Here is a 47613-nt window from a genome sequence, read left to right as displayed (position 1 = left end):
TGTGACGTGCGATTGTTTCGAGTACGCGTAGTGCGTACTGCACCGAGTGGAACGGCGCGGTCGGCTCGGGCTTCAGCGCCACGGTTTCCCCCTAGCAGGTTGTTACCGCTTGCCCTACCACGATAGCCATCAAGAGGCCCATGTGGAGCGCCCGTTGGGGAGATTGATTGGCTCGATCACGTCTGTCTGCCTGGATCTACTCCAATGGCATATGCCAGGGGCATGCGCACCGTCCCGCGGTGGCGGGAATGCCCGGCGGCCGCTCACGGTTCGAGTTCTTCGTACGGTGCCGCACGGGCGTCGTGCGGACGTGGAGACGGGACGGGAGCGACGATGAGTGACACCGGGGACGAGAACGGCGTACGGAACGGCGTGCCGAGCGGGGTACCGAGCCGGCCGGCGCAGGAGCCGGCGGACGGCAGGGCCGAGGGCACGCAGGAGAGCCGTAGCGGCATCCGGGGCACCGCCCTCGGGCGGGCGCCCGTACCGCTCTCCGTCCTGGACCTCGTCACCGTCGGCGCCGGCAGCACCGCGCACGACTCGCTGCGCACCAGCGTGGCCATCGCCCGCCTCGCCGAGTCCCGCGGCTACCACCGCCACTGGGTCGCCGAGCACCACTCCATGCCCGGCGTAGCCAGCTCCTCACCGGCCGTGATCCTGGCCCACCTCGCCGCGCACACCTCTCGCATCAGGCTCGGCTCCGGCGGCGTGATGCTGCCCAACCACGCCCCGCTCGCCGTCGCCGAGCAGTTCGGCACCCTGGAGGCGCTCGCCCCGGGGCGGATCGACCTCGGGCTCGGCCGCGCCCCCGGCACCGACGGCCGCACGGCCGCCGCGCTGCGCGGGCCGGGACGCCTCGAAGAGGGCGCGGACGAGTTCCCGCGGCGGCTCGCGGAGCTCACCCGCTTCCTCGACGACGACTTCCCCGACGGGCACCCCTACGCCCGCGTGCACGCCGTACCGGGCCCGGTGCAGGGCCCGGCCGGGCGGCCGCCGCTGTGGCTGCTCGGCTCCTCCGGCTTCAGCGCGCAGCTCGCCGGCGAGCTCGGCCTGCCCTTCGCCTACGCCCACCACTTCTCCGCGGCCGGCACCCTGCCCGCGCTGGACCTCTACCGCCACAGCTTCCGGCCCTCGGCGGTCCTCGACGCCCCCTACGCCGTCATAGGGGTCTCGGCGCTCGCCGCCGACACCGACGAGGAGGCCCGCGCCCAGGTGCGTACGGGCGCGCTGTCGATGCTGCGGCTGCGCACCGGCCGCCCCGGGCTGGTCCCCACGCCCGAGGAGGCGGCCGCCTACCCCTACACCCCGCTGGAGCGGGAGTTCGTCGACGGATGGCTCGCCAACATCGTCCACGGCACCCCGGACGCGGTCGCCGACGGCCTCGACGGCCTCGCCAAGCGCACCGGCGCGGACGAGTTGATGCTCACCGCCAACGCCCACAGCGGGGCCGCCCGACTGCGTTCCTACGAGCTCGTCGCGGATGCGTACGGCATGCCCGCGCAGGCGCCGGCCGTCGACTGACCCTGCAATAACGGGGTTTGGCTGGTTCATTGCCAAAACCTTGCGGGAGCGTGTCTCAAGGCAACCTTAAACCGCTCGTCACCCGGGGTGGCGAGCGGTTTCTGATGTGCGCTCAGCTCTCTGACTTGGGGAAATGTGCCGGGAGTGGTCTAGTCCTTCTTTGGTCCGAACCATTGACGGGGTGCTGCGGTGATCGCTATCACTGCTCTCACCCGAACTTCCTGCTCTCTCCTCCCACCCCCCCGGAGGCAGTTCATGCCCATCCGTAAACCCCTCGTCGCAGCCGCCGCCACGGCCGCGCTGGCAGTCGGAGCGCTTGCCTCCTTCGCGGGATTCGGCACGGCCCAGGCCGCCGACGCCGCGGCCGGAGCGGCGGCGGGCGGTGTCCGTATCGCCTACTACGACCAGTGGAGCGTGTACGGCAACGCCTTCTATCCCAAGCACCTCGACACGCGGGGCATAGCGGGCAAGCTGGACGTCATCAACTACTCGTTCGGCAACATCCACCCCACCGAGCTGACCTGTTTCGAGGCGAACAAGGCGGCCGGCGACGACAACAACCCCAACGCCGGTGACGGCGCGGGCGACTCCTACGCCGACTACCAGAAGTCCTTCGGCGCCGCCGACAGCGTGGACGGCGTCGCCGACACGTGGAACCAGCCGATCGTGGGCGTCTTCAACCAGTTCAAGGAACTGAAGGCCAAGTACCCCCACCTGAAGATCAACATCTCGCTGGGCGGCTGGACGTACTCCAAGTACTTCCACGACGCGGCCAAGACCGACGCCTCCCGCAAGAAGTTCGTCGCCTCCTGCATCAAGCAGTACATCAAGGGCGACCTCCCCCTGGAGGGCGGCTTCGGCGGCCCCGGCACCGCGGCGGGCATCTTCGACGGCATCGACATCGACTGGGAGTACCCGGGCTCCGCCGGCGGCCACCTGGGCAACCACTACGGCCCCGAGGACAAGCAGAACTTCACCCTGCTGCTCCAGGAGTTCCGCAAGCAGCTCGACGCCGAGGGCGCGGCCAACGGCGGCAAGAAGTACATGCTGACCGCGGCCCTCCCGGCCGGCCAGGACAAGATCAAGTACATCGAGACCGACAAGATCGGCCAGTACTTGGACTACGCCAACATCATGACGTACGACATGCACGGCGCCTGGGACGGCGACGGGCCCACGTACCACCAGTCACCCCTGTACCCGTCCGCGGCCGACCCGACCGACCCGATCGCGCCGGGCACCGAGAAGTACAGCATCGACAACGCCATCGACTCCTGGATCGACGGCAACCCGGCCTACGGCATCACCGGCGGCTTCCCCGCCAACAAGCTCACCCTGGGCTACGAGTTCTACTACCGCGGCTGGAAGGGCGTGCCCGCCGGCACCACCAACGGCCTCGCCCAGACCGCGACGGGCGGCTCCGGCGCGCGGCCGCTCAGCCAGCAGGCGGGCATCGCGCACTACAAGGAGCTCGGCGGCATCGTCGACAACCCGGCCACCACCTTCTGGGACGACCGGTCGAAGTCCTCGTACTTCTACAAGGACGGCGAGTTCTTCACCGGCCTGAACCAGAAGTCCGTCCAGGCCCGGGTCGACTACGGCAAGCAGCGCGGCCTGGCCGGCGCGATGATGTACTCCCTGCTCGGCCTGGACAACAACGCCACGCTGCTGAACCAGATCTCCGACGCCCTGGGCGGCACCACGGTCCCGCCGACCACGCCTCCCACGACGCCGCCGACCACCCCGCCGACGACGCCTCCCACGACCCCGCCGACCACGGGCTGCGGCTCGACCCCGGCCTATGTCGCGGGCACGGTCTACACCGCCGGCAACGAGGTCTCCCACAACGGCCGCAAGTACAAGGCCCAGTGGTGGACGCAGAACGAGACGCCGGGCACCACCGGTGAATGGGGTGTCTGGAAGGACCTCGGCGCCTGCTGATCTCCCCCCACCCCGCGCCGAGCGACGTCTCCGCCCCACCCCTCCCGGGGTGGGGCGGAGGTGTGTGACATGGTTGCGGAATTCCGGACACCGGACCGTAGTGATGTCGTTACGCTCGGCCACAAGCCCGTTTCCCGCTTGGGGTGCCGTCTCATGGTCCTGGCCCGCGACATCGATCCCAGCGCCTCGCCGCTGGACTACTACAGCTTCGAGCTGCGCCGGCTGAGAGAAGAGGCAGGCCTGAAACAGGCGGAGCTGGGCGCCATCATCTTCTGCACCGGCTCCCTGATCGGCATGGTGGAGAACGGCCGCCGCGTCCCGACCCGTGACTTCTCCGAACGACTGGACGCCGCCCTTGGTACGGGCGGGGTGTTCTCCCGTCTGGTGGGGCTCGTCCTGAGGACTCAGCTGCCGAGCTGGTTCCAGGCGTACGCCGAGATGGAGGCGAGGGCGACGCACATCTCCTCGTTCCAGCCGCAGCTGGTGTACGGACTCCTGCAGACGGAGAGGTACGCCCGGGCGGTTCTGCATGCAGGGTGCAACCGCGACATCCCTACAGCCGGAGCGCGTACGCCTCCGACCCGGTCGGCGACCGCACCTACCGCACCTACCGCACCTACCGCACCGGCTGCCCGGGCTTCGTCTTCATCGTGTCAGGACCACCATCTCCAAGTCCGAGCCGGCTACGCGCCCTGCGCTACGGCAAGACCGTCAACGGCTGACGGCCGACGGCTGAACTGCCGCGGCCCGGCCCGGCCCGGCCGGGACACCGCTCCGCACTCCCCGTCAGACCAGGGGGCGCCGGGCCGGTTCGTCGGGCTGGGAGGGGGCCGCCGCCTCCACCCGGTGGCCGATCATGCGGGCGATCACGTCCGGGGCCACCGCGCGGGAGTACAGCCAGCCCTGGCCCGTGTCGCAGCCCACGCGCCGCAGCCGGGCCGCCTGGCCCGGGGTCTCCACGCATTCCGCGGTCACCGTGAGGCCCAGCCGGTGCGCGAGCTGGACCAGGGCTTCGACGATGGTCTCGTCGGCCGGGTTCGGGTGCGCGCCCTCGTCGTAGCGGAAGCCCCGCACGAAGGATCCGTCCAGCTTCAGCACCGAGACCGGCAGCCGGCTCAGGTAGGCCAGGTTCGAGTAGCCGGTGCCGAAGTCGTCGATGGCGATGCGGACGCCCATGTCGCTCAGCGCCTGGAGGGCCTGGAGCGGCCTCCCGGCCGAACCCATCACTGCCGACTCGGTCAGCTCCAGCTGGAGCAGCTGCGGCGCCAGGCCCGTCTCCGCGAGGATCTCCGCGACGTCGCCCACCAAGTCCGAGTCCCACACCTGCCGCACGGCGACGTTGACGGACACGAAGACCGGCATGTCGCTGGGCTGTTCGATCTGCCAGCGGCGTGCCTGCCGGCACGCGGTGCGCAGCACCCACTGCCCCAGCTGGACGATGGATCCGTCCTCCTCGGCGATACCGATGAACCGATTCGGCGTGAGCGTGCCGAACTGCGGGTGGTTCCAGCGCACCAGGGCCTCGACCCCGCGCAGCGCGCCGCTCTCCAGGTCCACCAGCGGCTGGTACTCGAGCGCGAACTCGCCCCGCTCCACGGCCGGCCGCAGGGTCGAGGACAGTGCCTGCCGGGTCATGCGGTGCGCGTTGCGCTCCGGGTCGAAGAGGGTCCAGCGGGCCTTGCCGTCCGCCTTGGCCCAGTACAGCGTCGTGTCGGCGGCCTGCATCAGGCCGGTCGCCGAGGTGCCGTCCGTGGCTCGTTCCACCACGCCGATGGACGCGGAGACCGACAGCCGCTGCCCGGCCAGGTCGAACGGCTCCTGTACGGCGGTCAGTACGCTGCGCGCCAGGTCCGCCAACTGCTCGGTGCCGGTGGAGTCCTCCACGAGGAGGGCGAACTCGTCGCCGCCGAGCCGTGCGACCAGGTGCCCGCCCGTGCGCCCGTAGCCGGACTGGTCGGCGCACTGGGTCAGCCGGGCGGCGACGGCCGTCAGCAGCCGGTCGCCGACGCGGTGGCCGAGGGTGTCGTTGACGGCCTTGAAGCCGTCGAGGTCCAGGTAGCACAGGCCGATCCGCCCGGTGCCGCCCCCGTGGTCGTAGGAGGACGCCTCCAGGGCGGCGGAGAGCCGCTCGAAGAACAGCGCCCGGTTGGGCAGCCGCGTGACCGGGTCGTGCATCTGGAGGTGGCGCAGCCGCGCCTGGAGGTCGCGCCGGTCGCTGATGTCGGAGACGGACAGCAGGACGTTCCCGGTGCCCGGCACCGGCCCCAGCGTGACCTCGGTCCACAGCGAATGCCCGTCGGGGTGCTTGAGCCGGCGGGTGCAGCGCAGCCGGGCCTGACGGCCGCGCAGGACCTCCTGGTACGCGGCCCACGTGCGGGCCTCCGCTGCCAGGTCCACCAGGTCGGCGGCGCAGCGGTGGACGAGCGCGTGCGGCTCGCTGCCGAGCAAGCCGGCGAAGGCCTGGTTGGCAGTCACGACGTAGCCCTCGCGGTCCACGACCGCCATGGCGAGGTGGGCCGCGTTGAACGCGGCCCGGTAGTCGCGCAGATCGGAATCGGCGCGATGGGATGCCGACGGCACTGCCGGCACTGACGGGTGACGCTCCGTAATGGCCGATCGGATGCTGTCGGCCGCCGAACCGGTTCCTTCTGAGGTTCCGCTCACCGTTGGCCCCGCAGTGTTCGTGAGTGTCCGTGCAGGAAAGTGTGCCGATCATAGAGGCTGCCGGGAGGCCCTATCCAGCGGCGTCACCGGTTGAGACGCGGGAGTTCGGCGTGATGACGGATCGTCGGGCCAAGATCGCTTGATCGTTTCTGCGCAGCTGTGAGCGGGAGAAGGCTCCTGCTGATCTCGGGTGATCGGTCGTGACGTTCTGTAGACACCCGCGTGAAGTCCGGGGGTCACCGTCTTGCCGCATCGCTCACTCGTGTGGGGCAGCGGAACAGGGCATTAGTAAGACAATCGCCTCAAGGTGGCTAAACAGGTACGAATCCACCACCGGAGGTCGATGTGACGCGACAGCAGACACCCGGGGGAGTGGACCGCTCTCGCGTCCGAAGTACCGCCGCGGCGCTCACTTCCCTGATGGCGCTCGCCGCCATGTCGCTCGTCGCGGGTCCCGCGGTGGCCGATCCCGGCGCCGGGCCCTGCGCGCTGACCCGTACGGGGGCGCACCACTCCCTGGGGCTGGACACCTGGAACGGGGCCTACCCCAGGCCCGAACGCACGCTCGACGCGGTCATGGTCTTCCTCTCCTTCCCCGACCACCGGAGCACCGTGACGCCCGAGCTGCTCACCCGCGACTACTTCCCCGCCACCAGCGACTTCTTCGAGCAGGCCTCGTACGGGCGGTTCCGCCTGGCCCCGCACCCGCAGAAGCAGTGGATCCGGATGCCCAAGCCGTCCACCGCGTACGGGATAAGGCGTGACTGGGCCCCCGGCGACCGGGCCGCCTACCTGCGCGACGCCGTCGCCGCCACCGACGCCCGGGTGGACTTCAGCAAGTACGACGTCGTCTACTTCGTCGCCGACCCGGACGCGCCCGGGGTGGACTCGGACGCCACGAAGGTCGTGAACTTCGACCGCCCGATCGTCGCGGACGGCGCGGAACTGCGGCGGATCGTCACCGTCTTCGAGCGCCACCCGCCGGACCGCAACGTGCTGGCCCACGAGACCGGACACGTCTTCGACCTGCCGGACCTCTACCACCGGCCCACCGACGGCAAGGGCGACTGGGACACCTACGTCGGCGACTGGGACGTCATGGGCAGCCAGTTCGGCATGTCCCCCGACCTCTTCGCCTGGCACAAGTGGAAGCTGGGCTGGCTGGACCCCTCCCAGGTGGACTGCGTGCAGTCGGGCTCGTCGCTGCACACCCTGCAGCCGCTGGGGCAGGCCCCGCCGAGCGGCGGCACGGGCGGCACCCGGCTCGCGGTCGTCCGTACGGGGCCCGGCAGCGCGATCGCCGTCGAGGCGCGGGGATCGTCCGGCAACGACGGCGACACCTGCACCGAAGGGGTCCTCGTCTACCGGGTGCGCAACGAGGCGGCGTCCGGCGGCGGCCCCATCGAGGTGCTGGACGCGCACCCGGCGACGGAAGCCTGCTGGGACCGCTCGGTGTACCCGCCGCTGGCGGACGCGCCGCTGGAGGTGGGCGAGACGTACACGGTGCCCGGGGAGCGGATCACCATCGAGGTGGCCGACCGCACCAGGTCCGGCGCGTACACGGTCAAGATCACGACGTGACGGATGACGGCATGATGCCGTGACGGTGACACTGACGGTGACATGAAGAAGGCCCCCCACTCGCGTGGGGGGCCTTCCTCCGTCTGTGCGCCGCCAGGGACTCGAACCCCGGACCCGCTGATTAAGAGTCAGCTGCTCTAACCAACTGAGCTAGCGGCGCTTGCTGACGAGGAAGACATTAGCAGGAGGATCCGCGGAACGAAAAATCGATATCCCCAGGTCCCGTCGGTGCGGCGGTCCGGGCCGCCCGCACGAAGGCCCAGAGCAGGGCGTCCGGCCCCGGGAGCCAGGGCTCCCGGGCGTCGGGGGCCACCAGCCACCGCGACGGGCCCGGGCCGGCGGCGAGCGGAGGCACGGTGACGGCGTCGCCGCGGCCGTGACACAGGGGCGCCGGGGCGGGCCGGGAGGCCCCCCATTCCTCCCATGCCAGCAGTACGGGCAGCCGGTGCGCGGTGCCCGGGGCGGCGAAGAGCAGCATCCGGCCGCGGTGCACGGCGACCGGGCCGGACCCGGGGCCCTCGGCCCACAACAGGTCCAGGACCCGGCGCCCGAGGACGAGCGGGACGTTGACGACGTCGAAGGCGCTCCCGCAGGGCAGCGTCGCCGGGAGGCCGGGGCGGGCTTCCCACAGCGCGAGGGTGCGGCGGGGGTGCGCGGAGGCCGAGGCGAGCCAGGCGGCGCCCTGCGGGGTGACGTGCGTGGCGGGCGCGGTGCGCGTGCGCTCGCCGCGGGCATGGAGGGCGGTGCGTCCGTGGGCCGTCGTCAGCGTCGTCATATGCCAAGGTCTACCCGCCGTAGCGGCCAGATCTCACGGAGTCACCGAAATCGGGACAGGGAGGCCGGGCCTGGAGTATGGTGCCCCCCGCATATGACGCACCGCGATGATCCCCGGCCCCGCCCCGCCGCCTACGTGAGGTCGGCGCGCCCGTGCTGGAGGGTCTCGCCGAATTCGATCATCTTGCGGGCGTAGTCCTCGGTCCACTCCGCCTGTTCGGCGATGGACGCGGGGGTGAGCCGGTCGAAGCGCCGCGGATCCGCCAGCTGGGCCGCGGCCAGGGCCTGGAACTCCACCGCCCGCTCCTGCGCCGCCCGGAAGGCCAGGGTCAGTTCGGTCGCACGGGCCAGCAGCTCCTGCGGGTCCTCGATCGACTCCAGGTCGAAGAAGTGCTCCGGATCCGCCGCGGCCTCCGAGGGCTCGAAGAGCAGCGGCGCCGGCCGCAGCCGCCGCTCGGTCCGCTCGGGCTCTGCCATCCCTGTCCTCCTGCTGCGCGTGCGAAAACCTTCCGGGCCACCGTCCATTGTCCAACGCCCCGCAAGAGCGCGCCCCGACGGGTTGGAACACCTGTACGGCCGGTGAGGCGCACGAGCAGCCCGGGGACCTCCGTGGCGGGGGAGTCGCTCGGGCGATCGACCGACCACCGGTATCCGCCCCGCATCGTGCTGACCGGCCGTCAACCGCACCCACGTGCGCCCCTCTGGCCGGGAGTCCGCTCAGGCGGTGACGGCCTCCGCGTCGAGCTCCGCCGCGCGCTTCGCCGCCAGCTCGGCCACGTCTGCCAGGACGGCGGCCAGCTCGCCCGCGAGCGCCTCGGGGGCCTCGAAGCCCTCGGCCCCGATCAGCTTCGGGATGCCCGGGACCGCGACGGAGTGCTCGGCGGGCAGCATGCCGAGGCGGGTCAGGACCGGCAGCAGCATCTCGGCGGCCGGGGCGCCGCCGGTGGGGCCGGCGCTGTAGCTGACGATGCCGACCGGCTTGCCCTTCCACTCGTTGTAGAGGAAGTCGATGGCGTTCTTGAAGGGCGCGGTGAAGCCGCCGTTGTACATCGGCAGGACGAAGAGGAAGGCGTCGGCGGAGTCGACCAGCGCGCTCCAGTCGCGGGTGTGCTGGTGGGCGTAGTTCCCGGTGGAGGCGTACTCGGGCTCGTCCAGGAAGGGCAGTGCGATCTCGGCGAGGTCGACGGGGGTGACGTCGAAGCCGCCGTGCGCGCGGGCCTGGGCGGTGACCCACTGGGCGAGCGGGCGGCCGGAGGAGGTGGGGCGGGTGGCGGCGGAGACGACGTGCAGGCGGGTCATGGAGTGGGCTCTCCCGATCGGTGCGGTTGTTGATGTGTCACCTAATGAAAGCGTTATGTGAGTGACGTGTCAACCAGGTAGATGATGTGTCACCGACCTGGCTAAAGTGGAAGGCATGACCCCCGCATCCGAGCCCCGCTGGCTCACCGAGGCCGAGCAGGACGCCTGGTACGCGTGGCGGCGGATGTTCCCACTGGTCAACGCGGAGATCGCACGCGACCTGAGCCAGGACAGCGGGCTCTCCGAAGCCGACTACGACGTCCTGTCCGTGCTCGGCTCCACGGAAGGCCACCGCATGCGCATCAGCGCACTGGCCGAGCTGATGCGCTGGTCGCGCAGCCGGCTGTCCCACCAGCTCACGCGCATGGAACAGCGCGGCATCGTCCGCCGCGAGGAAGTCGCCACCGACGGCCGGGGCGCCGAGGTGGTCCTCACCGAGACCGGGGTGGCCGCGATCACGGACGCCGCTCCGCTCCATGTGGAATCGGTCCGCCGCCACCTGATCGACATCCTGACCCCGGCGCAGCTCCAGGCCCTGGCCGAGGTGGGCGAAGTGCTCCGCCACCGGTTCGGCGCCGCCCGCAAGGGCAGGGACTGACCGGCGCCCGCGAACCCGCTGGCCCCGTCCGCAAAGTGGCGCCGGCCGCCCGAAGGGCCGGGGCCCGGCGTCCGGTGCCATGGGCTCTCCCCAGGCCCGCAGGGCCGAGGGGAAGCCCCGCAAGGCGGAGGGCCGCCCGGATACCGGATTACCCGCGGCGCGCCCGACACCGCGCCGCGGGGCAAGCGGGACTGCGCGGACACGCTCTACGGCCGCCAGGACACCCGGTGCTCCGCCAGGTGCGCCAGGACCGAGTGGTTCGCCTCCCAGCCGTCCGGGAACTTCACCGTCACGCCCAGCTGCACCGGCTCCGTCGACGGATGGTCGTCCAGCAGCTCCGCTATGCCCGCCCGGGCCACCACCACGCATGCGTGCCGGTGCCGCGACGCCAGCACGCACAGCCGGCCCGTCTCCAGGTGGAAGGCCGTCGCGTCCGGCCGTCCCGACAGCGGGTGCAGGACCACCGTCAGGTCGTACTCGCGGCCCTGCAGCCGGTTCGCCGTGTCCACCGTGACCCCGGAGACCCCCAGCGAGGCCAGCGCCGCGCGGACCGCGGCCGCCTGGTCCCGGTGGGCCGTGCCGACGGCGATCCGGTCCGGCGTCAGCGGAGCCGGCCCCGGGGACTGCTCGTCGGACGTCACCGCGCCCCGGTCCAGGGCCCGGCGCACCACCAGGGCCACCGCACCCACCGCCTCCGGGTCGGTGCGCGGCGTGTGCCGCGCCGGCAGCTCCAGCAGGCCCCAGCCCGCCTCGGCGGCCTCGTCCAGCACCCGGTCCGGGCCAGACCCGTCCGAGGCCACCCCGTACGACAGCTTCCGCTCGCCCGGGCCCGTACCGCTGCGGAACTGCGTGTACGGGTAGAACGCGCGGGACACCAGCGGCGCCGCCGTCGCCGGGAGCCGCCACGACACCGGCAACCGGTGCTGCGGCAGCTGCGGATTGTGGGCCAGCAGCGTGCTCACCGCCGACGCCGAAGGGTCGTAGGACAGCCCCGCCCACTGCTCCGCCCCGACCACGCTGAAAGGGTCCAGCTGCCCCGGGTCGCCCACGAACAGCGCCCGCTCGAACAGCCCGGCCACGGCCAGCAGCGCGTCGGAGCGCATCTGGTACGCCTCGTCGACGATCGCGTGCTGCCACGGCTCGACGTCCTTCACGAACGCCCACTTCGCCGCCGTGGAGACCGTGATCGGGAGTTCCGCGAGGTCCCCCGGCTTCGCCGACAGGGTCACCGACGGCAGCTCCCGCAGCGCCGGGTCGTAGGCGTCCCCGTCGCTGCTGTGCAGCCGGCCGACCTTCAGCTCCGGATCCTTGTCGGCCAGACGCAGCACCAGGTCGTCGACCTGCGCGTTCGTCTGCGCCACCACCATCAGCCGGCGCCCCGCCGCGGCCAGCTCCCGCGACGCGCGGACGACGAGCGTGGACTTGCCGGCCCCCGGCGGGGAGTCGACGACGACGCCCCGCTCCGTCCCGTGCAGGGTGTCGTGCAGGATCGCCGCGGTCGCCCGGGCGGCCGCGGCACCCGGGTCGAAGGCGGCCGGTGCGGGCACAGCGGTCACAGGATGTCCTCGTCGGTGACGGCGTCGGGAAGGTGGACGGCGGCCCCGGACCCCGGCGGGCCGCCATGGGTCCACGGCGTCCGCTCCGGGTCCGGGAGCTTCGGACCGCCGCGCGCGTCGTGCTCGAAGAGCGTCCAGCACACGCGGTCGCCCTTCTCCGGCACGGAACCCGGCTCCGGCTCCCGGCCGCGCCCCATCTTGTCGAGGAGCCGCAGCACCACCTGACCCTCCTCCTCGAAGCGGACGAACTGCGCGCTCTGCGGCCGCCCGTCCAGTGAGCGGTACACCTTCGCGCCACTGCCGTCCGCGAGCTGCGGCCGGTCCTCCGTGGACACCGTCACCAGCGGCCGCGGACTGGGCCGCTTCGACTCCGTCCACTCCATCACCACCTCGGTGACCTCGCCGGCGAAGGCCTCGCCCGCCAGCCGCCGGCCCGCCATGACCAGGGGGTCGTCCAGCGCCTCCTGCGCGTCGAGGCGCACCTGCTCGGTCTCCCGCGTGGCCAGCTTCTGCGCCGCCGTCACCGCGTCGTCACGGCGCGGCTGCGGCGGCTCGCCCGCCCGTACGCGGTCCCGGTGCCCGGTGTACGACCAGCGGTCGCGCGTCCATCGCTCCTCCGCCCGCTCGCCCCCCGGCAGCGCGCGGACCAGATCGATCGCCTCCCAGGTGGCCCACCAGGTGCTCGACATCTGGTCCACCACCAGCCGGCGCACGACCCGCTCCGCGGTCCGGACCTCTCGGTCGTCGTCCCCGGGCCCGGCCGCCAGGGCCGCGCGCGCCGCGTCGTAGCGGGCGATCGCGGGAGCCAGCAGCTTGTTGTCGAAGGCCGGGTCGGTGGCCGGACCGGCCGGCGGGCACAGCAACTGGCCGTGCTCGTCGCGGCCCAGCTCCGCACGCAGGGCCGCTTCGGCCCCCGACCCGCCGCCGGACGGCGCGATCCAGGCCAGGAGCGCGCCCAGGTGCTGGTCCTCCAGGTTGCTCTGGCCGGTCGCCCAGTGCCGCGACAGCAGGTCCGTCGCCGACAGCAGCATCGAGGACCCGGGCACCCGCGCCCGCTCGCCGAGGTGCGTGAACCAGCGGCCCAGCAGCGGCACCCGCGACGGTGCCGGATAGGGATTGTCCGGATCCTCCTCCGCGGTGCGCCGGAACCTCATCGACCGCCCCAGCAGCCGCACGTACTCGATGCCCGCCCGGCTCGGCACGATCAACTGCGGGGCGTCCACGCACAGCTCGGTCTCGACCTTGACCCGCTTGCCCGTCTCCGGGTCGGTCTCGCTGCGCTCGGCCGGCTCCACGGCATCGGCGTAGGCGTCGATGTGGGCCAGCACGTGGACCGCGAGGTCCGCGAGGAACGCCCACCGAAGGTCCCGGTCGCGGGGCTGGGGTATCACGAAGACCCGCGGCTCGTTCCGGTCGGTGCCGACCATCGCTCCCAGCGGGGCGCCGGCCTCACCGGCCGTGGTCAGCGGTACGAAGACCAGCGGGTTGTCGCTGAGATGGCGGTGGCGCACCGTCGCGAGCGGCTGGGCGCGGCCCGCGCGGACGGCCTCCAGCCGGGCCAGGGTGCTCAGCAGGGGCATTCGGGGGACTCCGGGACGTGGCGACGTGGACGGGCGGCGGCGAGTTCCAGCGCCTCGGCGCGCAACCGGGCCGCGCGGTGCAGGGCGGCGGCCGTGGGGTCCTCGGCACAGCCGGCCCCCGAAGCCGCCGCGAGGGCCTCCTCGACGGTGGTCAGCGCGCCCAGCTCACCCCGTACGGAACGGCCCAGCGCCGTCACCTCGTCGGCGGCGCGGGCCCGCTCCCGGCAGTGGAAGGCCAGCTCGCAGGCGGCCAGGCACTCGGGGGCGTAGGCGGCGTCCACCGCCGACACGGCCTCGGCCAGCTCCTCGGCTGTCCGCTCCGGGTCGAAGGTCAGCCCCTCGGGCAGCGCGGCGGCCAGCTCCTCGACCCGGGTCAGCCGCTCCAGCTGGCGCCGGGTCACCGCGCGCTCGCGGCGGATGTCGACGGGGGCGGCGGTGGGCAGGTTGGAGAAGTCCTTGGGGCACACCAGCAGCACGGTGTGCCCGACCTCGGCGCCGGCCAGCTTCTCGGCGGTCCGCTCCAGGGCCAGGACGTAGACGGCGGCCTGGCGGGCCGCCGCGCCCACCTTCGCGGCGTCCGCGGCCGCGTCGATCATGGGGAACGACTTGATCTCCACCACGGTCCAGCGGCCGTCGGGGTGCACGACGACGGCGTCCGGCTCCAGATAGGCCGGCGAACCGGCCACCTCCAGGGCCAGCATCGGGTGGTCCAGCAGGGTCCAGTCCTTCGCCGCGGTCGCCTCGCGCAGGGCGAGCGCGGTCCGGGCGGCGCGGCCCTCGGGCCCGGCCGCCGTGAGGTCGGGGACGCGGGCGCCGGGCCCCGGCGGCTCGGCGGCCGGATCGAGGTGCCCGTGGACCAGCCGCAGCAGCTCGGCTCCGCCGTCGCCCTTGACCTTCGCCTCGAAGGAGTTCCCGCGGACGATGGCGAACTGCGACTGCCCGAAGGCGGCCGGCGACCCGAGGGCCGTGGCGAGGGCGTTCTTGTCCACACCGGCGCCGTCGAGCAGTGCGCGTCTGCCGCACCCGGGGTTGGCGGCGAGGGCCGCCAGCGCCCGGGCGTCGAGCGGTCGGGGCTGCACGGCGGGGCCTCGCAGGCCGGCGAGCCGCTGACGCAGCGTGGTGGGCTGCGTGGGGCTGCTGGGCGGGTAAGAGCTCACCCGCGGAAGTGTCCCATCCGCCACTGACAATCGTGTGCGGAGCGCGGAAACGGGCCGGTGAGAGAGTCGGCGGGGGGCGTGATGGATGATGGACGCACGAGGAAAACATCGTAAAAACGTACAATCCTGCACCGATCGGGAGATTCGCATGGCCCCCCGCATCCTGCTGGCCCGCCACGGCCAGACGGCGTGGTCCCAGCTCGGCAAGCACACCGGACGCACGGACGTGCCGCTGCTGGAGGAGGGCAAGCAGGGGGCGAAACTGCTCGGCGAACGCCTCGCCCGCGACCCCTGGAAGGGCCTGCCGGGCCTTGAGGTGCGCACCAGCCCGCTGGTCCGCGCGAGCGAGAGCTGCGAGCTGGCGGGCTTCGGGGTGCGGGCGGAGCCGTGGGACTCCCTGATGGAATGGGACTACGGCGACTACGAGGGCATGACCCCCGCCGAGATCCAGGCGGTCCGGCCGGGCTGGCTGATCTGGCGCGACGGCGTCCCGGGCGGCGAGTCGGTCGCCGACGTCTCGGCACGCGCCGACGAGGTGGTGGCGTGGGCGCGCTCGGCGGAGCGGGACGTGCTGGTGTTCGCCCACGGCCATATCCTGCGCACGCTCGCCGCGCGCTGGCTGGGCTTCGACGCGTCCTTCGGCGCCCGCATCCGTCTGGAACCGACGTCCCTGTCGGTCCTGGGCTGGGCCTACGGGGCCCCGGCACTGGAACGCTGGAACGACACGGGCCACCTGGACGTGTAGCACTGGGCTCGGCTGACCGGGCCGGTGGTGCTGGGGCTCTGCCCCAGACCCCGCGCCTCAATCGCCGGCGGGGCTGGGTGTGGCTGCGCGTGCCGTTCCCTCGGCGGGGCGGGCGGGTCCGGACCGTTTTCCGCGGGTCGGGATCCGGGTGCGGTGCGGGCGGGTCCGCGGGGCCCTTCCCGCGGCGGGGCGGGCGGGTTCGAGTCGTCCTGCGGGCGGTCTGCGGGTCGGGATACGGGCCTGGTGGGGGCGGGTCCGCGGGGCCGGGGAGGGGTGTCTCCTCGGCTCGGCGCGTGCGAGCGATCGCGGCTGTGCCCGGTGGTTGCGCGCTCGTCCTGCGGGGACACCCCTTCCCGTCCCCGCTTCCCCAGCGTCGGGTCCGGCTCCCCGGAACCCTCCAGTCGGGCCGGGGGCGTTTTCGGGGCACTGTCGGAGCCCTGCCGTGGGGCGGGGACACGGCGGAGTGTCCCCGCAGGACGAGGCGCGACCACCGGGTACCACCGCGACGGCCCGTTGGCGCCGAGCCGAGGAGACACTCCGGCGGGGCACCGCCCCACACCACCAAGCCCCGCCGGCGATTTAGGCGCGGGGCCCGGGGCAGCGCCCCAGCACCACCCACCTGCCGCAGCCGAACCGCAGGGCCCGGGGCGAAGCCCCAGCATCACCGGCCAGCCGCAGCCGACCCGCAGGGCCACGGCAGCGCCCCAGCACCACCCACCCGCCGCAGCCGAACCGCGCTACGCGGACGCGTGCCGGGTCAGGAACGCGCCCACGCGGGGGGACCGCTGGTGGGGGACGAGGGCCGCGGCCGTCCCCGCGAGCATCGACCGCACCCGCGTCGACTGCACCTCGCCCATCAGGTCCAGCACCCGCCCGCCCGCCCAGGCGGCCTCGTCGGGCGCGTCCGCCCGGGCAAGGTCACCGGCCAGCTCGGCGGTGTACAGCGCCACGTTCCGGGCGAAGTGCGGATCCTGCAGGTCCGCCGCCCGCCGCGCGTGGCGCGCCGCACGGGCGTGCTCCCCGAGCGCCGACCAGCAGCGCGCCTCCAGCGACTCCAGCTCGGCCTCGCCGAAGAAGGACATCCATTCGGGGTCGGCCTCCGCCGGTCCCCGGGAGAACTCCCGGTGGGCCCGCGTCAGTGACTCCTCGCAGGCCTTGCGGTCGTCGAGCCCCGCCCACCCGCCGGCCTCCCGCAGGGCGAGCAGCGCCAGCAGCCGCGGCGAGCCGAGGCTGGACGCGGCGCGCCGGCCCGCCTGGGCCGCCCGTACCGCCTCGCGCGAGCGACCGGTGTCCCGGGCCAAGAAGGACATGTTGCTGAAGGCGTGCGCCTCCAGGCCCGAGTCCCTGGCCACCCGGGCCGTGGCCAGCGCCTCCGCGTAGTGCGAGCGGGCGTCGTCGAAGCGGCCGGAGTCGTGGGCCAGCCAGCCGACCGAGACGGCCAGTTCGCCGGCGCCCGAGTGCAGCCTGTCCTCGGTGGACTGCCGCGTGGCACCGGCGTCGAGCAGGGCGTAGGCGGTGCGCAGGGGTTCGGAGGCCTTGCGGTAGAGGGCGTCCGCCCCGTGCCGGTCGTCCAGCAGCCGGATCCGGCGTACGGCGTCCTCGACGGCGGCCGCCTCGGACTCGCCGGCGCGCGAGGGCGGCCGGCGGGTGTCGCCGAGCAGGGTGAGGCTGAGCGTCGCGGCCGCCACGGTCGCGGAGCCGCCCGCCATGAACGCGCGACGCAGCACGTCGCTCTCCTTGGCACTGGAAGGGGAACGGGGGACGGGGACGGGCGCGGGGTGCGGGCCGCGCTGCGCCGAGCGTCCGCGGACGCTCTCGCGGGGGGAGAAGCCCAGGTCGGCCAGGGTGTGGCCGGGGAACATATGGAGGAAGACCCGCTCGTACGCGTAGTTGGGGCAGCGGATCTCGCCCGACTCGACCCGGCCGACGTAGCGCGCGTCGCAGGAAACCGTTTCTCCGATTTCCTTCGCCGCCCGGCGCACCAGGGCCGCGAACTCAGCAGGGGAGTGCTGCCCGCGCAGCCGCCGGAACGTGGAGTTGGGTGAGTGGGGGAACGCCGCCATGGACGTGACCTCTCTGGCAAGGAACGCAGCGCCGGTGCGGTGGCTGGTGCAGTTGGGCCCGGCGCGCATGAACGTACCGCCAGCGACGGGGTGTTCACGCGATGTTTAGCTACAAAACGGATATCTCACCCGCGATCCGCCATGAACTGCCATCCTTTGCGGCGTCTTGGTGCCGCACCCGTTGACGTTCCCGTGCGTTGAACTCATGCGGATACGGATCGAGGAGGGGTTCCCCTTGGTGGAGGCCGGCATGGAGAGCACTGGAGCGAGCACCGCACCCGGACCCGGCGCGGCCCCGGGCCTGGACCTTGACCTGGTGACCGTGCCCGCCCGCCAGGGGCTGGAGGCGGTGGACATCATCCGTCGCGCGGCCGGCCGGTCCGGCCCGATGGGGCCCGTTCTGCACGACGGGTCCGGCGACACCCTCGGCTTCCTCGTCCCGCCCGGCACCGCCGACGCCTGGGACCTTCCGGGTAGCGCGTGTACGCAGTCCGACGGGCGGGGGATGCGCTTCGGCGACGCCGTCTCGCCCACCGCGGGCGCCACGGGCTGGCTGCTCCCGCCGGAGGCCGTCGGGCCGGTCACCGACCCCGAGGTGCTGCGTGCGGCGCTCGGCGAGGCGGCCCGGCTGATCGAGGCCGCGGACAACTGCCGCTGACCGCTCCCGGCCGGCCGCCCCGCACAATGGGATGGTGGCGGGCAAGGACAGGAACAAGGGCAGGCAGCGCGGGCGGGGCGGCGCGGAGGCGGTCGTCGGGCAGGTGGACGGCGGTCGGGCGGAGCTGGAGCCGGACCGCGAGCGCCCCGGCGCCTGGATCCTGCTGATCGACGGCGCCCCGCAGTCGCACGTCGACCTGGGCGATCCCGCGTACCTGGACTTCTCCTACCAGCGGCGGATCGGCCACCTCATCGATCTCGTCGCGCCCGCCCGAAGGCCCCTGAACGTGGTGCACCTGGGAGGCGGCGCCTTCACCCTCGCCCGGTACACGGCCGCGTCCCGCCCCCGCTCCGCCCAGCAGGTCGTGGAGATCGACGCCGCCCTGGTGGCCTTCGTACGGGAGCACCTGCCGCTGGATCCGCAGGCGCGGGTCCGGGTCCGGGCGGTGGACGCGCGGGCCGGTCTGTCCAAGGTGCCGGACGGCTGGGCGGACCTGGTGATCGCGGACGTGTTCAGCGGGGCGCGCACCCCGGCGCACCTGACGAGCACCGAGTTCCTGGACGACGTACGCCGGGCGCTGGCGCCCACCGGGTGGTACGTCGCGAACCTCGCGGACGGGCCGCCGCTGACGCACCTGCGCGCTCAGATCGCGACGGCGGCGTCCCGGTTCACGGAGCTGGCGCTGGCCGCGGATCCGGTGGTGTGGCGGGGGAAGCGTTTCGGCAATGCCGTGCTGGTGGCGGCCGACCGGGAGCTGCCCGTCGCGGACTTCACCCGCCGGGTCGCGAGCGACCCCCATCCGGGCCGGGTCGAGCACGGCCGGGCGCTGGCGGACTTCGCGGGCGGCGCGGCTCCGGTCGCCGACGCCTCGGCGGTGGCCTCGCCGCAGCCGCCGCCCTCCGTTTTCCGGTAGGAGCCGTCATGAGGGATCGTGCGGTCCTTCACGGCGTTCCGCCGCCCCCCCTCAGGGGTCGACGATCTCGACCATCGGCGGGTGGTCGTGCCAGGTGCAGAACACCGACACCTCACGGCCGTCCCGGGTGAAGGTGACCCGGATCCAGAAGTCCTGCTTCCACACCTGCATCCGCCAGCCGGCCGCCGGCGTCGCCGAGACCAGCTCGGCGGAGGAACCGCCGAGGGAGAAGGTGACCCTGCCGCCGGAGACCGGATACGCCTGTACCTTCCCGGAGTCCTGGCCACCCGCCTGCTGCCGGCCGTCCGGGGAGGCGGAGGGCGGCTGCGACGGCCTCTCGGGGGAGGCTGCGGCGGTCGGCGACGCGGACGGGCCGGGTGACTCCGACGGCGAGGCGGACGGGGACGGCGACGGCGACGGCGACCCCTGAGGCTGCGCGCCCCGGGTCGAGGAGGACAGCGGCTGGGTGGCCAGGGGCACCGCGAGCGGCGGATCGTAGGCCGTGCCCGACATGACGGTGTGGACGCCCCACCAGCACAGCGTCACCGCCGCCCCGGTCGCGAGCATCCACGCCATGGCATGCACAAGTCCTCTTCGCATCAAGGCACATACTGCACCACGGGTCACAAGAGTGGCCCGACACCCCGTGGGGTCGCCCGAATGGACTACGGTGCGGGCCATGGCAAGTGTGCTCGTGGTCGAGGACGACCAGTTCGTACGTTCCGCCCTCATCCGGCACCTGACCGAGGCCTCGCACACCGTGCGGAGCGTCGGTACGGCCCTGGAGGCCCTGCGCGAGGTCGCGCACCACCGCTTCGACGTGGTCATCCTCGACCTCGGCCTGCCCGACCTGGACGGATCCGAGGCGCTCAAGATGCTGCGCGGCATCACCGACGTCCCCGTGATCATCGCCACCGCGCGCGACGACGAGGCGGAGATCGTCCGGCTGCTCAACGACGGCGCCGACGACTACCTGACCAAGCCCTTCTCCGTCGAACACCTCTCCGCCCGGATGGCCGCCGTCCTGCGCCGCGCCCGGGCCGCCGCCGGGGCCGAACCGCCCTCGCGCGTCCTGCGCGTCGGCGGCCTCGCCATCGACCCGCTGCGCCGCCAGGCCGAACTCGACGGGGCGGTACTGGACCTCACCCGCCGCGAGTTCGACCTGCTGGCCTTCCTCGCCGGCCGGCCGGGCGTGGTCGTGGCCCGGCGCGAACTGCTCGCCGAGGTCTGGCAGCAGTCGTACGGGGACGACCAGACCATCGACGTCCACCTGTCCTGGTTGCGCCGCAAGCTCGGCGAGACCGCCGCCCGGCCGCGGTACCTGCACACCCTGCGCGGGGTCGGCGTGAAGTTGGAGCCACCGCAGTGATGCCGCGGTGAGATGGGCCCTGGTCAAGGTGTGCCTCGCCGTCACGGCCATGGTGGTGGTGGCCTTCGCCGTACCGCTCGGGCTCGTCGTCCAGGAGATGGCCAGCGACCGGGCGTTCTCCAACGCCGAGCGGCAGGCCGCCAGCATCGGGCCGACCCTGTCGATCACCACCGACCCGGTGCAGCTGCGCAAGGCGGTGGAGTCCACGCAGATGGGCGCCGCCCGGCGGATGGCCGTACACGTACCCGCGATCGGCGACAGCGTCCCCGTGAACATCGGCGAGGGCCGGGCCGGCGAGCGCGCCGTCGCGGAGACCCGTCGGATGGGGCGGGCCACGACGGCCAAGGTGTCCGGCGGAGGCTCCGCGCTGCTCCAGCCGACCGCACTGGGCTCCGGCGACATCGCCGTGGTGGAGATCTTCGTACCGGAGAGCGAGGTCAGCAACGGCGTCGCCACGGCCTGGCTGGTCCTCGCGGGCGTCGGACTGGCCCTGATCGTCGGCTCGGTCGCGGTCGCCGACCGGCTCGGCGCCCGGCTGGTCCGGCCGGCCGAGCGGCTCGCGGACGCCGCGCACCAGCTCGGTGAGGGACGGCTCGGGGCGCGGGTGCCCGAGGCCGGACCGAAGGAACTGCGCTCGGCGGCCCTCGCGTTCAACGCGATGGCCGACCAGGTCGTCGAGCTGCTCGCCAACGAACGCGAACTGGCCGCCGACCTGTCGCACCGGCTGCGCACCCCGCTGACCGTACTGCGGCTCAACACGGCCTCACTCGGGGACGGCCCGGCCGCCGAGCAGACCCGGGCGGCGGTGGAGCAGCTGGAACGCGAGGTCGACACGATCATCCGCACGGCCCGGGAGCAGCGACCGGCCACCGGCCTGGTCGGAGCGGGTGCGGGTGCGGGATGCGACGCCTCCGAGGTGATCCGCGACCGGATGGACTTCTGGTCGGCGCTCGCGGAGGACGAAGGCCGCGAGGTGCGGCTGGCGGGGGTGGACCGTACGGTACGGATCCCCGTGGCGCGGCCCGAACTGGCCGCCGCCCTCGACGCCATGCTCGGCAACGTCTTCCGGCACACCCCCGAGGGCACCCCCTTCGCGGTGGACGTCCACGACGCGGGCGACGCGGTGATCGTGCTCGTCTCCGACGCGGGCCCCGGCATCTCCGACCCCGACGCCGCCCTGCGCCGCGGCAACGACGGCGGCCGGGACGGGTCCACGGGCCTCGGCCTGGACATCGTGCGCCGGGTCGCGGAGTCGACCGGGGGCGACGTACGGCTGGGGCGTTCGATCCTCGGCGGCACCGAGGTCCGGGTGTGGATCGGCCTGGACGGCCGGAGCGCGGGCGGCCCCGGCGCGGGGCGGACCGGCCGAGGCCGACGCGGCAACCGACGTAACCGGGGGCGCGCCACGCCGTGACCGGGGGCGCGCCTAGCAGGCGGGATGTCCTCGTCTCGGTACGGTCCGCGGCATGGACACCCTCATCTTCGGCGGGCTCCTCGCCACGCTGATCGCCATGTACCGGGAGACGTCCCGGATGGTCGTGCTCGGGGCGTGGTGGCTCATGCTCATCGCCGTCTTCCTGCTGATGGCGCACCACACCACCAGCAGCCTGGCCCTGACGCTGAGCTACTGACCATGGCCGCGATCGAGAGCCTCATCCCGGAGACCGCGCCCGACGCCGCGCCGCCGGGCAAGGTCCAGTACTGGTTCGCCTGCCTCTTCGCCATCGGCTGGACGGGTGTGGTCTGCGTCGGCCTCTTCCAGCAGTTCAGGGCGTGGGAGCACCCGTGCCCGCTCTGCGTCGTGCAGCGGATGTTCATGCTGCTGGCGGCGATGGGAGCGGCGTACATCGTCCGGACGGGGCTGCTGCGCGGCTCGGTGACGGGCCGCCACTACATGACGGGCTGGGGCCTGGCGCTGGTCGCGGCGGCCGGAGGCTCCTTCGCGTCCTGGCGGCAGACGACGCTGCACATCCTGCCTGGTGCCAAGGGGTACGGGAGCGAGGTGCTCGGCCTGCACCTGTACGTGTGGGCCCTGATCCTCTTCCAGGCCTCGGTGCTCGTCATCGGCATCGTCCTGGCCACCGCGCACACGACGGCGGACCGCAGCGTCCCGGCGACCGGGCCGGGGCTGCTGCGGACGGCGGGGCTGTTCGCGCTGTGGTTCCTGGGCGTCGTCATCGCCGTGAACATGGTGGTCGTCTTCCTGGAGGAGGGTTATCACTGGTTCCTCCCCGAACACCCGGACCGGTACCGGTTCTTCGACGAAATCGGGATGCCGGGCTGAGGCCTGTCCCGTAATCCCCGGTGGCTCGGCGCGCGGCGTCGGACGCGGTGCACCGCGAGGCGGAGGAGCGTCCTGACACGGGGCCGTATCCGGGCGTTCCGCCAACGCGGCGGGGCGCCGTGGCCGTCGTCGTGCGCCCGCCGGGGATTAGGGCCCAGCGATGCCCGCCCGGGCCCCCGTACCGACCGGAAGGAAGCAGCAGATGCGCTACGCAGTCCTCGGCACCGGGATCGTTGGCCGTACGGTGGCCGCCCGGCTCGACTCCCTGGGCCACCAGGTCGTCATCGGGACCCGGGACCCCGACGCCACCCTCGGCCGCGCCGAGTACTCGGACTGGCAGGAGGTCCACCCGGAGATCGGGCTGGCCGGCTTCGCGGAGGCCGCGCGGGAGGGCGAGGTCCTGGTCAACGCCACCGGCGGGAAGGTCAGCGTCGCGGCGCTGACGGAGGCGGACGCCGCGCACCTGGACGGCAGGATCCTCATCGACATCGCGAACCCGCTGGACTTCTCCGGCGGCTTCCCGCCGGGCCTGGACCCGGTGGACGACGACAGCTTGGGCGAGCTGATCCAGCGGAGGTTCCCGGGTCTGCGGGTGGTCAAGACGCTGAACACGATGAACTGCCAGATCATGGTGGACCCGGCGCGGATCGCCGGCGAGCACCACGTGTTCGTCTCGGGGGAGGACGCGGACGCCAAGAAGGTGGTGCGTGAGCTGCTGTACTCCTTCGGGTGGCCGGAGGGGAGCGTCCTCGACCTCGGCGGCATCGAGACGGCCCGGGGCACGGAGATGCTGCTGCCGGTCTGGCTCCGCCTGATGGGCGCGCTCGGCCACACGGACTTCAACTTCCACATCCAGGGCGCCTGACGGGCGGGGCGCAGCCGGGACCGACCGCACGGCCCGTACGGGGGCGCAAATGTTGCCGCGCCCCCGGCCCGCGCCGAGTGTGGGCGTGAGGGAAGGAGCCACGCATGAGGGTCATGCTCAGGGCGCACATGGACACGGTCGCCACCAACGAGTCCATCAGGACCGGCGGCCTGCCCCAGGCCATCCAGCAGCTGATGCAGCGGGTGAAGCCGGAGGCGGCCTACTTCGGTTTGCACGAGGGCGTGCGCTCCTGCTGGATCGTCTTCGACCTCCAGGACAGCTCGCTGATGCCGTCGCTGATGGAGGACTTGTTCCTGGAGTTCAACGCCGAGGTCGAGGTCGCCCCGGTCATGAACGCCGAGGACCTGGCGAAGGGCCTGGCGGCGATGCAGTCCTCGCCGTAGGCGGCGTCGAGCCAGTGGTTCGACGCGCCGGACCTTACGCTGCAGTCCCCGCCGCTTTCGCGCGGCGGGGACTGCAGACTGTCTGGCGACGTGAAGTCCGGCCATTTAGGAATTGAGGCCGAGGATTTCTGTCACGCTTTATAAGAGCTGGCCAAGAATAACAGTCACTTCGGCTCCTCGGGAACGCTTCCTCCTTGGAGGAATTTCAGCTTGCTGAGAGCCAATGCATAGGCTCCGCCCAAGATGAATGTCGCTGCGTATTGCGCCCACGTGGTGTCCTGAAGGACCCGGTTGGTCGTGACGAGAACGACGCCCCACACGAGAGTGAATGCAATCTTGGCCATGGCGTTCCTGTCTTAGGCGAGCGCCGCGAGGCAGCCAGTGGCCCCTGCGACAACGGTCTTGGCGGCTATGTCCCTTGCGACGTCCTTGCTCACGAAGCGCCCGATGATCAGGGCGCCTGCTCCGCCGATGGCGCCCTTGACCAGGCACTCCCTCACCATGTCGTTCATCTTGGTGTGGGTCATCAGGTACTCGCAGTCCCGCTTGCTCTTGGACATGATGCACATGGAACGGGCCTCTTCGAGAGGGTTCACCTGCGCGGACTGGACCACGGGACGCGGGCCGGAGTCGGCGTGTGCGACACCTACCCCGCCGGCCATGATGACGCTGGCGGCAATGGCTACCGACAGGACACCCGAAGCGACGTTCTTCATTTTTAAATTTCCCCGATTCGTCAATGCTTTGGCGCGGAACTGGTCAGGATCCGCGCCTTAGGTCAAGGTGAATGTACCCCTCCGCCTCGTTGTGGAGAACCCCATTTGAGGAAAGCCTGAGCTTGATCCACTGAATGGTTCGAGTGGCCTTGAGTGAATTTTCGCCAATCCTGCGTGATGTGGCTTGATGCTATTCATGAGGACCCGAACTTCGGTACGGGGTTATCGTGTCCGCCTCGCCGGGGCGAGGGTCGCGGAGGCGGTGACCGCGCTGCAGGAGACCGCGAGGGCGGCCCGGTGGCCGTGGGCGGCCGCCAGGGGGCCCGCAAGGGCCGCGGCCAGGGCCTGGCCGAGGATGCGGCCGCTGCAGATCACGGTCATGGCCTCGCCCATCCGCTCCGCCGGGCAGGACCGTTCCACCAGCCCGAACAGCGCCGTCAGGTGCGGGGCCGCGGCCAGGCCGATGCCCGCGACGGCGAACGCGGCCGCCCACAGGCCGGACACCGCGAGCAACGGCAGGGTGAGCAGCGCCTGGAGGGCGATCGTCCACCGCAACCGCACGGCTCAGGTCCGCCGAGCCGGGCCGGGTGACCGTGATGAAACGACGATCGAGCTGGTCACGGCCATGGCGGCCCGGACGAGCCCGGACGCGCCGCGCTCGCCCAGCGACGCGGCGAGTTGACGCCCGTGTTGTCCCCGCTCCACGCGGCCCCACGCGGCCCCCTGCGGCACGGCCATCGTGAACAGCGGTGCCAGCCCGGAGGGCCGCAGCCGTACGCCGGCGCGCGTGTCCGGGGGCCCGGCGGCCGGGCCGGGAGCGGTCGGGTGCACCGCGAACAGGGGGCGAGCCGAGCACCGCCTTGGTCCCCGCCGGCGAGCCGTGCCCAGCGTGCCCCTGGCGAGCGCCCGACCTGCGGGACGGTGAGACCGGCCGCGGCGGCGAGAGCCGGACGGCGGCTGGCGGCAGCCCGCCGAGGACGGCCGCGACGAGGGCGAGGAGGACGGCGGCGTTCGCGGCGCAGGCGAGGAGCAGTACGGGGCGGTGCCCGCGCAGGTCGGCGAGCCGGCCGATGACGGGGCCGCCGAGGGCCTGGCCGAGCCGGAGCGCGGCGGCAACGGGGCCCGCGGCGCCGATGCCGTCCCGTCCGGTGATGAGCAGGAGCGTTCCGACGGGGCGGCGGCGCTGCGGGGAGCCGGGCGAGGAACCGTAGAGGTGGAGCCCTGCGAAAGCCCTCCCGCGGCCCGGCGGTCAGCCCGGCTCGCCCGAGGTCAGGCGCTTGGCCTGGGTCCGTCCCACTTCGGCGGCGCGGTGCAGGTAGTCGGCGATGACGGCGAGTTCGGAGTCGGAGTAGCTCTCCAGTACGGCGCCGAAGGCGCGGCCCGGGGTGTCCCACGCCGCGCCGATGCGCCGGCGTGCCTCGGGGGAGAGGGCGACGAGGGAGCGGCGGCGGTCGTTCGGGTCGGCCTGCCGTTCGACGATGCCCGCTTTGACCATCCGGTCGACGAGGCGGGTGGCCGAGCCCGAGGTCAGGCCGGTGAGGCGGGCGATGTCGCCGGTGCTGACGGGGCCGGGCTCCATGTCGAGGAGGGCGACGCACTGCATGTCGGTGGGATGCAGGCCGACCGAGTCGGCCATGGCCTGATTGAAGAGGGAGTAGTCGGCGTAGTGCCGCTGGCTCTCGGTGACGATGCGCGCGAGCAGCTCGGCGCGGGTCCACTCATCACCCGTACGAGGGGAATTGGTTGACATCGGATTCTCCGTGCTCCAGATTTATCTGTGTGACGCAGAGGATGTGTAATGCAGAATCTGTGTCGAGTAACCATCCTAGCGTCACTCAGCACCACCACTCCAGAAAGAGGAACCAGTCATGTCCATTCTTGTGACCGGCGGCCGCGGCGCCGTCGCCCGCGGTCTCGGCGGCCTGCTCGCCGCTCGCGGCGTCCCGTACCGCCTGGGCTCCCGTGAGAGGGACACCCCCGGTGCGGTCCACTGCGACCTCACCGATCCGGCGACGTTTCCCGGCGCCCTCGCCGGCACCCGTTCCGTCTTCCTCTACGCCGAGGCGTCCGGCATCGAAGCCTTCGTCAAGGAGGCCGTCACGGCAGGAGTGGAGCACGTCGTGCTCCTGTCCTCTTCCTCGGTACTCGCTCCGCACGCCGCCGACAGCCCGCTGTCGGCCTCCCACCTCGTCGTCGAGCAGGCCCTCTCGGCCTCCCCGCTGCGCACCACACTGCTGCGGCCGGGGTCCTTCGCAAGCAACGCCCGAGGCTGGGCCTGGTCGCTGAAGTCGGGCCGGCCGGTCCGACTGCCCTACCCCGGCGCCTACTGCGACCCCGTGCACGAGGCCGACCTCGCCGAATCGGCCCTCGCGGTCCTCACCGACCCGGCCCTGGCCGGCCGCGCGTACACGCTGACCGGCCCGCAGTCGCTGACTTTCGCGGCCCAGATCTCGATACTCGGCGAAGTCCTCGGCCGGTCCATACCCTTCGAGGCCGTCTCGGCCGAGCAGTGGAAGGCCGAGGTGGACGGCTACATCCCCGGCCCCTACGCCGACGCGCTCCTGGAGTACTGGGCGTCCGCCGACGGACTCCCGGTCGAGATCACCGGCGCCGTCGAGCAGCTCACAGGCCACCCGGCCCGCACGTTCAGGACCTGGGCCGAGGACCACGCCGACGTCTTCGCGTGACGCTACATGGCCCCCTTGCGGGCCAGGCGGGCGTACCAGTGGGCGCTGGAGCGCAGCGTGCGGACCTGGGTGTCGTAGTCGACGTGCACGATGCCGAAGCGCTTGCTGTATCCGTAGGACCACTCGAAGTTGTCCAGCAGCGACCAGAGGTAGTAGCCGCCCACGGGGGCGCCGTCCGCCAGCGCGCGGTGGATGGCGGCGAGGTGGGTCTCCAGGTAGGCGATGCGCTGCGGGTCGTGCAGGTCGGGGGCGTAGGCCGCGCCGTTCTCGGTGACCATCAGCGGCAGGCCGGGTGCCTCGCGGGTGAAGCGCATCAACAGGTCGTACAGGCCGGTCGGGTCGATCGACCAGCCCATGTCGGTCTGTTCGCCCGGGGGCTGGTGGAAGGCCACCGCGTCCGCGGCGGGCCAGGGGGAGTGGGAGGTGGCGCCGTGGCCGTCGGCGCGCGGGCCGTTCCCGTCCGGGGCCGCCGACACCACCGCCGGGGTGTAGTAGTTCACGCCGAGGAAGTCCAGCGGCTGGCGGATCAGCGCCTCGTCGCCGGTGCGGACGAACGACCAGTCCGTCAGGGCGGCGGTGTCCGCGAGCAGGTCCTGCGGGTAGGCGCCGTGCAGCAGGGGGCCGGTGAAGATCCGGTTGGCGAGCGCGTCGATACGGCGGGCCGCGTCCAGGTCGGCCGCCGAGTCGGTCAGCGGCCGTACCGCGCTGGGGTTGAGCGCGATACCGACCCGGGTACGGGCCGGCAGGGCCGTCGCGGCCAGGCCGTGGGCCAGGTTGAGGTGGTGGGCGGCGCGCAGCGAGTCGGCGGGCGAGGTGCGGCCGGGGGCGTGCACGCCGGAGGCGTAGCCGAGGAAGGCGCTGCACCAGGGCTCGTTGAGGGTGGTCCAGAGCTCCACACGGTCGGCGAGAGCCTCCGCGACCTGCCCGGCGTACTGGGCGAAGGCGTAGGCGGTCTCCCGCTCCGGCCAGCCGCCGGCGTCCTCCAGCTCCTGCGGGAGGTCCCAGTGGTAGAGGGTCACGCAGGGCTGGATGCCGTGGGAGAGCAGCTCGTCGACCAGCGCGTCGTAGAAGCCGATCCCGCCGGCGAGGACGCGCGGCCAGGACACCGAGAACCGATAGGCGCCCAGGCCCAGTTCGGCCATGAGCGCGACGTCCTCGCGCCACAGCCGGTGGTGGTCGACCGCGACGTCGCCGGTGTGGCCGCCGTACACCTTGCCCGGGGTGCGGCAGAAGGTGTCCCAGATGGACGGGCCGCGCAGGGCGGCCGCGCCCTCGATCTGGAAGGCCGCCGTGGCCGTGCCCCACAGGAACCCGTCGGGGAAGCGGAGTTCCCCGGCCTGATCCGTCGCCTTCGGCGCGTGCGACCCGGTCGGCGTGTGCGACGTGCCCGTCGCGTGTGTCGGGGTGTCAGTCATCCCTTTACAGCTCCCTGCATGATGCCGCCGACGATCTGGCGGCCGAAGACGAGGAACACCAGCAGCAGCGGGAGCGTGCCCAGCAGCGCACCCGCCATGATCACGGACTGGTCGGGGATGTAACCCCGGCCCAGCCCGGTCAGGGCCACCTGTACCGTCGGGCTGCCGTTCTGGGTCAGCGCGACGATCGGCCAGAAGAAGTCGTTCCAGGACATGACGAAGGTCAGCATCCCCAGCACCGCCATAGCCGGCCGGGCCGCCGGGAAGACCACGTGCCACATGACCCGCAGGGAGCTCGCCCCGTCCGTGCGGGCCGCCTCCACCAGTTCCGTCGGCAGCGCGTGCACCAGGTACTGGCGCATGAAGAACACCCCGAAGGCGCACACCAGGGACGGCAGCACCACCGCCTGGAGCCGGTCGGTCCACGACAGCTTCGCGATCAGCATGTACAGCGGCACCACGCTCAGCTGCGGCGGGATCAGCATCGTCCCCACCACCAGAGCCATCAGCATCCGGCGTCCGCGGAAGCGGAGTTTGGCGAAGGCGAAGCCGGCCAGCGTGGAGAACAGGACCGTCCCGACGGTGACCGTGCCCGCCACGATCACCGTGTTCAGCAGGGCCGTGCCCATGTTGGCGTCGGTCCAGGCGATCTGCAGGTTGCGTCCCAGGTTCCCGCCGAACCAGAACGGCGGCGGGGTCTGGGCCAGCCGCGTGTTGGTGCGCGAGGCCGCGATCGCCGTCCACAGGAGCGGGAAGAGCGAACCGGCGGTGAAGAGGCCGAGCACCACATAGGTGAGCCGGCCCGCGCGCAGCGTTCTCATCGCGAGTCCCCCCGTCCGCGCAGCAGCCGCGCTGCTCCGGCGATCAGCAGCAGGATCAGGAACATCGCCCAGGCGATCGCCGAGGCCCGCCCCAGGTGCAGGTTCACCCAGCCCTGCTCGTACAGGTACAGCCCGAGCGTCTGGAACTGGTGGTCCGAGCCGCCCGTCGCGCCCGCCCCACCGTTGAACAGCAGCGGCTCACCGAACAGCTGGGTCGCCCCGATCGTCGACACCACACAGGTGAAGAGGATCGTCGGCCGCAGCGAGGGCACGGTGACGTGCAGGAACTGCTGCCAGCGCGAGGCCCCGTCCAGCGCGGCCGACTCGTACAGCTCACCCGGCACGGCCTGCATGGCCGCCAGGTAGATCAGCGCGTTGTAGCCCGTCCACCGCCAGATCACGATGGTGGACACCGCCAGCTGGGAGGCGAAGGTGCCGTTCTGCCAGTCCACCGCCCCGAAACCGGCCGCCGAGAGCACCCAGTTGATCATCCCGTAGTCCCGGCCGAAGAGCAGCACGAAGACGAGGGTGGCCGCCGCCACCGAGGTGGCGTACGGAGTGAGCACGGCGACCCGGAAGAACGCCGAGCCCCGCAGCCGGTAGTTGAGCAGATGGGCCACGCCCAGCGCGATCGCCAGCTGCGGCACCGTCGAGAGCAGGCCGATGGTGACGGTGTTGCGCAGCGCGTTCCAGAAGAACTCGTCGTCCCACAGCCGGGTGAAGTTGCGCAGCCCCACCCACGTCATGCTGTCCGGATCGGTCAGCTCCACCTGGTGCAACGCCGCCCAGCCCGTGTACAGCAGCGGGAACAACCCGAAGACTGCGAAGAAGAGGAAGAAGGGTGCCACGAAGGCGTACGGGCTCCAGCGCAGGTCCCAGCGGTAGCGGCGCGAGCGCCACACCTGGCCCGGCCGGCCCCGGCCGCCCCCCTCCGCCGCCGGCCGTTCCGGGGCGGCGGCGGAGGGGGACAGGAGTGCCGTCTCGTCCGTCACCGGCGCCTCACTGGTCCAGGGCGTTGTCGATGGCCTTCACCGCGGCCTCCCAGCCCTCCTGCGGGCTGCGGCCCTTCTGGTCGACCTGCAGCATCCCGATGTCCGCCAGGTTCTGCGCGATCACGAGGTCCTTCGGGCCGACCACCGTCACCGGCACCCCCTGGGCCGCCTTCGAGAAGATCTCACCGATCGGGGCCCCGCCGAAGTACTCGTGCTTCGCCCCCGACACCGCCGGCAGCTTGTACGCGGCGCTCGCGCTCGGGAAGCTGCCCCGCTTCTCGAAGAGCTTCGCCTGCTGCTCCGGAGCCGTCAGCCAGGCCGCCAGCTTCGCGGCCTCCTCGGCGTGCTTGCCGGCCTTCGGGACCACCAGGAAGGAACCGCCCCAGTTGCTGGGCTTCGGCGCCTGCGCCACGTCCCACTTGTCCTTGCCCGACGGACCCGCCTTGTCCTGGATGTAGCCGAGCATCCAGGCCGGGCAGGAGACCGTTGCGAAGGCGCCGTTGGCGAAGCCCTGGTCCCAGCCGGGGGTGAACTGCTGGAGCTTGGCGCTGAGCCCCTCGGTGGCGAAGGACGCCGCCAGGTCGAAGGCCCCGCGCACCGCCGGGTTCGTCTTGTAGACGACCTTGCCCTGCTCGTCGTAGAACCGCTGGGCGCTGCTGCCCGTCACCGCGGCCATGACCCCCGACGCCGAGTCCACGAAGGCCTTGCCGTCACCGGCCTTCGCCTTGTACGCCTTGCCCGTCTCCAGGTACTTGTTCCAGTCGCCCGCCCACAGCGCGCCGACCGCCTCCCGGTCCGAGGGCAGCCCGGCCGCCTCGAACAGGTCCTTGCGGTAGCAGATGCCCTGCGGGCCTATGTCGGTGCCGAGGCCGACGGTGGCCCCGCCCTTCGCCGCGGGCGCCGTGCCCTGCGCCCACTTCCACGGCAGGTAAGCGGCCTTGTCCACGCCGGGCGCCTTGCCCAGGTCCACCAGCTTGTCGGACTGGGTCGCGGTGATCTCGGCGATGTTGTTGACCTCGACGGCCTGGATGTCGGCGAGCCCGCTGCCCGTCCCCAGGTGCGTGAGGAGCTGGGGGTAGTAGTTCTCGTTGCGCTCGATGGAGGTCTGCTCGATGCGGATCCCCGGGTTCTGCGCCATGTACTCGTCGTAGAGCCCGGCCTCCTGGAGGCCGAAGGCCCCGAAGACGCCGACGGTCAGGGTGGTCCCTCCCTTTCGGTCGGCCGAGGAGCCCGACTTCGGGTCCGTTTCGGGGTCCTGCGCGCATCCTCCGAGCAGCAGCGCGGCGGCGCCCATCGAGGCGACCGCCGTGACGAGGGTTCTCCGGGCCCGTGCTCGGGCCGGGGGTTGGGCTCGCATGGTTCCTCCCTGAAGGGTGGGCGACAACGTGGGGGTGTCGTGTGACACAGTGTGGGAGCGCTCCCACACTAGTCAAGGGGTAGATTCACAACCGGGAGGAAGCCATGAACGGGAACGGGCGCAGCGGGGGACGGCCGACCCTGGAAGAGGTCGCGGTGCGCGCCGGAGTCGGGCGCGGCACGGTGTCCCGGGTCATCAACGGGTCCTCCAAGGTCAGCGAGCAGACGAGGGCCGCCGTCGAGGCGGCCGTGACCGAGCTGGGGTACGTGCCGAACCGCGCGGCCCGTGCCCTCGCGGCCAACCGCAACGACGCCATCGCCCTCGTGATCCCCGAGCCCGAGGCACGGTTCTTCGCCGAGCCGTACTTCTCCGAAGTGGTCCGGGGTGTCGGGGCCGCCCTCGCGGAGACCGACATCCAGCTCGTCCTCACCCTGGCCGGCAGCGACCGTGAGCGCCGCCGCCTCGCGCAGTACCTCTCCGGGCACCGCGTCGACGGCGTGCTGCTGGTCTCCGTCCACGCCGGGGACCCGCTCCCGGAGCTGCTGGCCGAGCTGGGCATCCCGACGGTGATCAGCGGCCGCCGCTCCGCCGCCGAGACGCTGCCCTGCGTGGACTCCGACAACCTGGCGGGCGCCGCCGAGGCGGTGCGCCACCTGCTCGACCGGGGCCGCCGTACGATCGCCACGATCACCGGCCCGCTGGACGTGTACGGGGCTCACTGCCGGCTAGACGGCTACCGGCAGGCCCTGGCCGCCGCCGGCCGGCCCGTCGACGAGCGGCTGGTCGCGGTCGCCGACTTCACCGAGGAGGGCGGCCGCCGGGCCATGCGCGAGCTGCTGGAACGCAGCCCCTCGCTCGACGCGGTCTTCGCCTCCTCGGACGTGATGGCGGCCGGCGCCCGGCGGGAGCTGCGTGCCGCCGGGCGCCGCATCCCGCAGGACGTGGCACTGGTCGGCTTCGACGACTCGGTGGTGGCCCGGCACATGGACCCGCCGCTGACCAGCGTCCGCCAGCCCATCGAGGAGATGGGCCGGACCATGGCGAGGATGCTGCTGGAGCGCGTCGCGGGAAGAGGGGGGAGCAGCGGGAGCACGGGCGGGCCGGCGGTCGTCCTGCCGAACAGACTGGTGGTCCGGGAGTCGTCCTGACCTCCTCGGGCCCGGGACATGCAGAAGGCCCCGGTCCGCTTCCGCGTACCGGGGCCTTCCCGCAGGGTGAGTGACGGGACTTGAACCCGCGGCCACCTGGACCACAACCAGGTGCTCTACCAACTGAGCTACACCCACCATGTCCGGTCGAAACCGACCGGCCGAAGAAAAGGGTACAGGGTCCGGGAGGGTGCTCGCTCCACCCTTTTCCGGCACCCCTCTCCGGAGGGCCCGCGCAGGGGGCTACGCGCCCGGCGCCGTGTGCTTGGCCGCGATGCTGCGCGCCGTGTCGGAGTCGGGCCCGGGCTGCGGCACGAAGACCGCCTCCCGGTAGTAGCGCAGCTCGGTGATGGAGTCCTTGATGTCCGCCAGCGCCCGGTGGTTGCCGTTCTTCGGGGGACTGTTGAAGTACGCCCGCGGGTACCAGCGGCGTGCCAGCTCCTTGACCGAGGACACGTCCACGATCCGGTAGTGCAGGTAGCTCTCCAGCGCGGCCATGTCGCGCAGCAGGAAGCCGCGGTCGGTGCCGACCGAGTTCCCGCAGAGCGGCGCCTTGCGCGGTTCCTTCACGTGCTCCCGCACGTACGCCAGGACCTGCGCCTCGGCGTCCGCGAGGGTCGTCCCGCCGGCCAGCTCGTCGAGCAGGCCGGAGGCGGTGTGCATCGCGCGCACCACGTCGGGCATGGTCTCCAGCGCGGCGTCCGGCGGGCGGATCACGATGTCCACGCCCTCGCCGAGCACGTTGAGCTCCGAGTCGGTGACCAGTGCGGCCACCTCGATAAGTGCGTCGTCCGTCAACGAGAGCCCGGTCATCTCGCAGTCGATCCACACCATGCGATCGTTCATGTGTCCCACCTTATGCGGTCCCTTGCGGAGCGGACCGCACATGCGGAAGGTCCCCCGTCGGCGGTGACCGACGGAGGACCTTCGCTGCCGTACCCGTTGTGGGATTACGCGTGTTCCCGCAGGACCCTGCCAGGGGCGTACAGCTCCGTCACCGTGGGACCCGCCGCGGCCAGGGCCGCCGCCGCCCGGTGGGGCTGCGGAGTGCGCTGGTGCGGAACCGGCCCGCTCGAGATCTCCGAGACCTGCGCCACGTCGGCCTGCGGGCGGCGTGCCCGGTAGGCGGAGCGGTACGCGGCCGGGGAGGACCCCAGCTGCCGCCGGAAGTGACCGCGCAGGGCGACCGGCGAGCGGAACCCGCAGCGTCCGGCGACCTCGTCGACCGAGTAGTCGGAGGTCTCCAGCAGCCGCTGGGCCTGGAGCACCCGCTGCGTGATCAGCCACTGGAGCGGCGCGCTGCCGGTGAGCGAACGGAACCGCCGGTCGAAGGTGCGCCTGCTCATGTAGGCGCGGGCGGCGAGGGTCTCCACGTCGAACTGCTCGTGGAGGTGTTCCAGCGCCCAGGCGACGACCTCGGCCAGCGGGTCGGCGCCGATCTCCTCCGGCAGCGACCGGTCGAGGTAGCGCTCCTGGCCGCCCGTGCGGCGCGGCGGCACGACGAGCCTGCGGGCCAGGGCCCCGGCCGCCTCGCTGCCGTGGTCGGTGCGCACGATGTGCAGGCACAGGTCGATTCCGGCCGCCGTGCCCGCGGACGTGAGCACATCGCCGTCGTCGACGAACAGTTCGCGCGGGTCGACGTGGACGGACGGGTAGCGCTTGGCCAGCGTCGGCGCGTACATCCAGTGCGTCGTCGCGGGCCGGCCGTCCAGCAGGCCTGCGGCCGCGAGCACGAAGGCCCCGGTGCACAGTCCGACGATCCGGGCCCCCTCCTCGTGCGCCAGACGCAGTGCGTCGAGCGCCTCCGGAGGCGGCGGTGAAGTGATGGAGCGCCAGGCGGGAACGACGACCGTGCCTGCCCGGGCGATCGCCTCCAACCCGTACGGCGCGGTCAGTTCGAGTCCGCCGGTGGTCCTGAGCGGACCGTCCTCACCGGCGCACACGAGCAGTCGATAGCGTGGAACTCCCGCGTCCTGCCGGTCAATGCCGAACACGGATAGTGGAATGGAGCTCTCGAAGATCGGTCCGCCGCTGAAGAGCAGCACCGCGACGATCTCCCTGCGGCGACGCCCCGCGAGCTTCCGGCCGGCGTCTGCGACGACGGCGGTGGAATCCTGGCTCATGGCGCTAAGCCCCCCTTGGGTGTCGCGACTCCTTGGTCTGGTCGCACCTGCACGTTTCCCCTCGGCCTTGCACGTGGATCCCCCGCCGTAAATACATGATCGAATCTACTGCGTCCCGTGGTGTCGGCGTGACAAGTTCAGCACGCAGCGCTATGTCGACTTCTCAACTTGGCGAAAAGCATTCGATCAGGAAGCGTTCCACTCCGCTACCCGGGTGGGAAGCGCGGATCGCGGCTGTGGCCAGTACCTGTAGGGCCAAAACGCCCCCCGGTGAATGTCGTCGCTGGTGGTGGGGGGGTCGGGGGGACATTCCGGCAAGGAAGGCGCCCTGCCGGGAAGTTGGCTGAAAACGAGCGGGTGTGGGTGTGCGAATGAGTCAGTCGTGCGGGGGCGCGGAGTCGGAGGTGCGGCAGCCCCGGCGGCCCGGGGTGCCACCGCGTGAGTGCCGCCGGCGGTGTGCGGGCGCGGGCCGCTCTTCCGTGCGGACGCGGGCCGCGGCCCGCTCCGAGTGCCGAAGGAGGACCAGGCAGGCGGCCGTGACGACGAACAGGCCGAGGGTGGCCACCGCGGCGCCGCCCAGGGAGGTTCCGTAGACGACGAGGACCACCGGGACGAGCAGGCAGCTGAAGGCGGCCCAGCGCACGACGTCACCCGCGGGATCGTCGTGCGGGCGGCCGGAAGGCTGCACGGACGGGTGAAGCGGCTGGCGCGCAGAAGCGGCGAAGTGCGCGCTCGGGTCGGGGAAGTGGACGGACTGGGTCGGCTGAGCTGGCTGATCGGGGTCAACCGGATGGCCGGGCACGGCGTACTCCCTGCGGGCTCTTCCTGAACGGTCGGACGCATGTCCAACGCCGCCCGGCGGGGCTCGGTCACTGCGCGCACGGGTGGCAACTCCCCGTTCCGTCACTGGCTGTAGGGGACAGCGGCCATTGCCAAGGCGCGCTCGCTCCGGCATGCTCCCTGGGACGCTCTCCAAGTGCGGCAAGCCCTGTGCAGGACAGGAGTGTCGCCGTACCCTGGGGGGTATGGGCTTGGGAAGATGCTTCCCGGACAGAGCTCCGTCACACTGCGTCGCCGACATCGCCCCTGTTCCTTCCTCCAAGGACCTCTTCGCCGAGACACCCATGGCCGGTCACGAATTCTCCGAACCCGCGGACCGCAAGCGCAAACGGCTCGCCGACCCCGCGTCGGCCGCCGAGCTGCGCGCGGTGGAACAGACACGCTCGCCCTGCGACCCGGCCTTCCGGCACGGCGTCGTTGTGGGATTCGACGGATCCACCTCCAGTGAGCGCGCGCTCGCCTATGCGATCGGGATGGCCCGCCGCTCCGGATCAGGTCTGATCATCGTCCATGTCGCCAACCGGCTGCCCACCACCGTGTGGGCCGGCTGTGAGCCGCCCGTCTTCGTCGACGTCCCGGACCACCGCACCGAGGTGCTCGGGCTGGAGCTCGCGTGCGCCGACTACCTGGCGGAAGTGCCGTGGATCCTGGTCGAGCGCGGCGGTGACATCTGCCACGAGCTGGAGGAGGTCGGCCGGGAGTATTCGGCCGACGCCATCGTGGTCGGCTCCACGCACGGGATCGTCGGCCGCATCTTCGGCTCGGTGGCCGGCCGCCTCGCCAAGCGGGCGCAGCGACCCGTTGTTGTCATTCCGTGACCGTCTGTTAAGGCGATTGTGCGGTTGTGCCCCCGTGTAAAGGGTAGATAAGTGCTGCTGGGACGCAGCAAACAACTGCAGATCGAAGGGAGCCCGCCGTGGACAATGGTGTCTCTGCGGGAAGCACGGCCTCGACTTCGACCCTCGGGAACATCGCCCTGGGTCTGACCCTTCTCGCATTCGGTATCGGCCACACCGGCGTCATCGACGGCGTGTCCGCTGCCGGCTCCGTGTCGCTCGCGATGTACGTCGGCGGCGCCGCCCTCTTCCTCCTCGGCCTCCTGGAGTACCGCGGCGGCAACGGATTCGAGGGCACCGCGTTCGCGGGCCTCGGCATCTTCTGGTTCACGTGGGCCAAGGGGGCCGGCGGTTCGGTCTCCGACGAGGCCGCCGGAACGTTTCTTGTCCTGTTCGCCATGCTCGCGCTGACCCTCACGGTCGCCGCCGCGAGCGGCCTGTTCAGCCAGGGCGTCTACGCCCTGCTGACCCTTTCCCTCGTCCTGCTGGCCGTAGCCTCCTTCATGGACAGCGGGGCTCTGGCCAAGGCGGGCGGCTGGGTCGCCGCCGTCTGCGGACTGCTGGCCTGGTACGGGGCCACCGCGGCCCTGGCCCACTGGCCGATGGCCGTCGGCAAGGCCCGGCGCAGCGGCGCGGTCGCCGCGAGCTGACCGGCACGCGGAGAGCCCCCGTGCGCGGTGCGCACGGGGGCTCTCCCGTGTCCGGTGACGGCCGGGGCTGCTACTCGACGGTGACCGACTTCGCCAGGTTGCGCGGCTTGTCGATGTCCCGGCCCATGGCCAGCGCCGTGTGGTACGCCAGCAGCTGGAGCGGGATGCCCATGAGGATCGGGTCCAGCTCGTCCTCGTTCTTCGGGACCACGATGGTGTGGTCCGCCTTCTCCTGCTCGCGGTGGGCGACGGCGAGGATCCGGCCGCTGCGGGCCTTGATCTCCTCCAGCGCCGCGCGGTTCTTCTCCAGCAGGTCATCGTCCGGGACGATCGCGACCGTCGGCAGCGAGGGCTCGATCAGGGCCAGCGGGCCGTGCTTGAGCTCGGAGGCCGGGTAGGCCTCGGCGTGGATGTAGGAGATCTCCTTCAGCTTGAGGGAGGCCTCCAGCGCCACCGGGTAACCGCGCACCCGGCCGATGAACATCATCGACTTGGCCTCGGCGAACTCGGCCGCGAGCTTCTTGATGTCCTCTTCGCCGTCGAGGATCTCCTGGATCTGCTCGGGCAGCTTGCGCAGGCCCTCGATGATCCGCTTGCCGTCGGTGACCGACAGGTCCCGGATGCGGCCCAGGTGCACGGCGAGCAGCGCGAAGGCCACGACCGTGTTGGTGAAGCACTTGGTGGAGACGACGCAGACCTCGGGGCCGGCGTGCACGTACACGCCGCCGTCGGCCTCGCGGGCGATCGCGGAGCCGACCACGTTGACGACGCCGAGGACGCGGGCGCCCTTGCGCTTGAGCTCCTGCACCGCCGCGAGCACGTCGTAGGTCTCACCCGACTGGGAGACCGCGATGTACAGGGTGTCGGGGTCCACTACCGGGTTGCGGTAGCGGAACTCGGAGGCCGGCTCGGCGTCCGCGGGGATGCGGGCCATGCCCTCGATGAGGCCGGCGCCGATCAGGCCCGCGTGGTACGAGGTGCCGCAGCCGAGGATCTTGACGCGGCGGATGCCGCGCGCCTCGCGCGGGTCCAGGTTCAGGCCGCCCAGGTGGACCGTGTTGAAACGGTCGTCGATCCGGCCGCGCAGCACGCGGTCGACCGCGTCGGGCTGCTCGGAGATCTCCTTGTGCATGTACGTGTCGTGGCCGCCCATGTCGTAGGAGGCGGCCTCCCACTCCACGGTCTCGGGCGTGGCGGTCGTGGTGGTCCCGCTGGTGGTGTAGGTGCGGAAGTCGTCGGCCTTCAGGGTGGCCATCTCGCCGTCGTTGAGGGTGACGACCTGGCGGGTGTGGGCGATCAGCGCGGCGACGTCGGAGGCGACGAGCATCTCCTTCTCGCCGATGCCGAGGATGACCGGAGAGCCGTTGCGGGCGACCACGATGCGGTCGGCGAAGTCGGCGTGCATCACGGCGATGCCGTAGGTGCCCTCGATGACCTTGAGCGCCTCGCGGACCTTCTCCTCGAGGGTGTCGGCCTGGGAGCGGGCGATCAGGTGGGTGATCACCTCGGTGTCGGTCTCGGAGGCGAAGACCACGCCCTCGGCCTCCAGCTTCGCGCGCAGCTCGGAGGCGTTGTCGACGATGCCGTTGTGGACGACGGCGACCTTGTTCTCGGGGTCCAGGTGCGGGTGCGAGTTCACGTCGCTCGGGGCGCCGTGCGTGGCCCAGCGGGTGTGGGCGATGCCGGTGGTGCCGGCGAAGCGCTTGGGGACGCGGGACTCCAGCTCGCGGACCCGGCCCTTGGCCTTGACCGCCTTCAGGGCGGGGGCCTTCGGGCTGTTCACGACGATGCCCGCGGAGTCGTATCCGCGGTACTCCAGCCGCTGCAGGCCCTCCAGCAGCAGCGGTGCCACGTCACGCTTGCCGATGTAACCGACGATTCCGCACATACGGTTTTGCCCCTCCTGAAGTTCGGTTCGTGTACCCGTCACCCGCCCGCGGCCGCGCCGGCCGCGGCCGGTCAGCCGTAGACGATGCGGCGCAGCTGCCGGAGCGAGAGCTCCGGGGGTGCCACGGCGCGGTGCGGCAGCTCCGCCGCGATCCGCTCGAAGATCTCCGCGTTCACGGCTCCGCCGGCCTGCAGTTCGCGGTGGCGGCGGCGGACGAAGTCCTCCGTCGTCTCGTCGAAGTAGGCGAGCACGTCGAGGACCACCCGGGCCGCTTCGCCCCGCTGCAGCGAGGTGCTGCGCACCAGGTGTTCGACGAGATCGTCATAGGACGGGCGGCGGTCGAGCACCCGTAGATATTGACTGCTCCAGCCGTCCAACGCAAAGATCCTGCCCGATTCCGGGCAGGATCTTCCTGGTCTGGACCAGCGGAATGGATGCATCCGGTCAGAATCTACGCAAAACGGCCTGCTTGGCAGCCGTGAACTCGTCGGCCGTCAGCACCCCCGTCTGGTGCAGCTCCCCCAGCTCCCGCAACCGCCGCAGCAGGGCGTCGTGGTCCTCCGCGACGCCGGCGGCCGGCGCGGCGAGCTCCTTCGGCGGGGCGTCCTCGACGGCCCGGTCCTGCGCCGGCGCCGCCGGGTGCGGCAGCCGCAGCGCCACCGCCGCGGCGACCAGCGCCATCAGCGGGTCCTTCTTGAAACCGAACAGCTCCACCGTGTGCGGGTCGTACTTGGGCGCGGCCGACTGCGGGGCGCCCGCCAGACCGAAGCGGAGCCAGCCGTTCTCGAGCCCCTTGGCCGGGGCCCACTCCACCGTCCGCAGGTCCGTGATCCGGAACTCGCGCGGCCCCCCGGAGCGCTTGGCCTCCTCGGTCGTCCAGTTCCACTCCAGCGCGACCCGGTCGCCGTCGAAGGTGACGGTCCCGTCGCCCGCGCCCACCGCTATCGGCACGCTGGGGCCGGGCAGCAGATAGGTCTCCGACGGACCCGGATCCACCTGCTCCAGCAACAGGGCGTTGCGCACCTCGTCCACGAAGTACTCCGCGACCCCCGTCCGGTCCGGCTCCACGCTCAGCCGGTAGGGGTCGGAGGCCTCCGGCAGCCGTCCGCCCGTCACCTGGGTCAGCGGGTCGGCCCCCTCCCGCAGCCGCAGGCGCAGCCGTCCCGCCTTGCGGCCCGGCTCGTAACTGATCCCCGCGAGCGCGCGCAACGGCACGACGACTTCGCCCAGGGTCTGCCGCAGCAGGCCCACCCCCTTGTCGCGGCCGGGCACGATGCGCACCGCGTCGCCGTCGAACGTCCAGGTTCCGTCCTTCTGGATGATTTCCGCCATTCGGCGATTCTCCCACCGCGCAGGACGGGCCAGTTGGCCTATACCTGGCACATGAGAGTCCTGCGACGCGCGCTCGGCACCCTCCTCGTCCTCGGGGCCGTCTCCTGCACCGTCGCCCACGGCGACGACGCGAGCGCCGGCGACGACCCGCCCGCGGCCCTCGCCCCCTTCGAACGGCTCCTGCCGGCCCCGCTCTCCGCGCGCGCCGAGGGCCCCGGCTACGCCTTCGGGCCCGGGACGGTCATCCGTACGGGGCCGGGCGCGGGCGAGGAGGCCCGCCGGGAGGTCCGCCGGGTGGGAGAGCTCCTCGCGGAGCAGCTGCGCGGGCCGAGCGGTCTGCCGCTGCCGGTAGTCGACGGGGCGAGGGGCGACGGGATCCGGCTCAGGATCGACGGGCGGGGCGGGGAGGCGGACGAGCTGGGCGACGAGGGCTACCGGCTGGAGTCCGGGCCCAGCGGCGTCGACCTCGTCGCACGGACTCCGGCGGGCCTGTTCCGGGCGGCCCAGACCCTGCGTCAGCTGGTGCCGGTGGCCGGGCCCGGGACGGTACCGGGCGGCACGGTCTCCGACCGGCCGCGGTTCGCCTACCGCGGCGCGATGGTCGACATCGCACGGCACTTCTTCACGGTGGAACAGGTGAAGAGGTACGTGGACCAGCTCGCCCAGTACAAGGTCAACACGCTGCACGTGCACCTCACCGACGACCAGGGCTGGCGCCTGGCGATCGACTCCTGGCCGCGGCTGGCGCAGTACGGCGGCGCGAGCGAGGTCGGCGGCGGGCCCGGCGGGCACTGGACGAAGGACGAGTACCGCGAGCTGGTGGCCTACGCGGGCGAGCGGTACGTGGACGTCGTCCCGGAGATCGACATGCCGGGGCACACGAACGCGGCGCTGGCCTCCTACGCCGAGCTGAACTGCGACGGGAAGGCCCCCCGGCGGTACACCGGGACCAAGGTCGGCTTCAGCTCCCTGTGCGTCGGCAAGGAGCGGACGTACGAGTTCGTCGACGAGGTGCTCGGGGAGCTGGCCGCGCTGACGCCCGGCCGCTACCTGCACATCGGCGGCGACGAGGCGCACGCGACGCCGGCGGCGGACTACGCGGCCTTCATGGACCGGGCGCAGGAGGTGGTGGGCCGCCACGGGAAGACGGTGGTGGCTTGGCACCAGCTGGCGTCGGCCCGGCCGGCGGCCGGCGCGGTGCTCCAGTACTGGGGCCACGACAAGACCTCCGCCGCGGACCGGTCGGCCGTGGCGGCGGCCGCGAAGGCCGGGCACCCGCTGATCCTGTCCCCGGCGGACCGGGTGTATCTGGACATGAAGTACGAGGCGGCGACGAAGCCGGGCCTGGCGTGGGCGGGCCACGTCCCGGTGGCGCGGTCCTACTCCTGGAACCCGGGGGCCTACCTGGCCGGGGTGCCGGAGTCCGCGGTGCTCGGGGTGGAGGCCCCGCTGTGGACGGAGAACGTCGCGACGCGGGCGGAGTGGGAGCTGATGGCGTTCCCGCGGGTGCTGGGCCTGGCGGAGCTGGGCTGGTCCCCGGCGGCCGCCCTCGACTGGACCTCGTACAGCCGCCGCCTGGCGGCCCAGGCTCCCCGCCTGGACGCGCAGGACATCGGCTACTTCCGGGCCCCGGACGTTCCGTGGGTGCGGTGAGCGCAAGGTCCTCGCGGAAGGTCCCCGCGCGGACGGGGCGAGGGCGTGACCGCGAAGAGGGCCGTCTGACTTCGCGGTCACGCCGTCACACCGGCGGGGCGGGGCAGGTGTCGAGGGACCGTATCGACACCTGCCCCGCCCCGTGTCTCACCGTCGGGCGAAGGGCGCGACGGGGTTCTTGAGGTTGCCGATCAGCTGGAGGGCGGCGGACGGGTCGGAGAGGTCGACCATCTGCTTGTTGTTGCGCAGCTGGAGGCGGTTGAGGCAGGACAGCTGGAACTCCTCCGCGAAGAAGTCGTAGCGCTCGAACTTCTCGGCGAGGGCCGGCATGGACTCCTGGTAGTCGTGGGCGCAGTCGGCCACGGCCCGCCAGAAGGTCTCCTCCGTGCAGATGCCCTCGGTGACGAGGATGGAGGACAGGAAGCGGAAGAAGCAGTCGAAGACGTCCGTGAAGATCGACAGCAGCTTCATGTCCTCCGGGACGTCCGCCCGGATCCGCTCGACCGCGGGCGGCAGCACCGCGTCCGCGTCCATGATGACGATCTCCTCGGCGATGTCCTTGAAGATCGCGCGCTGTACGACGCCGTCCTTGATGACCAGGATGGTGTTCTCGCCGTGCGGCATGTACGCGAGGTCGTACTGGTAGAAGCAGTGCACCAGCGGCAGCAGGTAGGCCCGCAGGTAGGGCTTGAGCCACTCGGCCGGAGTGAGGCCGGACTCCTCGATCAGGGCGCCCACGAACGACTTGCCCTCGGCGTCCACGTGGAGGAGGGAGGCCATGGTGGCCAGGCGCTCGCCGTCCCCGAGGGAGTTCACGGGGGACTCGCGCCACAGGGCCGCCAGCATCTTGCGGTACGGCGAGTAGCGGTCGGTGGCGCGCTCGTACTGCAGGTGCCGGTAGCCGATCGCCGCGCGCTCGCGGATGATCGAGAAGTCGACGGACCGCAGGACCTCGTCGGACTCGATCAGCTGGTGCAGCCAGTCGTTGATGGCGGGAGTGGCCTCCATGTAGGCGGCCGAGAGGCCCCGCATGAAGCCCATGTTCAGGACGGAGATGGCCGTCTTGACGTAGTGCTTGGTCGGGGTGGTGGTGTTGAAGAACGTACGGATCGACTGCTGCGGGAGGTAGGCGTCCTCGCCCTCGCCGAGCAGCACCAGCCGGCGGTTCGCGATCTCCGCGGCGAAGGTGATCGTGGTCTTGTTCCACCACTGCCAGGGGTGGACCGGGAAGAGCAGGTAGTCCGCCGGGTCCAGGTCCAGGGTGCGCAGTTTCGCCGCGAACAGGTCGACCGCCGCGTCGCCCAGCTCGGCGCGCATGAAGCTGTCGTGCTCCAGGCCGGCGCCCGCCGTGAAGGTGGCGACGTCCTTGTGCGCGGCGGCCCAGATCAGGTGCACCGGGCTCGCGGCCTCCGGGGCGTAGGCGTGGTACTCGTGCACGCCGAAGCCGAGCCGGCCGTTGTTGGCGACGAAGCAGGGGTGGCCCTCGGTCATGCCGGTCTCGATGTCCTGGAAGGAGGACTTCGCCAGCACGTCGGCGGAGATCTGCGGCTTGGTGTACTTGAACGCCGAACCCGCCAGGGTGGAGGAGATCTCCTCCAGGTAGACCGGCAGGACCTCCGCGCTCAGCCCCAGGGTCTGCTGGAACTCGATGTGGAAGTCGAGGGCGTCCAGCGGCAGCGACTCGCCGTCGCGCAGCCGGGTGATGGCGGCCTCGTCCACCGACCAGTGGTCCAGGACCTGCCGGGTGGCTTCGAAGTGGTACTCCACCGCGCCGTCGTCGGAGACGACCGAGTAGCGGTCGCCGCCGAGGGAGACGGGGGTCAGGAGGCGCTCGTGCGCGAACTCGGCGATGGCCTTGCGGACCAGGGCGCGGTTGGCGCGGGCCCACAGCTCGGGGGAGAGGTGGGAGACGGCGTCGGAGAGGCTCATATCGACACCCCCTGGGCGATGCCGGTGGCGGCCTCGAACTGCGCGCGGGTGCAGAAGCTCAGCAGCGCTTCCTTCTCCGGCTTGGTGACCTGGCGCTCCGGGACGAAGCCGACGGCCGCGTTCAGGGCGTGCACGGCGGTGTTTGCGACGTCCGGCTCGACGACGACGCGGACGGTCGCCGGGTCGGCGAAGATCGCGGCCATGACGGTGGTGATGACCGCGCGGGTGAACCCGTGCAGCGGCCGGTCGCTGGGCGCGACGAGGAAGTGCATGCCGACGTCGCCGGGCCGGGCCTCGTACAGGCCGACCAGCTCCAGCTCGCTCGGGTCGTACGTCTCCATCAGGAAGGCCGGGCGGCCGTCGTGCAGGCCGATGTAGGCCTGGTGGTGCTCGTGGGCCGTGATGCGCATGTACTCGCGCTCGACGTCCGGCAGCGAGGCGTCCTGCATCATCCAGAACGAGGCCTTGGGGTGCGTGACCCAGCCGTGGAGCAGTTCCGCGTCGGTGAAGGGGTCCAGCGGGCGGATCGCGAAGTCCCCGAGGACGGCATCCGTCCGGGAGTAGAGGGTGTCGGTGGTGCTCATGCGTGGGTGCCTTCCGGGGCGGCGAACTGCTGGAACGCGATGGACTTCTCGACCTTGTAGTACTCGCGGCCGAGCAGCTCACTGACGATGTACGCGTTGCGGTACGCGGCCATGCCCAGGTCGGGGGAGGTCAGGGAGTGGTTGTGGGTGGTGCCGTTCTGGAGGTACACCTCGCGGCCGGCGGTGTCGACGCTGTAGTTGCGGGCGGCGTCGAGGCGGCCGCGGCCGTCGAAGTTCAGGCGGTCCCGGACCGGGTTCAGGAAGTCGGGGGTGCGGTACTTGTAGCCGGTGGCGAGGACCAGGCCCTCGGTGGTGAGGGAGAAGTCCCGCTCCTGCTCCTCCTGGCGCAGCCCGAGGGTGTAGGTGCCCGTGGTGGTGTCGTAGGCCGTGCTGTTCAGCGAGGTGTTGGTCAGCAGGGTCGTCGGCACCGCGCCCGGCATGCTGATCTTCTTCTGGTAGAGCAGGTCGAAGATGGCGTTGATCAGGTCGCCGTCGATGCCCTTGAAGAGGTTCTTCTGCTGGGTCTCCAGCCGGTAGCGGGTGTCCTCCGGGAGGGCGTGGAAGTAGTCCACGTACTCGGGAGAGGTCATCTCCAGCGTCAGCTTGGTGTACTCCAGCGGGAAGAAGCGCGGGGAGCGCGTGACCCAGTTGAGCTGGTAGCCGTACACGTCGATCTCGGTGAGGAGGTCGTAGTAGATCTCCGCCGCGCTCTGGCCGGAGCCGATCAGGGTGATGGACTTCTTCTTCTGCAGCTCCGCCTTGTTCGGCATGTAGGCGGAGTTGTGCAGGAAGTCGCCGCCGAGGCCGGCGCAGGCCTCGGGGACGTACGGCGAGGTGCCGGTGCCCAGGACCAGGCGGCGGGCGCGGTGCGTCCGGCCCTTGTCGGTGCGGACCTCGTACAGGCCGGCGGCCTCGTCGTAGGCGACTTCGGTGACGGAGGTCGAGTACAGGACGTTGTCGAGCCGGTCGGCGGCCCAGCGGCAGTAGTCGTTGTACTCGGCGCGCAGCGGGTAGAAGTTCTCCCGGATGTAGAAGGAGTACAGCCGGTCCTGGTCCTTCAGGTAGTTCAGGAAGGAGAAGGGCGACGTCGGGTCGGCGAGGGTGACCAGGTCCGACATGAAGGGCGTCTGGAGGTGCGCGCCGTCCAGGAACATCCCCGCGTGCCACTCGAAGTGCGGCTTCGACTCGATGAACAGGCCGCTCAGCTCGTCGATCGGCGCGGTCAGGCAGGCCAGTCCCAGGTTGAAGGGACCGAGGCCGATGCCGATGAAGTCGTGGGGCTCAGTGGTGGACGGCAAGGGATTCTCCCAGGAACTGCTCGGCGTGTGCGGCGAGGAGGTCGAGGACGGCTGCGATGTCGGCCGTCGTGGTCTGCGGGTTGAGGAGGGTGAACTTCAGGTACTGCTTCCCGTCCACCTTCGTGCCGGCCACGACGGCCTCGCCGGAGGCGAAGAGCGCCTTGCGGGCGTGGAGCTGGGCCTCGTCGAGGAGTTCCGCGGGGACGTCGTCGCCGGGCACGAAGCGGAAGACGAGGGTGGAGATCTGCGGCTCCACGACGACCTCGAAGCGCGGGTCGGCGGTGATGACGTCGTAGCCGGCGGCGGCGAGGTCGATGACCTCGTCGAAGAGCGAGCCGACGCCGTCGGCGCCCATGATGCGCAGCGTCATCCAGAGCTTGAGGGCGTCGAAGCGGCGCGTGGTCTGGATGGACTTGTCGACCTGGTTGGGGATCCGCTCCTCGGCCATGCGCCGCGGGTTGAGGTAGTCCGCGTGGTACGTGGCGTGCTTGAGGGTGTCGCGGTCGCGGACCAGCATCGCGCTGGAGCTGACGGGCTGGAAGAACGACTTGTGGTAGTCGACCGTGACCGAGTCGGCGTGCTCGATGCCGTCGAGGAGGTGCCGGCGGGTGGGGGAGACCAGCAGTCCGCAGCCGTAGGCGGCGTCCACGTGCATCCACGCGGAGTGCTCGGCGGTCAGGCGGGCGATCTCGGGGAGCGGGTCGATGGACCCGAAGTCCGTGGTGCCGGCGGTGGCGACGACGGCCATGGGGAAGAGGCCCTCGGCGGCGCAGTTCTCCAGCTCCAGCGCGAGGACGGAGGTGTCCATGCGGCGGTTGCGGTCGACGGGTACGGAGATGACGGCCTCGTAGCCCAGACCGAGCATGGCGGCCGACTTCTGCACGCTGAAGTGGCTGGCGTCGGAGGTGAAGATGCGCAGCTTCGGGAGGAGTTCGGCCTTGGTCAGGCCGATCCCGGCGTCCATGGCGCGCTTCATGACGGTGCGGCAGGCCTCGTCGCGGGCCAGCAGCAGGGCGTGGAAGTTGGACTGGCTTCCGCCGGAGGTGAAGATTCCGTCCGCGTTCTCCCCGAGGCCGATGCGGCGCGTGGTCCAGTCGATGAGGCGGCGCTCGATGAGCGTGCCGCCGATGGACTGGTCCCAGGTGTCGAGGGAGGAGTTGACGGCGGCCATGACGGCCTCGCCGACCACCGCGGGGATGACGACCGGGCAGTTGAGGTGGCCCAGGTAGCGCGGGTGGTGGAAGTAGACGGCGTCGCGGAGGTAGACGTCCTCCAGCTCGGCCAGTGCGGCGGAGGAGTCGCCGAGCGGGGTGTCGAGGTCGATCCCGTTGATGACCGGGGCGAGTTCGTCGACGGATATGCCGGTGTGGGG

Annotated in this window: 45 protein-coding genes, 2 tRNA genes and 3 pseudogenes (1 of these 50 cut by a window edge); 20 read left to right on the top strand and 30 right to left on the bottom strand. The window is 71.8% G+C overall.

The annotated features are described in order from the left end of the window. Positions 1–82 (bottom strand): annotated as a pseudogene (locus AB0F82_RS28450) (IclR family transcriptional regulator); the annotation flags it as partial. Positions 83–333: 251 nt separating this feature from the next. Here AB0F82_RS28450 and AB0F82_RS28445 point away from each other — a divergent pair. The 4 genes and pseudogenes from AB0F82_RS28445 to AB0F82_RS28430 all read left to right on the top strand — a co-directional run bounded on the left by AB0F82_RS28445 (position 334) and on the right by AB0F82_RS28430 (position 4184). Beyond that, on the top strand, positions 334–1521 hold the full coding sequence (locus tag AB0F82_RS28445; protein WP_362632434.1) for an LLM class flavin-dependent oxidoreductase: 1188 nt from the start codon (positions 334–336) through the stop codon (positions 1519–1521). Positions 1522–1776: 255 nt separating this feature from the next. Next, a complete protein-coding gene (locus tag AB0F82_RS28440; protein ID WP_362632432.1) occupies positions 1777–3462 on the top strand; it encodes a glycosyl hydrolase family 18 protein in 1686 nt (561 codons plus the stop codon). 153 nt (positions 3463–3615) lie between these two features. After that, positions 3616–3999: pseudogene (locus tag AB0F82_RS28435) on the top strand (Scr1 family TA system antitoxin-like transcriptional regulator); the annotation flags it as partial. Beyond that, a complete protein-coding gene (locus tag AB0F82_RS28430) occupies positions 3999–4184 on the top strand; it encodes a hypothetical protein (RefSeq protein WP_362632431.1) in 186 nt (61 codons plus the stop codon). The pseudogene AB0F82_RS28435 and the gene AB0F82_RS28430, both read left to right, overlap by 1 nt. Before the next feature lie 64 nt (positions 4185–4248). Here AB0F82_RS28430 and AB0F82_RS28425 read toward each other — a convergent pair whose 3' ends face one another. After that, positions 4249–6126 (bottom strand): putative bifunctional diguanylate cyclase/phosphodiesterase, encoded by a 1878-nt coding sequence (locus AB0F82_RS28425; RefSeq protein ID WP_436842174.1) that lies wholly within the window; start codon positions 6124–6126, stop codon positions 4249–4251. 345 nt (positions 6127–6471) lie between these two features. Here AB0F82_RS28425 and AB0F82_RS28420 point away from each other — a divergent pair, with 345 nt between their 5' ends. Further along, complete coding sequence (locus AB0F82_RS28420) at positions 6472–7707, top strand: M6 family metalloprotease domain-containing protein (protein ID WP_362632427.1); 1236 nt, start codon at positions 6472–6474, stop codon at positions 7705–7707. Positions 7708–7793: 86 nt separating this feature from the next. On the opposite strand, the gene AB0F82_RS28415 is transcribed toward AB0F82_RS28420, so the two are convergent. From AB0F82_RS28415 to AB0F82_RS28400, 4 genes and pseudogenes are all read right to left on the bottom strand, one after another. Continuing rightward, positions 7794–7867, bottom strand: a tRNA-Lys gene (locus AB0F82_RS28415). After that, positions 7858–8482, bottom strand: a pseudogene (locus AB0F82_RS28410) (bifunctional DNA primase/polymerase). The gene AB0F82_RS28415 and the pseudogene AB0F82_RS28410 overlap by 10 nt, the downstream one beginning before the upstream one ends. 131 nt (positions 8483–8613) lie before the next feature. Then, positions 8614–8958 (bottom strand): hypothetical protein, encoded by a 345-nt coding sequence (locus AB0F82_RS28405; RefSeq protein WP_356813877.1) that lies wholly within the window; start codon positions 8956–8958, stop codon positions 8614–8616. Between the two features lie 240 nt (positions 8959–9198). Beyond that, a complete protein-coding gene (locus AB0F82_RS28400) occupies positions 9199–9780 on the bottom strand; it encodes an NADPH-dependent FMN reductase (RefSeq protein WP_356813875.1) in 582 nt (193 codons plus the stop codon). A gap of 115 nt (positions 9781–9895) precedes the next feature. On the opposite strand from AB0F82_RS28400, the gene AB0F82_RS28395 reads away from it, so the two are divergent. Beyond that, complete coding sequence (locus AB0F82_RS28395; RefSeq protein ID WP_356813874.1) at positions 9896–10378, top strand: MarR family winged helix-turn-helix transcriptional regulator; 483 nt, start codon at positions 9896–9898, stop codon at positions 10376–10378. Between the two features lie 206 nt (positions 10379–10584). Here AB0F82_RS28395 and AB0F82_RS28390 read toward each other — a convergent pair whose 3' ends face one another. The 3 genes from AB0F82_RS28390 to AB0F82_RS28380 are packed head-to-tail and all read right to left on the bottom strand — an operon-like array spanning position 10585 to position 14671. After that, a complete protein-coding gene (locus AB0F82_RS28390; protein ID WP_356813873.1) occupies positions 10585–11934 on the bottom strand; it encodes an AAA domain-containing protein in 1350 nt (449 codons plus the stop codon). After that, on the bottom strand, positions 11931–13514 hold the full coding sequence (locus AB0F82_RS28385) for a hypothetical protein (protein WP_362632423.1): 1584 nt from the start codon (positions 13512–13514) through the stop codon (positions 11931–11933). The genes AB0F82_RS28390 and AB0F82_RS28385 overlap by 4 nt, the downstream gene beginning before the upstream one ends. Beyond that, positions 13502–14671: a hypothetical protein gene (locus AB0F82_RS28380; RefSeq protein WP_356813871.1), complete on the bottom strand. Its 1170-nt coding sequence runs from the start codon at positions 14669–14671 to the stop codon at positions 13502–13504. The genes AB0F82_RS28385 and AB0F82_RS28380 overlap by 13 nt, the downstream gene beginning before the upstream one ends. Before the next feature lie 148 nt (positions 14672–14819). On the opposite strand from AB0F82_RS28380, the gene AB0F82_RS28375 reads away from it, so the two are divergent. After that, entirely contained in the window at positions 14820–15416 is a 597-nt protein-coding gene (locus tag AB0F82_RS28375) for a histidine phosphatase family protein (protein ID WP_030666343.1), read from the top strand. 737 nt (positions 15417–16153) lie between these two features. Here AB0F82_RS28375 and AB0F82_RS28370 read toward each other — a convergent pair. Further along, positions 16154–17479 carry a tetratricopeptide repeat protein gene (locus AB0F82_RS28370; protein ID WP_362632420.1) on the bottom strand — a complete coding sequence of 442 codons (1326 nt, stop codon included), beginning with the start codon at positions 17477–17479 and terminating at the stop codon, positions 16154–16156. Positions 17480–17729: 250 nt separating this feature from the next. Here AB0F82_RS28370 and AB0F82_RS28365 point away from each other — a divergent pair, with 250 nt between their 5' ends. Both AB0F82_RS28365 and AB0F82_RS28360 read left to right on the top strand, forming a co-directional pair. Then, positions 17730–18137 (top strand): hypothetical protein, encoded by a 408-nt coding sequence (locus AB0F82_RS28365; protein WP_362632419.1) that lies wholly within the window; start codon positions 17730–17732, stop codon positions 18135–18137. A 31-nt stretch (positions 18138–18168) separates the two neighbouring features. Then, positions 18169–19050: a spermidine synthase gene (locus AB0F82_RS28360; protein WP_436842173.1), complete on the top strand. Its 882-nt coding sequence runs from the start codon at positions 18169–18171 to the stop codon at positions 19048–19050. Positions 19051–19101: 51 nt separating this feature from the next. Here the strand turns inward: AB0F82_RS28360 and AB0F82_RS28355 are convergent, their stop codons facing one another. Continuing rightward, complete coding sequence (locus AB0F82_RS28355) at positions 19102–19650, bottom strand: hypothetical protein (protein ID WP_362632415.1); 549 nt, start codon at positions 19648–19650, stop codon at positions 19102–19104. A 79-nt stretch (positions 19651–19729) separates the two neighbouring features. Between AB0F82_RS28355 and AB0F82_RS28350 the strand changes: the two genes are divergently transcribed. The 6 genes from AB0F82_RS28350 (at position 19730) to AB0F82_RS28325 (ending at position 23972) form a co-directional block, all read left to right on the top strand. After that, complete coding sequence (locus AB0F82_RS28350; protein WP_030655573.1) at positions 19730–20419, top strand: response regulator transcription factor; 690 nt, start codon at positions 19730–19732, stop codon at positions 20417–20419. Between the two features lie 7 nt (positions 20420–20426). After that, on the top strand, positions 20427–21833 hold the full coding sequence (locus AB0F82_RS28345) for a sensor histidine kinase (RefSeq protein WP_362632412.1): 1407 nt from the start codon (positions 20427–20429) through the stop codon (positions 21831–21833). A gap of 52 nt (positions 21834–21885) precedes the next feature. After that, positions 21886–22050 (top strand): DUF5993 family protein, encoded by a 165-nt coding sequence (locus AB0F82_RS28340; RefSeq protein ID WP_362632410.1) that lies wholly within the window; start codon positions 21886–21888, stop codon positions 22048–22050. A gap of 2 nt (positions 22051–22052) precedes the next feature. Beyond that, positions 22053–22703, top strand: a complete 651-nt coding sequence (locus AB0F82_RS28335) for a disulfide bond formation protein B (RefSeq protein ID WP_362632408.1) — start codon at positions 22053–22055, stop codon at positions 22701–22703. A gap of 202 nt (positions 22704–22905) precedes the next feature. Beyond that, entirely contained in the window at positions 22906–23568 is a 663-nt protein-coding gene (locus AB0F82_RS28330; protein WP_356813132.1) for an NADPH-dependent F420 reductase, read from the top strand. Between the two features lie 104 nt (positions 23569–23672). Next, positions 23673–23972 carry a hypothetical protein gene (locus tag AB0F82_RS28325; protein ID WP_356813131.1) on the top strand — a complete coding sequence of 100 codons (300 nt, stop codon included), beginning with the start codon at positions 23673–23675 and terminating at the stop codon, positions 23970–23972. A 164-nt stretch (positions 23973–24136) separates the two neighbouring features. Here AB0F82_RS28325 and AB0F82_RS28320 read toward each other — a convergent pair whose 3' ends face one another. The 4 genes from AB0F82_RS28320 to AB0F82_RS28305 form a co-directional block, all read right to left on the bottom strand. After that, positions 24137–24316 (bottom strand): hypothetical protein, encoded by a 180-nt coding sequence (locus AB0F82_RS28320; RefSeq protein ID WP_362632406.1) that lies wholly within the window; start codon positions 24314–24316, stop codon positions 24137–24139. Positions 24317–24328: 12 nt separating this feature from the next. Continuing rightward, positions 24329–24688 carry a hypothetical protein gene (locus tag AB0F82_RS28315; RefSeq protein ID WP_362632404.1) on the bottom strand — a complete coding sequence of 120 codons (360 nt, stop codon included), beginning with the start codon at positions 24686–24688 and terminating at the stop codon, positions 24329–24331. A 222-nt stretch (positions 24689–24910) separates the two neighbouring features. Next, a complete protein-coding gene (locus tag AB0F82_RS28310; RefSeq protein ID WP_362632402.1) occupies positions 24911–25249 on the bottom strand; it encodes a hypothetical protein in 339 nt (112 codons plus the stop codon). 688 nt (positions 25250–25937) lie between these two features. Continuing rightward, positions 25938–26438, bottom strand: a complete 501-nt coding sequence (locus tag AB0F82_RS28305; protein WP_362632400.1) for a MarR family winged helix-turn-helix transcriptional regulator — start codon at positions 26436–26438, stop codon at positions 25938–25940. A 118-nt stretch (positions 26439–26556) separates the two neighbouring features. Between AB0F82_RS28305 and AB0F82_RS28300 the strand changes: the two genes are divergently transcribed. Continuing rightward, positions 26557–27375 (top strand): NAD(P)H-binding protein, encoded by an 819-nt coding sequence (locus tag AB0F82_RS28300; protein ID WP_362632398.1) that lies wholly within the window; start codon positions 26557–26559, stop codon positions 27373–27375. A 2-nt stretch (positions 27376–27377) separates the two neighbouring features. On the opposite strand, the gene AB0F82_RS28295 is transcribed toward AB0F82_RS28300, so the two are convergent. Genes AB0F82_RS28295 through AB0F82_RS28280 form a run of 4 tightly spaced genes read right to left on the bottom strand, consistent with a single transcriptional unit; the run spans position 27378 to position 31960 of the window. Then, positions 27378–28790, bottom strand: a complete 1413-nt coding sequence (locus AB0F82_RS28295) for a GH1 family beta-glucosidase (protein ID WP_362632396.1) — start codon at positions 28788–28790, stop codon at positions 27378–27380. Next, complete coding sequence (locus AB0F82_RS28290; RefSeq protein WP_326477211.1) at positions 28787–29611, bottom strand: carbohydrate ABC transporter permease; 825 nt, start codon at positions 29609–29611, stop codon at positions 28787–28789. Before AB0F82_RS28290 ends, AB0F82_RS28295 begins: the two co-directional genes overlap by 4 nt. Next, positions 29608–30603 (bottom strand): carbohydrate ABC transporter permease, encoded by a 996-nt coding sequence (locus AB0F82_RS28285; RefSeq protein ID WP_390076988.1) that lies wholly within the window; start codon positions 30601–30603, stop codon positions 29608–29610. The genes AB0F82_RS28290 and AB0F82_RS28285 overlap by 4 nt, the downstream gene beginning before the upstream one ends. Before the next feature lie 7 nt (positions 30604–30610). Continuing rightward, entirely contained in the window at positions 30611–31960 is a 1350-nt protein-coding gene (locus AB0F82_RS28280; protein WP_362632393.1) for an ABC transporter substrate-binding protein, read from the bottom strand. A 104-nt stretch (positions 31961–32064) separates the two neighbouring features. Between AB0F82_RS28280 and AB0F82_RS28275 the strand changes: the two genes are divergently transcribed. Beyond that, positions 32065–33108 carry a LacI family DNA-binding transcriptional regulator gene (locus AB0F82_RS28275; RefSeq protein ID WP_356813121.1) on the top strand — a complete coding sequence of 348 codons (1044 nt, stop codon included), beginning with the start codon at positions 32065–32067 and terminating at the stop codon, positions 33106–33108. A gap of 65 nt (positions 33109–33173) precedes the next feature. Here the strand turns inward: AB0F82_RS28275 and AB0F82_RS28270 are convergent. The 4 genes from AB0F82_RS28270 to AB0F82_RS28255 form a co-directional block, all read right to left on the bottom strand. After that, positions 33174–33246: transfer RNA gene (locus AB0F82_RS28270), tRNA-His, on the bottom strand. 105 nt (positions 33247–33351) lie between these two features. Beyond that, entirely contained in the window at positions 33352–33954 is a 603-nt protein-coding gene (orn, locus tag AB0F82_RS28265; RefSeq protein WP_356813120.1) for an oligoribonuclease, read from the bottom strand. A 104-nt stretch (positions 33955–34058) separates the two neighbouring features. After that, on the bottom strand, positions 34059–35231 hold the full coding sequence (locus AB0F82_RS28260) for a helix-turn-helix domain-containing protein (RefSeq protein ID WP_362632390.1): 1173 nt from the start codon (positions 35229–35231) through the stop codon (positions 34059–34061). A gap of 376 nt (positions 35232–35607) precedes the next feature. Beyond that, positions 35608–36033 (bottom strand): hypothetical protein, encoded by a 426-nt coding sequence (locus AB0F82_RS28255; protein ID WP_362632388.1) that lies wholly within the window; start codon positions 36031–36033, stop codon positions 35608–35610. Positions 36034–36355: 322 nt separating this feature from the next. Between AB0F82_RS28255 and AB0F82_RS28250 the strand changes: the two genes are divergently transcribed. Continuing rightward, the gene (locus AB0F82_RS28250; protein WP_030655530.1) at positions 36356–36889 is read left to right on the top strand and encodes a universal stress protein; all 534 of its coding nucleotides are present in this window, start codon (positions 36356–36358) and stop codon (positions 36887–36889) included. Between the two features lie 98 nt (positions 36890–36987). Continuing rightward, complete coding sequence (locus AB0F82_RS28245; RefSeq protein ID WP_362632386.1) at positions 36988–37557, top strand: acetate uptake transporter; 570 nt, start codon at positions 36988–36990, stop codon at positions 37555–37557. Positions 37558–37627: 70 nt separating this feature from the next. Here AB0F82_RS28245 and glmS read toward each other — a convergent pair whose 3' ends face one another. The 3 genes from glmS to AB0F82_RS28230 all read right to left on the bottom strand — a co-directional run bounded on the left by glmS (position 37628) and on the right by AB0F82_RS28230 (position 40777). Beyond that, entirely contained in the window at positions 37628–39445 is a 1818-nt protein-coding gene (gene glmS, locus AB0F82_RS28240; RefSeq protein ID WP_356813116.1) for a glutamine--fructose-6-phosphate transaminase (isomerizing), read from the bottom strand. Between the two features lie 71 nt (positions 39446–39516). After that, positions 39517–39792: a hypothetical protein gene (locus tag AB0F82_RS28235; protein WP_030025937.1), complete on the bottom strand. Its 276-nt coding sequence runs from the start codon at positions 39790–39792 to the stop codon at positions 39517–39519. 97 nt (positions 39793–39889) lie between these two features. Further along, a complete protein-coding gene (locus AB0F82_RS28230; RefSeq protein WP_362632383.1) occupies positions 39890–40777 on the bottom strand; it encodes a DUF4429 domain-containing protein in 888 nt (295 codons plus the stop codon). Positions 40778–40828: 51 nt separating this feature from the next. Between AB0F82_RS28230 and AB0F82_RS28225 the strand changes: the two genes are divergently transcribed. Next, positions 40829–42430, top strand: coding sequence for a beta-N-acetylhexosaminidase (locus AB0F82_RS28225; protein WP_362632381.1), 1602 nt, complete (start codon positions 40829–40831; stop codon positions 42428–42430). Positions 42431–42577: 147 nt separating this feature from the next. On the opposite strand, the gene AB0F82_RS28220 is transcribed toward AB0F82_RS28225, so the two are convergent. The 4 genes in view from AB0F82_RS28220 to AB0F82_RS28205 are tightly spaced (each overlapping or abutting the next) and all read right to left on the bottom strand, a layout consistent with a single transcriptional unit that may run on beyond the window. Continuing rightward, positions 42578–44359: an IucA/IucC family protein gene (locus AB0F82_RS28220; protein ID WP_362632379.1), complete on the bottom strand. Its 1782-nt coding sequence runs from the start codon at positions 44357–44359 to the stop codon at positions 42578–42580. Then, positions 44356–44943 carry a GNAT family N-acetyltransferase gene (locus tag AB0F82_RS28215; protein ID WP_362632377.1) on the bottom strand — a complete coding sequence of 196 codons (588 nt, stop codon included), beginning with the start codon at positions 44941–44943 and terminating at the stop codon, positions 44356–44358. The genes AB0F82_RS28220 and AB0F82_RS28215 overlap by 4 nt, the downstream gene beginning before the upstream one ends. Next, positions 44940–46241, bottom strand: a complete 1302-nt coding sequence (locus tag AB0F82_RS28210; RefSeq protein WP_362632375.1) for a lysine N(6)-hydroxylase/L-ornithine N(5)-oxygenase family protein — start codon at positions 46239–46241, stop codon at positions 44940–44942. The genes AB0F82_RS28215 and AB0F82_RS28210 overlap by 4 nt, the downstream gene beginning before the upstream one ends. Beyond that, positions 46225–47613: the 3' portion of a pyridoxal phosphate-dependent decarboxylase family protein gene (locus AB0F82_RS28205; RefSeq protein ID WP_362632373.1), read on the bottom strand. It continues 102 nt past the right edge of the window; only the last 1389 of its 1491 coding nucleotides appear in the window; its start codon lies off the right edge, out of view — the gene reads right to left on this strand; it ends in the stop codon at positions 46225–46227. Before AB0F82_RS28205 ends, AB0F82_RS28210 begins: the two co-directional genes overlap by 17 nt.

Origin of the sequence: Streptomyces virginiae, assembly GCF_040638905.1 — a bacterium.
GTDB lineage: Bacteria > Actinomycetota > Actinomycetes > Streptomycetales > Streptomycetaceae > Streptomyces > Streptomyces virginiae_B.
This window is presented reverse-complemented; position numbering and strand designations above follow the sequence as displayed.

What these genes read in the sequence shown, in the direction of transcription:
- AB0F82_RS28445 (WP_362632434.1), top strand. Translation starts at nt 334, where the DNA reads ATGAGTGACACCGGGGACGAGAACGGCGTACGGAACGGCGTGCCGAGC.
- AB0F82_RS28440 (WP_362632432.1), top strand. Translation starts at nt 1,777, where the DNA reads ATGCCCATCCGTAAACCCCTCGTCGCAGCCGCCGCCACGGCCGCGCTG.
- AB0F82_RS28405 (WP_356813877.1), bottom strand. Translation starts at nt 8,958, where the DNA reads ATGGCAGAGCCCGAGCGGACCGAGCGGCGGCTGCGGCCGGCGCCGCTG.
- AB0F82_RS28400 (WP_356813875.1), bottom strand. Translation starts at nt 9,780, where the DNA reads ATGACCCGCCTGCACGTCGTCTCCGCCGCCACCCGCCCCACCTCCTCC.
- AB0F82_RS28395 (WP_356813874.1), top strand. Translation starts at nt 9,896, where the DNA reads ATGACCCCCGCATCCGAGCCCCGCTGGCTCACCGAGGCCGAGCAGGAC.
- AB0F82_RS28385 (WP_362632423.1), bottom strand. Translation starts at nt 13,514, where the DNA reads ATGCCCCTGCTGAGCACCCTGGCCCGGCTGGAGGCCGTCCGCGCGGGC.
- AB0F82_RS28375 (WP_030666343.1), top strand. Translation starts at nt 14,820, where the DNA reads ATGGCCCCCCGCATCCTGCTGGCCCGCCACGGCCAGACGGCGTGGTCC.
- AB0F82_RS28370 (WP_362632420.1), bottom strand. Translation starts at nt 17,479, where the DNA reads ATGGCGGCGTTCCCCCACTCACCCAACTCCACGTTCCGGCGGCTGCGC.
- AB0F82_RS28365 (WP_362632419.1), top strand. Translation starts at nt 17,730, where the DNA reads ATGGAGAGCACTGGAGCGAGCACCGCACCCGGACCCGGCGCGGCCCCG.
- AB0F82_RS28360 (WP_436842173.1), top strand. Translation starts at nt 18,169, where the DNA reads ATGGTGGCGGGCAAGGACAGGAACAAGGGCAGGCAGCGCGGGCGGGGC.
- AB0F82_RS28355 (WP_362632415.1), bottom strand. Translation starts at nt 19,650, where the DNA reads ATGCGAAGAGGACTTGTGCATGCCATGGCGTGGATGCTCGCGACCGGG.
- AB0F82_RS28350 (WP_030655573.1), top strand. Translation starts at nt 19,730, where the DNA reads ATGGCAAGTGTGCTCGTGGTCGAGGACGACCAGTTCGTACGTTCCGCC.
- AB0F82_RS28340 (WP_362632410.1), top strand. Translation starts at nt 21,886, where the DNA reads ATGGACACCCTCATCTTCGGCGGGCTCCTCGCCACGCTGATCGCCATG.
- AB0F82_RS28335 (WP_362632408.1), top strand. Translation starts at nt 22,053, where the DNA reads ATGGCCGCGATCGAGAGCCTCATCCCGGAGACCGCGCCCGACGCCGCG.
- AB0F82_RS28330 (WP_356813132.1), top strand. Translation starts at nt 22,906, where the DNA reads ATGCGCTACGCAGTCCTCGGCACCGGGATCGTTGGCCGTACGGTGGCC.
- AB0F82_RS28325 (WP_356813131.1), top strand. Translation starts at nt 23,673, where the DNA reads ATGAGGGTCATGCTCAGGGCGCACATGGACACGGTCGCCACCAACGAG.
- AB0F82_RS28320 (WP_362632406.1), bottom strand. Translation starts at nt 24,316, where the DNA reads ATGGCCAAGATTGCATTCACTCTCGTGTGGGGCGTCGTTCTCGTCACG.
- AB0F82_RS28315 (WP_362632404.1), bottom strand. Translation starts at nt 24,688, where the DNA reads ATGAAGAACGTCGCTTCGGGTGTCCTGTCGGTAGCCATTGCCGCCAGC.
- AB0F82_RS28305 (WP_362632400.1), bottom strand. Translation starts at nt 26,438, where the DNA reads ATGTCAACCAATTCCCCTCGTACGGGTGATGAGTGGACCCGCGCCGAG.
- AB0F82_RS28300 (WP_362632398.1), top strand. Translation starts at nt 26,557, where the DNA reads ATGTCCATTCTTGTGACCGGCGGCCGCGGCGCCGTCGCCCGCGGTCTC.
- AB0F82_RS28295 (WP_362632396.1), bottom strand. Translation starts at nt 28,790, where the DNA reads ATGACTGACACCCCGACACACGCGACGGGCACGTCGCACACGCCGACC.
- AB0F82_RS28290 (WP_326477211.1), bottom strand. Translation starts at nt 29,611, where the DNA reads ATGAGAACGCTGCGCGCGGGCCGGCTCACCTATGTGGTGCTCGGCCTC.
- AB0F82_RS28280 (WP_362632393.1), bottom strand. Translation starts at nt 31,960, where the DNA reads ATGCGAGCCCAACCCCCGGCCCGAGCACGGGCCCGGAGAACCCTCGTC.
- AB0F82_RS28275 (WP_356813121.1), top strand. Translation starts at nt 32,065, where the DNA reads ATGAACGGGAACGGGCGCAGCGGGGGACGGCCGACCCTGGAAGAGGTC.
- orn (WP_356813120.1), bottom strand. Translation starts at nt 33,954, where the DNA reads ATGAACGATCGCATGGTGTGGATCGACTGCGAGATGACCGGGCTCTCG.
- AB0F82_RS28260 (WP_362632390.1), bottom strand. Translation starts at nt 35,231, where the DNA reads ATGAGCCAGGATTCCACCGCCGTCGTCGCAGACGCCGGCCGGAAGCTC.
- AB0F82_RS28250 (WP_030655530.1), top strand. Translation starts at nt 36,356, where the DNA reads ATGGCCGGTCACGAATTCTCCGAACCCGCGGACCGCAAGCGCAAACGG.
- glmS (WP_356813116.1), bottom strand. Translation starts at nt 39,445, where the DNA reads ATGTGCGGAATCGTCGGTTACATCGGCAAGCGTGACGTGGCACCGCTG.
- AB0F82_RS28230 (WP_362632383.1), bottom strand. Translation starts at nt 40,777, where the DNA reads ATGGCGGAAATCATCCAGAAGGACGGAACCTGGACGTTCGACGGCGAC.
- AB0F82_RS28225 (WP_362632381.1), top strand. Translation starts at nt 40,829, where the DNA reads ATGAGAGTCCTGCGACGCGCGCTCGGCACCCTCCTCGTCCTCGGGGCC.
- AB0F82_RS28220 (WP_362632379.1), bottom strand. Translation starts at nt 44,359, where the DNA reads ATGAGCCTCTCCGACGCCGTCTCCCACCTCTCCCCCGAGCTGTGGGCC.
- AB0F82_RS28215 (WP_362632377.1), bottom strand. Translation starts at nt 44,943, where the DNA reads ATGAGCACCACCGACACCCTCTACTCCCGGACGGATGCCGTCCTCGGG.